Genomic DNA, 43,063 nt, shown 5'->3' on the forward strand with positions numbered 1-43,063 from the left:
AGACGCGCTCTGCTATGCCGCCTGACCCTCCTCAATGGCCAAAGTCGAGCTAAGGGGGGGCATTGCGCCCGCAACGGGGGGGCTTACACGCGGCTTTGCCCAATTCCCCCCAATTTTTACACCGCGTTCCAGAACTGAAGCGCGGTCAGTAAAACTATCTATGCTGAGTTCAAGATTCAACCCGGTGTAAATAAAACCGTTTGAATCGCCCCAGCGCCATTATTCAGCCGCGAAAGCCTGCCGCCACTGCTTTTCCCATTCAGGAGGTTTTGCCCATGACCCAGCCCAATCTGTACAGCACCCCTGACCTTCAGGGAGATTCGCCCGCATGGATGAGCTTTATTTGGATTGCGTTCGGCCTCAGCTTTTTCCTGATGATCGTGGGCGTGTATTACCTGCCTGTAGACTGGTGGATCAAGGGCTACTTGTACATGGGCACGATGTTTTTGACGGCCAGCACGCTGACACTGAGCAAAAGCCTGCGTGACCGCCACGAACACGAACGGCTGGTCAACCGGGTCAAGAGCGCCCGCACCGAACAAGTGCTGAGCAAATACGGGGAGTAAGGCCGCAGCAAAAAGCCGAGTGGGACAGGGCCGCAACGCCTCGTCCCACTCTCGCTGTCGAATCTTCAGCCGTTATTCTTCGCTGCTGTCGCGGTTCTCGCGGGTCGTGCCGTCGTTGGTGCTGTCGTGGTTGCCGTCCACATCGGTCAGCAAGTTGGTGTGCAACACCGCTGCAATGCCGCCCGCCGTGCCGCCGACGATGGCCGGAACTCCGGTGGCGTTGCCGTTGGCGATGGCCGGAACAAACGTTTCGTCGTTGTCGTGCCGCTGCTCGCCTTCTACAGACGAATTGACCACATTGCCTGCATCTTGCTCGACTTCTTCCACGCTTTTGCCGAGGGGTTCGTTGCCGTAGCGGTTAGAGTTGTCGGTCATGGATTCAGTGTGCGCGTAGAGGTTGCGGGGCAGCGTGAGTGCAGCTTACGGCCCCCTTCATGCGTGAAGACCTCATCAGGCTAGAGGGCGCGAAGTGTGAAGTAAGTCGGTATGCTGCGTAGCATAGTGAATGTTACTTTGCAGGCCACCCCCCACAGTTACACCAATGCCGCCAACACCAATGCCGCACTTGTTCCCACAGGAGCAGACGCATGACTGACCGCGCCCAATCGGCCCTGAAAGCCACCGGAATGGATGAGGCTTCCATTGCCTCACTGGAGAAAGAAGACGCTCTTTTTGCGCTGACCGCACAAACCCTGCTGTTTCAGGATGGTGGCGGCACCCGGCGCGTGACCCTGCGCGACCTGACCCGAATTCACAGCGATCAAGAAGGCACCTTGCGTGTAGAAACGCCTGCTGGGACGGCGCTCACCGCCAGCTTGTTGGGCTTCGACGCCGCCCGAGTTCAGGCCTTTTTTGCCCAAGTGCGCGACACTACCGCCCGTGCCAAGCAGCAAGCCGCCGCCCCCCTGTCTTCGGGAGAGGAAAAGCCTGTTGCCAGCGTTTCAGCGGCTCCAAGTGTGATAGCAGCCTCTACTCCCGCCCCTGTCAGCCCGCCGCCCGCGACGCCAGTGGCCCCCACAATTTCGGCCCCGGTTGCGCCAGAACCCCAAAAACCAGAGGTGCAGAAGCCAGAAGCCCGGAAAGCCCCGCCCACCATCGTCATTGGCGACCCTGATGATGGGGAAGAGGACGCTGAAGCCGTTGCCCCGGTGACGCGCACCGTCATCAGCCCTGCTCCCAGCACTCCTGCGCCGAGTCTGACCAAGCCTGCAGCGGCCCCTGCTCCGGCTCCGAGCACACCCCAACCGCCCACCCCTCAGCCTCCGAGCACACCCCAACCGCCCACCCCTCAGCCTGTCGTCATTTCTTCCAGCGGGTTTTCGCCGTCCAGTGCGCGTCCTACTGTGCCGTATGGTTCTGGAACCTCTAGCTCAGTTACTCCGGCTCCGGCAGCTCAGCCCGCGCCCACTCCTGCACCCAAAATGGCCGCGCCGTCTGCGTCTGTCGTGGCGGCTCCCACGCCCTCTGCGCCCACGCTTCAGCCCACCGCCATCAGAACCTTGCCCACCCGCAGCGCCTCCGTCAGTGGACTCTACGCTCAGGCCGACGCCGTAGAAGCGTTGGTCAGCCGCCTGCGGATTTTGGGCGTGGTGCTGGGTGTGTCGGCCATCGCGCTAGCGTTCTTCCTGTTCAGAGCTGATCAACAACTCAGTGGCATCTGGACACTCATCGCGGGCGGCGTGGGCGGCATTTCGCTCCTCACGTTGGCAGAGCTGGCCCGCCTGCTGGTGGGCATTGCGCGGGCGACGGGGAACGGGGGCAATTCAGCCGACGAGTGAGGTAATCTCACGCCGATGACCTCCGACGCCACCCCACCCAACTCAGTCCCGCCCAGTTCGGCCCTCACGCCCGCCCAGCAACAGGCCCAGCAAGACACCCGCACTCTGCTGATCGAAACCGTGCGGATTCCCTCGCTGTCGGGTGAAGAAGGCGCGGCGGCAAAGTTCGTGACCGATTGGATGACGGCGCACGGGTTCGCGGCACATATAGACGAGGCAGGCAACGCGGTAGGCGAGCGGGGCAGCGGGCCGTATATGGTGGCGTTGCTGGGCCACATCGACACCGTTCCGGGCAACATTCCGGTGCATGTAGACGAATCCGGCGTGCTGCACGGGCGCGGCAGCGTGGATGCCAAAGGCCCGTTCTGCACGTTCGTGGCCGCTGTGGCTGCCTTGCCCCCGGAAGCGTTGGCGCAGGCCCGGTTCGTGTGCATCGGAGCCACCGAGGAAGAAGCCCCCAGCAGCAAGGGCGCACGCCACGCCATGCATACCCTTTCGCCCGACGCCGTGCTGATCGGGGAACCCAGCGGTTGGGCGGGCCTGACGCTGGGGTATAAAGGCCGCCTCGTTGCCAAGCTGCGCGTGACCAAAGACAACTTTCATACCGCCGGGGAAGGCAGCAGCGCCGCCGATGACCTCACCGAAGCTTGGTTCAGAATCCGGGCTTGGGCAGCGAGTGTGGGCGCAGACAGCCCCGGCATTTTTGACCGGGTACAGGCCACCTTGCAGGACTTGGGCGCGTCGGGCGACGGGCTGACGCAAACCGCGTGGGCCAGCGTGGGCCTGCGCCTGCCGCTGGGTCTGGCCCCCTATGCCGCGCAGGAAACCGTATACGACGCCGCTTCCAGCCTGACCACCGATATTACGTTTACCGGACATGAAAGCGCCGTGCGCCACCCCAAAGACAACGCCCTCACCCGCGCTCTCCGCACCGCCATTCGCGCTCAGGGGGGTACGCCCACCTTCAAGGTAAAAACGGGAACCAGCGATATGAACGTGGTATCCGAACTCTGGCCTGTGCCTACGCTGGCCTATGGCCCCGGCGACAGCAGCCTTGACCATACCCCCGAAGAACGGCTGGACTTGGCCGAGTATGACCGCGCTGTGCTGATCCTGACCGACGCGCTGACCCGCTTGGCGCAAACGGCGGCGACGGCTTCAGCACCTTCTTAATGATGCCTGTGCGACTCGCTAACGATTGATGCTCGCTGAATGGGGCAAAAATTTAGAGTTGTCGAGTCTGGGTAAGTGTTCCGGTCTACTCTGCTTTCAAACCTTACTAACCTCGGGTGCTAGGGGGTAGGCAGTGGGACATACGAAAGCGGAAGCTCGGGTATGCCTACCAACGAACTTCCGCTGGCTCAGAATAGCGTCGAAGATCTATTCACACTCGTTTACGTGTACGTCGATGATTATGTGCAAGCCGCTGCGTGCAGCGGCTTGTTTGTTTTGCCACAGGAACCCAATCAGAAAGGCAGTTACAGCGAAGTCATGCCCATTGCGTTGGTCGGGGAACTACTCGGTGAAGTCTCCGCGCAGAAGGGGTTAGGGCAGGTACGTTCGACGTACCGGGCCTTGTTTCCCTGCTTGCCAGACCGCACCCGGTATCTTCGGATTCAGCTCAATCTCGAAACCATTTATGCCGACCTCGCCCTGAGATTGCCTCATTTTGACGACGAAACCGTGTATGTGATTGACAGCAAACCGCTGGTGTGCTGTAAGGGGACGCGCTATGCGCGCCCCCGAGCCATGACCGAGGCAGGGAGTGGACGAGGCGGACATGGTGGGTACAGCGTCAAAGGACGCTTTTACGGCTTCAAGCTGCACGCCGTGATTAACGATCATGGAATGATTGTCCGCTTTGCTCTGGCCGCTGGAAATGAAAGTGATTCACCTCTCGCGCGCACGTTATTGGCTGAGGGTGAGGGCGCATTGGTACTGGGTGATCGGGGGTACCAAGGCTGTGGGGTCTAGGCACAACCCAAGAGCAACATGAAACAACCGCGCCCCTGGTGGGGCGCGATGGGGTGGATCAGAAAGACGATAGAAACAGTCTTTTCTCGTTTATATCGATCTTTTCATTTAATGCTTCCACAGCTCAATTCCTTCCGATCTATTCGCGCCCATGTCTGCCGAAAAATTGCCGCTCACAATTTGGCCCTGTTCTTTGGCGGTCTCTGACCCCCTAGCACTCGAGGTTACTAATCCGCAGCCAGCCCGCTTAAGGGTCAAGAAGAATGTTGAGCCCCACCTTTGAGGGGCGGCGTTCGGTCAGCAATGCGCGGCTAATCTGCCGAGTGGCCGGAATGGGTTGCCTCCCGAGATGAGTCGCCCCGTCCTTAAACCTCTTCTATAGACTCTCCTCACCCAGCGTCCATGACGGCGGGTCAGTCTGCCTGCACGCATGGAACCCGTCACGCTCATCCTGATTCTGTTCGTGGCGGCGCTGGTGCTGTTTGCCACCGAATGGCTGCCCATCGACGTCACTGCCCTCTGTCTTCTCTCGGCCCTGTTGGTGCTGAATCTGATTTCTCCCAAAGTCGCCTTCGCCAGTTTCGGCAGTGATACCGTGCTGACCTTGGCTTCTCTGTTCGTGCTGACGCGGGTACTGCTGCGGGCGGGGGTCATCGAATGGATCGGTATGACGTTGGCGCGGCGGGCAGGCAATCCTACGGCGCTGCTGCGAGGGCTGTTGGGCACGGTGGCGGGCGTGAGTGCGTTTACCAGCAACACCGCCACCACCGCTGTATTTTTGCCTGTGGTGGCGGGCGCGTCCCGGCGGGCAGGCATTCCGGCCAGCCGTGCGCTGATGCCGCTGGCCTTTGCCAGCATTTTGGGCGGCACGATTACCGTCATCGGCACCAGTACGAATCTGGTGGTGTCGGGGGCGTTGCCCGCCAGCGGCCTGAAACCACTGGGCTTCTTCGAGCTGGCATGGGTGGGCGTCCCCTGCGCTGTCATCGGCCTCGCTTACCTGTTTTTCGTGGCCCCGCGCCTGCTGCCTGCCCGTGAAACCGAACTGGCCGAGGGCGTGCGGGCCTACCTTGCCGATCTGACGGTGGCTCCCGCCAGTCCCCTGATTGGCCTGACTCTGCGCGAAAGTGGTCTAGGACGCGATTACGGCCTGACCGTGGTGGCTGTGCGCCGCGCCGGAACCACGGACAGCAGCTATGGCCCCGGCCCGGATTTTGTTCTTCAGGAAGGAGACAGCCTGACGGTAGAAGGCCACACCGAACGCATCTTGGCGGGCAAGACGGCGCTGGGCGTGGTCAGCCGCAGTGAGCAGAAGTTGCTGGCCCCGTCTGCCGCAGAAGTGGGGGCGGCGGCCCGTCCGGGCGATGTACGGTTGGTAGAGGCGGTAGTCATGCCCGGTTCCAACCTGCTGGGGCGCACCCTGCGCGAAAGCCAGTTTCGGGAACGCTACGGGGCGTCGGTATTGGCGCTGCACCGCCGCTCGCGTACCCTAGATCGCCCCCGGATGGGCAGCAAACCCGCACCCAGCATGGTGGAACGTTTGGGCCGAACCCGTCTGCAAATCGGGGATGTGCTGCTCGTGCAGGGCAGCGCGGCCCGCATAGACGCGCTGGGCGAGCATCTGGTGGTACTGGGCGACCTGACCGAACAGGTGCGCGACTTGCGCCGTGCGCCGCTGGCCTTGCTGTTGTTCGTGGGCGCGGTACTGGCGGGCGGCCTCGGCTTGGTGCCGCTGGCGGTGGCCGCAGTGGTGGCGGTGGCTCTCAGCGTGGCCCTGCGCCTGATTACGCCGGAAGAGGCTTACCGCAGCATCGAATGGCCGATTTTGGTGCTGGTGGCCTGTATGTTGGCGTTCGGTACGGCCTTCGAGTCCAGTGGCGCGGCCAAAGTGCTGACCACAGCGCTATCGGGTGTGCTGGAACCGCTGGGGCCGTATGGCCTGCTGGCCGCCCTGTTTGCGGTCACGGTGGCCCTCACCCAACCCATGAGCAATCAGGCCGCTGCGTTGGTGATGCTGCCGCTTGCGATTGGCACGGCCAACGCGCTGGGCTACGATCCGCGTCCCTTTGCTATCGGGATTACGGTGGCGGCCAGCAACTCGTTCATTACGCCGCTGGAGCCGTCGTGCATGTTGGTGTACGGCCCCGGACGCTACACGTTTCTCGATTTCGTGCGGGTGGGTGCGGGCCTCACGGTGGTTACGTTCGTCGTCGCCATGCTCATCATTCCGAGGGTCTGGCCCTTCTGAAGCTGATTCAGAGTTGAGCTGAAGCAAGGCGGGCAGCCAGAACGTTCTGGTTTGCCCGCCTGCTTCTTCTGCCCAATGTTCTCTCAGATGAACCCCTCAGATGAACAAAGGTTCGTCCGGGTCATCGGGCAGGGGGCGGCCTTTGCGGGCCAACAGTGCCGCTGTAGTACCGATGCCGACAAGTGCGCCGACAGCCAGCACCACCAGCGTCCACGTCAAGACGAGATGTGAGCGATCCGGGGAGCGGTCTGAACCCATAACCGCAGCATAACAGCCCCCGCCCTGTGAAACCGCAATCCTGCAACTTTAAGCACTATTGAGGAAGCTTGGGGTGGGTGGGGGAGGTGGGGAATGGGGTGGGGGCGTGGCTGAACTGCCCCTCTGCTGCGCAGCTCTGCGAGCCACCCGGCTGCGATGCAGCGCCCCTCTCCCACAGGGGGCGAGGGCTAAAGGCAAGGGTCAGAAGCGTGGGCTTTAGCATCCTCCCTCTTTATGGGGGAGGGCTGGGGAGGGGGTAAATGAGCGCCAGCGATTGCCCTTCGCCCTTCCTTAGACCCTCAGACCCTCGACCCTTAGACCGCCCCACCCAAACCCTCAATCCGCACTCCCCAGCCCTACTGCCTCAGCCTGCGCCTTGGGCTTATCCAGCTTGCGCGGCAGCCTGCGCCACAGCGCCGCCACCGCCAAAGCTCCCAGCGCGGCCAGTGCAACCAAGCCCCAACGCGATCCAAGCAAACCATTTTTAGAAATCAGGCTGCTGGCGATCAAGGCTCCGGGCGGCCCCATGCCCACCAGCACGAAGGAATACAGGCTCATCACGCGGCCACGCAGATGATCGGGCAGGGTCAGTTGCACGGTAGAATTGGCGCTGACCAACAGGGTGAGCATCCCGAAGCCGCACACCGCCAAAATGGGCGTGGCGACAACCGGGCCGGGAGCAAAGGCCAAAGCCACCGTACTGATCAGCAAAATGACGCTGCCTACCCGTAGATTTGTCAGCGGATTAGGCTTGCTGGCCTGCCAGAGTGCGCCCGCCATCGCGCCCACACCAAACGCCGCGCTCAGCACACCGAAAGCGGCCTCCCGTGCATCGAAGACCACACGGGCGTAATAGGGAATGATCACGTTGAAATTGATGACGGTCAGGCTGAGTGCGCCCACCAGCAACATCACGTTCCGCACGGCGGGTGTGCCGCGCACGTAGCGCAGACCTTCGCGCACATCCTCGGACATACTGCCGTGCTGCCCACCGTCGCGGGCCGGAAACGGCAGCGTGGCAATGACGAACAGCACCACGAAAAACGACGCCACATTCAGGTAAAAGGGAAGGGCCAACCGAGAAAGATTGTCGGGATTGCCGCCCGCCAGCAGGGTCACGCCCAGCGCCGCCACCACGCCGAACAAGGCTTGCCCGATGGTGCGGCTCACGTTAAAAGACAGACTATTCAGCGCCACCGCGTTGGGCACGTCGCTTCTAGGCACAAAGTCCACCACCATGCTCTGGCGGGCGGGCATATCGAAGGCATTGGCCGTGCCGCTGATAAAGGCCAACAGCATGACGAGCGGTAGGGTCACGACGCCCAAATGAGTCGTGACCGCCAGCGCCGTTGCCGTGATTAATAGGGTGATTTGCGTGGCCAGCAGCACGCGGCGGCGCGGCACCCGGTCTATCACTGCGCCTGCAAACAGCGAGAGCAGCAGGCTGGGCATAAACTGCGCCACCGTCACCCACCCCAATGCCGCGCTGCTGCCGCCCGATAGCTCCAGTACCAAGTATTGCTGCGCGGTGGCCTGCATCCACGACCCCACCAGCGAGAGAAGTTGGGAAAACCAGTAACGGCGGTAATTGGGGTGACGCAGGGCGCTGAACGTTCGGCTGCGCCACGCGGTGGCACGCGCAAGCATTCCCGCAGGATAGGCCCGTCAGGCGGCGGTTGTGGCTAGAGCTGCGGCCTGAACTGTCCTTCAGTCAGTCATGCAGGACAGCGGCCAAGCGTCTTCATCGTTGGGATGGGGGGCTTGGCAGGCCAAAGGTGCGCGTGTTACGGTGCGTCTATTCCAATCCTGAGCGTCACCTGAAGAGAGCTTGATCTTCGGTGGCCCCCGTCTCAAACGCCTCCTGTGAGACCTGTCTAGTGCGCTACGTTCTCTCAATTCGCCGTTCTGTGTTGGCCCGTTTGGTCACGGTTGGCTTGCTGCTCGGTGCGGGCCTGTCTGGTGTGGCAAGCGCCACTGGCGGTTCGGTGGCTTCGCCGGATGTTGCCTCCTTTGTGGTCACGGTGCAGCCCGGCGACACGGCTTACGCTTTGGCACGGCGGGCAGGCATCAGCCTAGAAGCTCTGCTGGCCCTGAACAGCCTGACCCCCAACGCAGCGGGCGGCGTTGATTTGCGAGCGGGCCAGACGTTGAGGATTCGGGACTTGCCGCCCTATGTGGTGCAACCCGGCGACACGCTGTATGGGCTGGCCCGCCGTTACGGAATGACGGTAGACGCGCTTCTGGCGGTGAATAGTCTGCCTCCCACCACTGTGCTGAGCGTCGGCCAAAGCTTGCGCCTGTCTGGGCCTACAGTGGCTGTAGCGTCGGCTCCCGCTTCCTCGGCTCCGGTCATTCAGACTCCAGCAGTTCCGGCCCCGGCGGTACAAGTTCCAGTGGTTCAGACTCGGGTGGCTCCCATTCTGCCGCCCGTTCTGACCACACAAAGTCTGCCTGTCCCTAACCAAGCGTCAACCCCGAATGTAGCCCCACTCGCCCTTCCAGCTCCTCTTTCCAGTGCGCTGCCCAACGATTGGCGCGGCGCGGCGATGGCTTTACTGGGCACTCCTTACGTTTTTGGTGGAACCAGCAGGGTCGGAACCGATTGCAGCGGCTTCGTGCTTCAGGTGTTCGTGCCTTTGGGGGTGCAGTTGCCGCGCCGTAGCGCCGATCAGGCTCAAGCGGGGTTGCCCGTAGACGCCGCCGCTTTGCTCCCCGGCGATCTGGTGTTCTTCGACACGGAAGGGCGCGGCACGGTCACACACGTCGGTATCTATTTGGGCGAAGACACCTTTGTGAATGCCAACAGTTACCGGGGCCAAGTAGCGGTAGACAAACTGATGGCGGATCGCTACTGGTCTGCCCGTTACTTGGGTGCAAGGCGCGTGTTGCCGGAAACTCTGGCCTATAGCCACTAATAGATTTGATATGAGCTATAGAACATAAGCCACAGCATTCGGCTTTGTGAACGTTCTGAGGTTGTAAACCGCTGCTCGCTATATCCACCAAAAAGCCGCCCATATTCACAGGCGGCTTGGTGGATCAAATCTAAAACTCAGGAGTCGTCAGAGGGAGCGGTCTGATCCAAAATGGCGCGGTACTCTTCCATATTCTCGCCTTCACCGAGTTCTTTGGCGATTTTTTCTATGGCGAGGCGCACCACTTCGCTTTTGCTGATCAGCCGTTCGGGGCTGGACAGTTCATACGCCGTGCGCGTCAGCAGCGCGTCTTGCTCGTCGCTGATGACCACTTGCAGGCGTTTTCGGTCTTTCTTGGGCATGACGCTCCTGCTCGGCCCTCGCGCCCGGTTGGGAAAGCGTGGGGAGAAAATAAGAGGGGAAGGTGGGAAAGAATCCGGAAAACAACGGTGGAGCGCATGAAGCTTGGGCCTGTGGGCAGCGTAGCACGCATGAACAGTGACCTCAACATGAGGCTCACCCGGCTCACTCTGCGCCCCTGAGTAGCATAAGTGAGGTGAGTCTGACTGTACACCCAATAGGCGGCAGCCCCATGAGCTAGACGCGCAGTGAGTATCGTGTGTAAGATGCACCTGTTAAGAGGGAATTTGCCAGCGTTATTGGCTGTGTTGCTTCCACCTTGTTGCTTACACTCTGTTACTTACATTTTCTGCCACGCTGTACGGGCACACCAACTTCATCCCCCCGCGCCTCCGCGCTGTAAAAGGAACCCCATGCAACTGACCCCACTGCACATTCAGGGAGGCCGCGAACTTAGCGGCGAGATCGCCGTTCAGTCCAGCAAAAACGCGGCCTTGCCGATCATCGTCGCTAGCCTCCTCAGCAGTGAACGGGTGACTTTGCACGGTATTCCGCGCCTCAGCGACGTGGATACGATTCTGGATTTGGCCCACCACATCGGCACGCGCCACGCTTGGGTCGGCCCCAACAGCCTCAGCCTGTATACCCCCGAAATCCTGAACACGCACGCGCCCTACGCGCTGGTCAGCAAAATGCGGGCTAGTTTTATCATCATGGGTGCAATTCTGGCCCGTGTGGGCAAAGCCACCGTGAGCATGCCGGGCGGCTGTGCGTGGGGGCCGCGCCCCGTCGATCAGCATGTCAAGGCGTTCCGGGCACTGGGGGCGCACATCACCGAAGACGGCGGCGACTTTGCAGCCGAGCGCACGGGCAGCCTGAACGGCACGTTCGCCTTCGAGCTTCTGACGGTGGGCGGCACCCATAACGCGGTGCTGGCGGCTGCCCTCGGAGACGGTGTGGTGGTGCTGGAAAACGCCTCCATCGACACCGACGTGCTCGACATGATCGAGTTTCTGAACAGCCTCGGCGCACGCATTGAGGGCGCAGGAACCAACACACTCACTATTCACGGCGTGCCCGCCCTGCGCGGCGGCGAATACACCGTCATTCCTGACCGAATCGAAGCGGCCACCTTCATGATCGCCGCTGCCGCTACCCGCAGCCGCATTACCCTGACCAACGTGCGCCCCGATCACCTGCGGGCCGTGACTGCCAAGCTGACCGAAATGGGCGTCGACATCTCGGAATCGGGCAAAACCTTGGTGGTAGATGCCACCCACCGTGACCTGAAACCCGTGAACGTGACCACCCAGAGCTACCCCGGATTCCCCACCGATGTGCAGCCGCAGATGAGTACGCTGCTGGCGACCATTTCTGGCACGAGCGTGGTACAAGACCCGGTGTATCCGGATCGCCTGACACATGTGGCCGAACTGCACCGCATGGGCGCAGATATTACGGTCAGTGGCTATACGCAGGTCATTCAGGGAGCCAAGCTACACGCCGCACCCGTGAAGGCCGCCGACTTGCGGGCCGGTGCCGCTCTGTTTATTGCCGCCCTGACCTGTGAGGGCGAAACAATTATTGACGGCGTGCAGTATCTGAACCGGGGCTACGAACGCTTGGCCGAGCGTCTGCGTGGTCTGGGAGCCGACGCCCGCCAGCCGGAGCCAGCCTTAGCCAGCGCCATGGACTGAAGAAAGTAGACGAGATGCGCCTGCTCCAGATCATTGGAGCGGGCGCATTCTCTTCTTAAGCTGCACGCTAAGCCTATGAGCCATCCTGCCCCGGTCTTCTGGGAAATGACCGAAGAGGAGTACCTGCGAACAGAGCCGCTGAGTCCGTTCAAGCGGGAGTTCGTGGCGGGCTACGTGTATCCCCTGCACGGCGACGGGCTGTATGCACAGGCCGGAGCCAGTAGCGCACACGGCGAAATCGTTCTCAATATCGCGGCTACCCTGTTGGGCGCGGCCCGCCGTCAAGGGTGCCGAGTGTACGCCGCCGACATGCGGGTCGATACCTCTAGCCCCACCGGAAAACGGGTGTACTTTTTCCCTGATGTCGTCGTGACCTGCGAGCCGATGACCCCTGAAAGCGCCGTCAGTCAAGCGCATTGTCTGCTGATAGAAGTCCTTAGTGCGAGTAGAGGCCACACAGACCGCACCGACAAAGTGTGGGCCTACACCAGTTTGCCGAGCTTGCAGACCTACTTGATCGTCAGTCCTGTCACCCGCCACATTCGGGTGATTGAGCGCACTACTGAGGGTTGGCAGGAAACCGAGCGGCGCGGTCAAGAGGCCGTTGGTTTGCCCTGTTTGGGAATCACCCTGACGCTGGATGAAGTGTATGCGGGAGTGTTGGACTGATCGGCGGGCACTGATTGGCAGACCAAGCCGCATGGGATGGAAGCATGACAAAGCGCCTGCTCCGGTGATTTGGAGCGGGCGCTTTTGCTGTATTGAACGGAGTTTTTACCCTCTACACCAACTCGGCCCGCGCTTCCTGCTCCTTGCGGAATTGCAGTTCGTACAGGTCACGGTATACGCCGCCCGAGGCCATCAGCGCTTCGTGCGTGCCGTCCTGCACGATGGTGCCCGCGTCCAGCACCACGATCCGGTCTGCATTGCGAATGGTGCTGAGGCGGTGCGCGATCACGAAGGTCGTGCGGCCCACCATCAGCGTCTCTAGAGCCTGCTGCACCAACGACTCCGATTCGTTGTCCAGCGCACTGGTCGCCTCGTCCAAAATTAGGATGCGCGGGTCTTTGAGAATGGCGCGGGCAATCGCCACCCGCTGCCGCTGGCCGCCCGACAATTTGACGCCGCGCTCGCCTACAACGGTGTCGTAGCCCTTTTCGAAGGCGCTGATGAATTGGTGGGCATTGGCAGCGCGGGCGGCGGCCTCTATTTCCTGCGGGGTAGCGCCGGGGCGGCCATACAAGATGTTTTCGGACACGGTGCCGGAAAACAGCAGCGTCTCCTGCGGCACGAGGCCCACCTGCGCCCGCAAGTCTTCCAGCGTGTAGTCGCGCACGTCATGTCCGTCCACACTCAGGTTGCCTTCCGATACATCCCAGAAGCGGGGAATCAGGTTCACGAGGGTCGTTTTGCCTGCCCCGCTTGGCCCCACGAGCGCCACCACTTGTCCGGCGGGAACATCCAAGTTGATGCCCTTCAAAATCGGTGCGCCCTCGTACTTGAAGTTGACATTCTGGAACGCGACGCGGCCTTCTGCGCGGGCCAGCGGCAACGGTTTAGACGGCTGAGGCAAGTCACTCTTTTCGTCCATCAGTTCGAAGATTCGGCCCGACGCGCCCAACGCTTCTTGAAACTGGTTGAAAATCCCGGTCAGCGCCGCCACCGTGCCGCCCACTTGCAGCGCGTAAATCAGGAAGCTGACAAGTTTGCCGGGGGTCAGGTCGCCTGCCATGACTTGCCGCCCGCCGTACCACAGCACTACGGCCAGTGCCCCAAATGTCAAAAAGCTCATGACGCCTGCCATCAGGGCTTGCAATTGAGCACGCTTGAGGGCCGCCACGAAACTTGCCATCACACCGCGCCCATAGCGGTTGCGTTCCACGTTTTCGGCGGTAAAGCTCTGCACTACCCTGACGCCGCTGATGGCTTCTTCGGCGCTGGCGTTGGCATCGGCAATGGCGTCCTGCACAGTGCGGCTAATTTTGCGAATGCGCCGCCCGATGGTAATAGCGGTGCCGATCACGAGTGGAATGACCGCCAAGGTGAGGAGGCTCAGGCGCGGGCTGGTGGTAATCAGTAGGATCACGGCCCCGATCAGACTCACGCTTTGGGCGGCCAACTGCGCCAGTGCGGTGCTGGTCACTGTTTGCACCGTGCCCACGTCGGCAGTGAGGCGGCTGGTCAGGTCTCCGGTTTTATGGTCACCAAAAAAGCGCGGCGACAACGTAATCAAGTGCGAAAAGAGCGCCCGCCGTAAGTCGGCCACCACGCTGGCTCCCACCCGCGACAGCAGGTAAGACTGGGTGGCTCCAAACAGGGCCGACAGCGCGAAAATCCCCAAGAGGCTCAACACAGTACGGTCAAGCGGCCCGGTATCGGTACTGCCCACTTTCAGGAACGAGGCATCTATTAAACGTCCGAAGAGGCTGGGGAAGACCAAGTTCAGGCCGCTGGAAATGAGCGTCGCCACCACACCAAAAGCGAATAACTTCCAGTAGGGGCGGGCGTAGGCCAACAGGCGCAGGAGTTGTTTGGGATCGCGTTTGGGGCGCGGCGCGTTGGGGTCTGCATCGGCAGGCAACGTCATAGAACGGCTCGGACGGGACAACATAGGGCTTAGGGTACGCCTCTGAACGCCGGAAGATGGCCCGCCCGCCCTCAATCTGAGGAAGAAGCCGGGATTGTATCGGCTCTGGGCTGTGAGCACAACCCAAAGAAAGCGGCGGGGCCAGTGTTGCGCCCGCCGCCTAAATAGTTTGTGTCATACGGACTCCGCTTAATTCCGCCACAACCGGGACGGCACTGTTTGCAGCTCCATAATGCGTAGCCCGTAGTTTTTCCTACTCGCTCCGCTTGGATTGAATCCTGCTGTTTTCAGGATTCAATCGGAATCCGTATCAGATCAGTTGTCCTCGGTGACAGCGTTCAACAGATTTCATACGGGCTCCGAATAAAAAGCTTTAGAATGAGGGCATCAAACAGACACTCTTGACGGCCCCCCTGGCGCATGATGCCGAAGACTTCTGGCAGATCTACACCGCGAGTACCTGTGCCGTGGAACGGCGCAGGGCGCAATTCTTCGCGCTGCTCGCCGAAGGGCGGCGACCGAGCGAGGTCTTGCACGTGACCCGGTACAGTCAGTTCACCGCCTATGAACTCATGGCGCGGTATCGCGAGTTGGGTCTGGCGGGGCTGCGCGATGGGCGCCAGGGCAATCGGGGCGCACCACGCGTGTTGACCGCGGAGGAGCAACAAGCGCTGGCGACTCAATTGCAGGCGGATGTTGAACAGGGCATCGTGTGGTCGGGCAAAGACGTGCAGACGTGGGTGCACGAACAGTTTGGCAAGACGGTGTACTTGGGCCGCACTTATGAATTCATGCGGGCGGCGGGGTTCTCCCCGCAACAACCCCGACCCCGTCACGTGAAAGGCGATGAGGCGGCCAAGGCCGACTTCAACACAAAGGGCTAACGGAGACGCTCCGCACGGCGGAGCGTCTCCATGCTCGGGTGTCCCTCTGGTGTCTGGCCGAACACCGACTGGGGCTCAAACCGATTCGCCGACGGGTCTGGGCGCCCACAGGTCAACCGTTTACCTGTCCGGTCAAGCCTGCCTATGAATGGCTCTATTTGTACGCATTTGTCAATCCAGAAACCGGCGAGAGCCGGTTCTGGCTGGTGCCCGTCCTGAACAAACAGGCTTACAGCGCCGTCATGACGGCGTTTGCCCATAGTGTCGGCGCGGGCGCCGACCATCACGTGCTCGTGGTTCAGGACGGCGCCGGTTTCCATGTCCCTGCCGAGCAGGGACAGCCCCCAGGGATCCAGACCGTCACGCTGCCCCCCTACGCCCCAGAGTTGCAGCCCGCCGAACGGCTCTGGGCGCTCACCGACGCCACCGTGGCCAATCGAGCCTTCGACACGCTGGACGACTTCTCTGACGTGCTGGCCGAACGCTGCGCCTGGCTCGAAACACAGCCGGACCTCCTCACCCAGCACACCCTCTTCCACGGGTGGCCTCTATCAACCAACGAATCGGAGTCCGTATCAGTCGTCCCTCAAAGCGTGGATTTTAAGCCCACCACGCCTTACCCACTCGCTGTTGTTAAGCCAAGACCGCCTGAGTTTCTACATACTCCATACCCAGTGCGTCGGCCACACCCTGATAGGTGAGCTGGCCCGCGTGCGTGTTCAGGCCGAGGCTCAACGCCTTGTTGCGGCTCAGTGCGCCAATGCCGTGATCGGCCAGCAGCAGCGCGTAAGGCAACGTCTGGTTGGTCAGGGCGAAGGTGCTGGTGCGCGGCACGGCTCCGGGCATGTTGGCTACGCCGTAGTGAATCACGCCGTCTACGAGGTAGGTGGGGTCATCGTGCGTGGTGGCGTGAATGGTTTCCACGCAGCCGCCCTGATCTACAGCTACATCTACAATTACGCTGCCTTCCTGCATGAGGGGCAACATGTCGCGGGTCACGAGGTGGGGAGCTTTTGCGCCGGGAATCAGCACCGCGCCCACCAGCAGATCGGTTTCAGGCAGCAAGGCGCGGATATTGGCTTCGCTGCTCATCATGGTGGTCAGCTTGCCGAAAAACACGTCATCCAAATAGGTCAGGCGGCGGTGAGACACGTCCAGCACGGTCACTTTTGCGCCGAGACCCATCGCCATTTTTGCCGCATTGGTGCCGACTACGCCGCCGCCCACGATCACCACATGTCCGGCCTGCACTCCGGGTACGCCGCCCAGCAACACGCCGCGCCCGCCCACGGGTTTTTGCAAGTGGTACGCGCCCGCCTGCACGCTCAAGCGGCCCGCGACTTCGCTCATGGGCATCAGCAGGGGCAGGCTGCCGTCTTCGACTTGTACGGTTTCGTAGGCAATGGCGGTGGTTCCGGCCTTCAGCAACGCTTCGGTGAGGGCGCGGTCGGCGGCGAGGTGCAGGTAAGTAAACAGCAACAGATCGTCGCGCAAGTAGCCGTATTCGCGCACTATCGGCTCCTTCACCTTGACCACCATTTGGGCGGCCCACGCTTCGTCTGCCGTACCCATCACTGCGCCCGCCGCCACGTATTCGGCGTCGGCAATGCCGCTGCCCACGCCTGCGCCGTGTTCCACCGTTACGGTATGGCCGCGCCGCACCAGCGTTCCCACGCCTCCGGGGGTGAGGGCAACGCGGTTTTCTTTCACCTTGATTTCTTTGGGTAGTCCGATCTTCATGGCGGTTCTCCTTATGGGCCTGCTGACACTGAACCGCGATGACATTCACGCGGCGAAACTTCATTGAGATGGCGTAATGCTAGCAGGAAGGCCCGCCGCCGCGATTGCCCGCACACCCGCCAACAGGGGCATTGCCGCAATATCGTTGCGCGAAACTGCTAAACTTGGCCTCAAGATGTCACAATCCCAGCCTGCTTCCGCACGTTCCGGTGTCGTGGAACTCGACGCCATTGACCGGCATATCCTCGCCATCTTGCAGCGCGACGCCCGCATTCCCAATACCGAGCTGGCCGATGAAGTGGGCCTGACGCCCGCGCCTACCCTGCGCCGAGTGCGGCGACTGGAAGAAGAGGGCATCATTCACCGTTATGTGGCCCTGCTTGACCCCAAACAGGTGGGCCGAGACCTGATGGTGGTGGTGCGCGTGACGCTGGACAAACAGACCAAACAGGGCTTTGAAACCTTTGCCGAACATATGCGGAACCGCCCCGAAGTGTTGGAATGCTATCTGTGCTTGGGCGACACCGACTATCTGCTGAAGGTCTGTCTGCCCGATCTGGACGCCTATCAGAAGTTCTTGGTTGACGTGCTGGCCGCCATTCCCGGCGTCCGGAACACGGCCAGCACCATCGTGGTCAAGCAGGAGAAATACACAACGAGCCTGTCGTTAGAGTAGCTGTAAAAGCTTATGTCCTCCCCTTGAGGGGGGCGTTGCGTGAGCAACGGGGGGGTTGCATTCGGCGTCGGCGTGTAAACCCCCCCCCCAGTCTGCTTCGCAGCCAGCCCCCCTCAAGGGGAGCGTAAGAGCTGTCAAGTCCCCACCTCTAAGGGGGGCGTTGCGCCAGCAACGGGGGGGTCACCTTCCAACTCGGAATTTTGCCCCTCTCATCTTCCCCCTCTCTATACTCCAGCTATGCTTCTTCGTAAACGTTTCCTCGGCCTGTCTGCGCTCGGTTTGTTGCTGATGGCCTGTGCGCCCCAAGCCAGCAAGGTTCCCACCAAAGGCCCGGCTTCAGTGCCAGCAAAAGCGCCCGCTGCATCGGCTACTGCTGCCGCGCCAGTCGTGTATGCGCCGTTGCCTTACCTCAGCCCCACACCTGTTCGCACCTTTGAAAAAGCAACTCAAGTCATCGTACCCGGCAAGCAGTACCGCGCCGTCCTTAAGACCAGCAAAGGCGACATTACCATCGACCTGAATGCCGCAGGCAGCCCAGTGGCTGTCAACAACTTCGTGTTCTTGGCCCTAAACCGCTTTTATGATGGAACCCGCTTTCACCGCGTTATAGACGGCTTCATGGCGCAGGGCGGCGATCCTCTCAGCGCTGATCCGGCCAAAAAAGCGGCGTGGGGAACGGGCGGCCCCGGCTACGAATTTTCCTATGAAGTGAAGAACAAATTGCGCTTCAACTCGTCAGGCGTGTTGGGTATGGCCCGCTCCGCCAGCCCAGATTCGCAGGGCAGCCAGTTCTTCATCACCCTTACCGACGCCGACTTTCTGAGCGGCCAGTACACCGTCTTTGGCAAAGTCAGCGCCGGACAAGACGCCCTGAACAAGCTGACGCGTACGGCCAGCGGCAACGATGTCCCCTTGCCCGGAGTAGTGGCCGACACCCTCCAGAGCGTCACGATTCTCGCGTCCAAGTAAGCCAGTTCGGAACCAGAAAGGTAGTCCGAAATCACAGCGGCGTGAATTCCAGTTTGCGCCGTTTTTGTCGCCTCTCCAAAACCCAGTCCAGCTAAATGGTGTAACCGCTTTGCTTAGACCTTTCGACCCTAGACCCTTAGACATTTGGACATCGCAGAACGACAACGGCAAGCGAGCGATCCCGTCCCATCCTCCCGCCCACTTGCCGCTACACTCCCCCTATGACTTTGTTGCGCCGCCTTCTGCCCGTTGCCGCTGCTGGAGCCGCCCTGTACTACGTGCGTGGCGTGTACCGTTTCCGCGATCCGGTGCGCCTGCCGCCCGCCGATGCCGACACAGTTTTGGCCCCCGCCGACGGCGTGGTGTGCTTTGTCAAGCGCGTGACGGGCGGGCAAATTTACGCCGACTCCACCCCTCATCCCATTGCGGTCAGCGACTTGGCGGGCTTGCCGAACGCACCCCAAAGTGGCTGGCTGATGGGCCTGTACATGGGGCCGCTAGACGTGCATTTCACCTATCATCCGGTCAGCGGCCCGGTCACGCGCACGCACCACACGGCCAGCCGCCAAAATACGCCGTTGCTGTCGGCAGGCGCGGCGGTGGCCCTCTTGACCGGACGCTCCGCCGACTTGCTCGCCACACGCGGCACGCTGGAAAATGAGCGCCACGCCCTGACCACGCATACCATTCACGGCGAAGTCACGACAACTCTGGTGGCCCCCGGCAGCGGCCTGAGCGCCACCACCTACACCCACGAGGCCGACACGGTGCGGGCGGGCAACAAAAGCGCGTTTCTGGATGAAGGCGGTTTGGTGTTCCTGCTGATACCTGCCGCCTTTACCCCCCAAGTCAGCGTGGGCGAGCGCGTGCTGGGCGCAGAAACGGTGGTGGCGCGGGCCGAAGCATGATTGTTCCACTGGTGAATGCGGCCGAGTCAACACTGGCGCGGGCCTTCCTGTGGTTCCCTCCGCTACTGTTTGTAGTGCTGGCATTCGTGCCCGATCCACCCGACGCGCCTACCGCGCCACATTGGGAATTGCTGCTTTCGGCAGTGTTGTTTGCCGCCGTATTCCGGCTTGCGCCGCGCCGCCTCCGTTACCGCCTGACCCCAGATGGGCTGGAAATTAGGCGGCTGCTTGGAACAACACTGCTGCCTTACGTGGGAATGCAGGCCAAAACAACAGTGGGGCGCTTGGGGGTTCGCATGTTTGGAACGGGCCTGCCCGGATACCTGACGGGTGCATTTTCGTTTGGGTCAGAGAGCCTGCCTACGGTCACGGCGTTGGCGTCGGTGGGATCAGGGGGAATCCTGATTGGTGTCCCGGTGGAGAGGCAATCCGAAGGCCGTTCTCCTCTCGTGCTGCCGATCAATCCAGCCACTTCAGGCCAACCGTTGCGGTGGTATTTCCTGACTCCCGCCGATCCTCAACAGTTTCTGGGCGAACTGGCGCGGCGTGGTGCGGTGGTGGCCCCATGACCCTCACCTTGCTGCCCGATGTAGGCGACCTGCTGCGCCTCAGCCCCCAGTACAACGCGGGCACGGTGGTAGAACTCCTACGTTTCTTGGGCGCGTCCGAAGTCTGGTGGGCCACCGGCTTAGACCCCGATCACCCCCTGCGCGACGCTTTGCCCGCTGCCCGCATCGGCATTCGGGACGTATCTCCTGATTGGGCCTTTGCCGACGCCGAATACCATCAACTCACCAATTTCTTGAACCAATACCCGCAAGGCCGCGAACGATTGCGGGCGGCGGGGCAGGCCGAACGCGCCCTGAGTGCCGCTCTAGCCGAACCTCTTTCCGCGGTGCGGGTCACCAGCCCAGAGCTTTTGGACGCTGCCCGCGCCTACCATGCTGCCACCCGCACCGCGCTGGACGAAGGCCCCGGCACGCGCTGGCAAGAGCGGCGGCTGTCGGAGTTGGCGGCAGCGTTGCAAGGTCAATCGGGCGTCGTGCTGGTGGCGCTGGACGACTTACCGGGGCTGCAAACCTTGATACCCGAATCTATTTTGCCCGATCTGACCAATTTTGCCCCCGGCGAACTGAGCCGCGTGCGAGCGCTGGTAGACCGGGCGTGGCAACTGAACGAGGGTGACGATTTGGGGGCGCTGCTGGCTGCCCTAGACCGCGAATCCGGCGACTTGGTGACGCCGAAAGCCGAACTCGACGCCGCCGCCGCCAGCATTCACCTTGCGGTGGGCGACTTGGCGGCGGCCCGCGCCCTGCTGGAACGCGCCGCACACGGTCTGACTGACTTGCCCCGTAGCTTGCCCGGTCTGACGCTGGCCCGCTTGGGTCAAGTCCGCGACGCGCAGGGAGACCGTGATTTGGCTGTGCGAACCTACCGCGCTGTGTTGGCGCTGAATCACGCCCCCGCCATTGCCCGCGAAACGGCGGAAGCGGGCTTAAAAGTGCCGTTCAGTCTAGAGATTCCAGCCACAGATTGAGTACAGCGTTCTGTAAGTTCTTACCCCTCGCCCCTTGCGGGACTCGCAGAGCTACGCAGGAGAGAGGGCGTTGTAGAGCAACGGGAGAGGAGGCCACCGAGCCAACCTAAGCTTGAAAACTTACGAAAGGCTGTATTGAGACTCACCGTACCCGTTCCACCCACCACGCCCGCACATCCAGCCGTTCGGCGTGCAGCAGGTGGGGCTGGCCTTCCAGCTTCACATCCAAGCGGTCTGCCAATGTGTTCTCGGCAATCTCGGCCTCGGCGCGGCGTAGGGGCCAAGGCGTGTGGGCGATGTGGCCCCGGTAGACCCGGCCCGTTTTATCGGCGCTGTAGAGGGCGAGGCGGTTGGTCAGCCAGTCTTCCAGCGTACCGGGCGCGGCTTGAAACTCTGGCCCCAGCGGGCGGTAAGCAGCGGCAAAGCGTCCTGCGGGGGCGTCGGCCTGCGTGCGGGCGCTGGCGTAGCGCGTGACGCCGTCTTCACGGTGCATCCACATCTGAGCCAAGTTGTAGGGCAGATAAAAAAAGCTGCGGGCGAGTACCACTGGCAACGGTTCGGGAATATCCAGACTGTAAAACCACACGCCCGGTACGCCGTCTACCATCACATACGTCCTCAAATTCAGTTCCGGAAAGGCACTCAGGCGAGGCACATCGGGCGCGAGGCGGGGGGCGACGCCGCTCATGCGGAAGGGCACGACGCCTAAATACGCCTGCCCGCCGCGTGTGTCTACCTCTACGCCTGCCGGAAGGGTGCGGACGATGGCCCCGGCGTCTACGGGCCAGTGCATAAAACACAGGTCATGCCACTGCATCCGCAGTACCCAAGGGCCGCGTGTGGGGGGCAGGGGAGAAGGTGCGGGGGAAATCATACCCGCAGTCAAGCACAGGAGGGGCCGCAGAGAAAGTCTCAGGGGACGCCCAATGTTGCCTCAACACCTTCTTAATCCTGCCTGTGGGTTTTCGCGCCAATCCACGCTGGTCTGACGCTTACTCTCAGGCTATGGCCTGCGGGCCGGGCGCACCTCTGCGCCGCGTTCCCTGCATTCGCCCTCACTTTAGGAGGCACCACCATGACCATGAACAACGAAACCGTGCTGGACAAACTGCAATACCTGCTAGGCACCCTGCGCGACGGAGAAAAAGGCTTTGCCGACGCCGCCGAACACGCCACCGACGCCAGCCTGAAGACCCTGTTTTTGGAGCGCAGCACTCAACGCGCCCAACTCGCCAGCGAAGTGGAGGCCCACATTACGCGCCTCGGCGATAAGCCCCGCGAGGGCGGCAGCGTAGGGGCGGCCCTGCACCGCACTTGGCTGAACGTGCGCGACGCCGTGACCGGACGCGGTGACTACCAAGTGGTAGCCGAGTGCGAGCGCGGAGAAGACGTGGCCGTGGAAAACTATCAGGACGTGCTGAAAGAAGCCGACTTGCCCGCCGACATCCGTTCCTTCGTGGAAACGCAGTTTGCTCAGGTGAAAGCCAGCCATGACCAAATCCGCGACATGAAGCACAGCATGGACGCCAATAAGTAAAGTTCACATCAGTGTGTGGGGCAGGGAGCCAGTGACGGCCCTCTGCCCCTATTTTTTGATCTATACGTCAATTCTTGGTCGATGAACGACGGCGGGTAAACCCCCAGTCTGCTTTGCAGCCAGCCCCCCTCAGAGGGGAGCGCAATAGCAACAGCTCGTGTCCTCCCCTCTAAGGGGGGGCGTTGCGAAGCAACGGGGGGGTTCACCTTCCACACTCAGCAAGCTTCACCAGTCCTAGAAATCACCCAACGATTGCCCGTTCAGCGTCGATTTCCCGTCTTTGAATCGCAGATCGGCGGTCAGGGTATTGCCCCTGCGCGTCACCAGTCCGGCGTCTACGAGTTGCTGAATGGCCTGTGGGTCGCTGAAGGGACTGTCGGAGCCGAAGGTTTCCACCAAGCCTTTGAGGGCCGATGCACTGGCCTGCACTTTGGCCTGTGCGTCCACGCGGCTTAGGGCCAGCATCGGCATCTGCTCCAGCGCGGCCAATTCGTCGCTGCTCAGTTGCCCCAGTCCCATCAGGTTCACTTGTCCGGTCAGCACTACCGGGCCGCTGTCTGTGCCTACGCTCAGGCGGTCAATGACAAGGCGCGGGTCTTCTTTCATCAGCGCCAATAGGTCGGTTTGAATCTGCTTTTCCTGTGCGGCGGTCAGGTCGGGGGTGGGCGTAGTTTTGCCACTCTGCGCGGCTTGCAGGTCATTAAACAGCTTGCCGAGGCGTTGCAGCGGCGCAACCGCCAAGTGCCGCGCCGCCAGATGCATCTGCACGTCCTTAAAGGTCTGCCCCGCGCCCTCAATTTGCCCGATGTCGTAGGTCAGCGTGCCGTCGTAGTGCGCCGCGCCGTTCAGGCGACCTTCGCTGCCCAGCTTCATCTGACGCACCGTGACCGGGGCCGCGCCGCCCGAAATGGTCAGGCTGTCTACCACTGCACTGGTTTTGCCCACGCCCAACAGATCGTCTTTAGATCGGCGGGTGGTGTCGCTGGTCACGCTGACTTTGCCTACGGTGGCCGCCGTTTCGCCCGCAACCGTCAGTCCGGGCCAGTTCAGATTCACCCGCGAGGTCAGCCCGCTCACATTGGCCTGCGCCGTCAGCGGTTGCCAATTCACCGTGTCGCCCTCTTCGGTCAGGGTTCCGGCGGGAATAGCTATGTCAGTCGTAGAGGCTCCACCCAAGCCCACCACCGTCCGAATCGTGGGCTGTTTGCCGCCCAGCGCCTTGGTCATGCGGGCCTGTAGGGCGGCGTCTTCAAAGCGCACATCGGTATCGATCAGGGCTTGCCCCACCGACTTGAACCCCGGCAGTGGCCCATGCTGAATACGGTTGGTAACCAGCAGGCGCACGGGTTTCTCTCCGTCTTTGCCGTCGCCCAGCACCAGCGTCATGGTCTGGGTAGAGTTGGTAAAGCCCCGTTGATACTTCGAGTTTTCGACGTGGGCTACCTTGCTGGCGTCCAGCGCCGTGACCATCCCCTGAACCGCCTGCTCGGTGGTGTCTTGGGTGCGTGCGCCCGTGTAGGCGGTGGCTCCGGCCAGTGCGCCCAGCAGGGCTAGGCCCGCCACTGTCCAGCCCAGTGCCCGGTTGGGGCGGCGTTTAGGTCGGTTGGCGGGCGCAGCAGGTGGCGGAGTTTCAGAAGTCATAGCCCCTAAGGTAAGGGCTGTGTTGCTGGCTGGCGGTCAGAAGTCTGCGTTTCGTGACCTTTAGGGAGTGTTCATTTTTGGTTTAGGTTGGGGTAAGGGCAATGGGGACGGGCGTCCAAGGGGCGAGAGTCTAAGCAGGGGGAGCCATCCAGCAACCGAACTGACCTCACTAGCTCCCAAAAAAGCGGGCGGCCCAGAGACTTTCCACTGTTGCCGCCCACCGTTCTGAAGAGTTTGAAAAACTTACCCGCGTTTGCGGCGGCGCAGACGATCCATCGCCGCTTCTAGGCTCAGGCGCATGCGCTCCAGTGCCTGTGCCAAGTCACCGATTTCGTCGTTGCGGTCGGCTTGCACGGGGCGGGTCAAGTCGCCCATGCTGATGGCGTCGGCCACAGCGACGAGGCGCTCGATAGGCTGTACCACGCGGCGGGCGGCGCGGACGGCGAGGGCTGCGGCCAACGCCAACGCCAGCAGCGATACGCCCAGCACCAATAGCAGCGTGTTGCGGAGGTTGATGGCGGCCTGTGCGTTGGGCACCCCTACCGCGATTCGGTAGAGCAGGCTGTCGTTTTTCTCGGTGGCCGAGGTGGTGGTGCGCTGTCCGTTCTGGCCTTCGATCACTCCCAGACGGCTGACCACGTAAGGCGTGCGGTCACTGCGCTGGTTGGCGGGATCTTCGGCTTGGCGGCGGAGTTCCTGCGCCTGCGAGGAATCGCCCGCGCCCACGTCTTCGAGCTGCTGCAACTGGGTGCGGTAGCTGTCGGCGGCGCTGCCCGAAGTCTGGAACGTGCCCGTGATGGGGTTGTCTACCAACCACTTCGCTACGCTGCTTTGCAGGGTTCCGTCTAGGCGCGGGTCGCGGCCACGGAAGTAAGTGGTTCCGTCGGGCAACTCCACGCGCACGAATCCTACCGCCGAGCGTGCCAAGAGTGCGTCTAGCTGCGCGTTTACGGTTTCTTGGTCTCGGGTGTCGAGGCTGGTTCCCACGGCCACGGCCACGGCTTGTGCGTTCTGGGCCACCAGTTGGCGTTGCAGTCCGGGCAAGGTCAGGCTCAGCAGGGTCAGCGTAACTGCCGTAGACAGCGCCAACGGTGCCAGCGCCCCGAAGGTCAGTTGTTGGGCCAGACTGCGCCGCGCACCCAAGTTGCTGCGGCTTTCTTCGTTCACGGCGGTCAGGAACATGGCCGAAGGGGTTTCGGCAGCGGCAGCTTCTTCGCGGGGCTTGGCGTCGGTGATGGTCAGTGCGCCGGTAAAGTCAGACCACACGTCGGCAGAGGCATTGGCAGCGGCGGCATTGGCAGAGGCGTTGGCCTGCGCCGCAGGGTCGGGCAGTGTGGTGTCGGGCAGGCCGTCCAGCAAGGCCGTGACGGGAGCGCCGCTCGTTTGGGGTGCAAAAGGATCAGGAAAAACAGTGGTGTCGGGAAACGCCGCGCCAGCAGGAAACAGGCTGTCGAGGTCGCTGCTGTCACGTCCACCCAAGTTCGGGGCCAGAGGCTCGGGCGCAGCGAGGTCGGCCCAGTTGTCGTCTTCGGCCAATCCAGCACGGCCACCGGCGCTGGGCTGGCGGCCTCCATCGCTGCGGCCACTGCTGGCGATCAACTCGGCCAGCGTTTCGCCTTGGCGGCTAGAAGCCATCGGGGCGTCGTCGCTTTGGCCGTTGCCCCAGCCTGCCAGTGCGGGCGTCGGGGTGGGCACAGCCTGAAAGGGATCGCTGAACATGCCCGTCTCTTCGCGCACCTCTTCCATCGCTACCTGTGCACCCACGTCCTGAAATACCCGCATCAGCAGGTCGGCGCGGGCGCGTCCGGTGGGTTTCATCAGGCGGCCAGAGCGGCGAGCCGAGAGGCGCTGGGCCTGATCACCCGATAGGCCGAAGCGTTCCATGAGCTGTTTTTCCAGAGTGGGGCGAACCTCATCTGATACGGGCTGGCGAATGATGACGGTGTACTTCATGGGATGACCTTCCGGTGGGGGCTGCCCAAGCCTAAACCGCTGGACAGAAGAGGGGCGCGGCCAATTGAGGAATCAGGGAAACAGTGGTGCGACACGCGGTGTGATGGGGTTGCTGCAAGTCGTGGCCCGTCTCTGGAACGGCGCAAACGGGTCACGCGATGCCCCGCGCCCGCAGTTGCCGCACGAAGGCCTGCACGCGGCTTTCGCCCAATTGGGTCGCCAAGTGGCTCAGCAATTGGCTGAGCGACACGTCCTTTTCACCGAGGTCTTCAAAGGCGTCGTCCACCATAAATTCACCCATCGGGCCGACAACCACCATCAGGCATTGCTGAATTTCCTTGAGGGCCTGCTCGGTCACGGGCTGCTCGCGCTGTGCGGCGCGGCCAGACCAGCGCCCCGCCTGACTCACGGCGTCTACGACTTCGGGCAGGGTCACACGGGCCAAGCGCGCTACTTCCATCGCGTCGCGCTCGCCGTTCACCTGATGCATCACGCGCCACACGTTAAAAGGCAGCGGCGTGGAATCTTGCAGATCGCTGGGCCATCTCAGGGGGCCAGCGGGGTTGGATTGTCCAGTGGGGGCGGTCATGCGGTCACCTCTAGTCCAGCAGTGGCCCAAACGGGCTGTTCACGCAGAGAAGCGATGGGCAAATCGGCGAGGCGCACGCCCAGCCGGGCCAGTGTGGCGCGGTAGGCCGCCAACAGCGCGGGCCGCAGTTCGCTGACGCCCACTTCCTGATCGACTTGCAGCACCCCGCCCAACACGCGCACCTCCTGTGCGAACGGATCGAGGCAAGGGTGGTCGGCGGCCAGCCCGATGCTGACCTGCCGCCACGTTTCATCGAGCGGAAAGGCGCGGTGCGTCACGGCGATCAGTTCCATCCAGAAGGCCAGCAGTGTGGGGCGGTCATCGATCACTGGGGGCGAGAGCGTGACGCAGGCCGCGCCCGGTTTGGGAAAAGTGCCGCCCAGCATCCGGCCTGTTTCCCAGTAGCTACACGCTGTACCCGACACCAGAACTCCAAAAAACCGCTCGCGCTCCAGCGTCACTTGCACGTCGGGCCACGCGCCGCGCAGGGGAGCAGGCTTGGACTGACGGCAACTCCACACGATCTCGGCCACCACAGGCTCCTGCTCCTGCAAACTGATGATCGCCTGCGGCAGCCCGCGCATCATGGTGGCCCAACTGACCTCGCCGCCCGCCGTAAAGCCGCCGCGCATTTGGCCGCGTACCCAGACGAACCGCGCCCAACGCTGGCCCTGCATGGCGTCGAACACCCCAGTAAACCCCTGTCCCTGACGTGCGGCGAGGTCTACCGTCACTTCTGTCCAAGGATAGTGGTTGGTAGAGAGGTGAGAGTACACCGCAAGGTCTTGCGGCACGGAAAGCAGAGGCAAAGTGGTCAGCATGGGGTCATCAACATGGGTGTACCTACGGCGAGGGTGAGTGGACGGCTTAAGATTCGCGGTGTGCGCGGTGCGGTCATGGAGGAGGAATCGGGCTGGGGTTCGGAGCAACCCCTCTGAGCAGCGCCTCTGAGAAACCTAAGTGGGGCGTGTGCAGAAAATGAACGCCTCTATCTCACCGCGAAACCTCTTACGGCCCGCTTACACACGTCGAAAATCTCACGTCCAGCCCAGCGGATTCGGCTGGGTCGGACGTGAGATGAATGGAAAAATTAACTTTATGTAAGCAGATTGTTAGAAAGGCGAGTGGGAGGCGGGAGATGACTGCTGTTGTTGTGTGAAACGTGGAGGGGCTCGTGCTTGGGTATAACCTCAGGCGCAGGTATCAAAGCAAACCTTGCCTACAACCCACACCCTACTCCCGAACTCAACCCAGTTCGGTCAGCAACTCTTGCACGCGGGCTTTCAGGTCGCCGCGCTGCTGGGGCTGGCCCAACTGGTGCAGGCCGCCGTGATAAGCGTCGGGGTCGCCAAACAAGCGCGACAACAGGTCAAATTCGCGCTGGCTGCGAAGGCTGGCGTCGTCGCGGAACATGTTCACGTACTGATCCTGAAAAGCCCAGTCGCTCAGGCGGCCTTCCACGAAGTCGTTCATCAGGCGGCGGTAGGGTTCTACGTTATCGTCGGTAGACACTGCGCCTTCTCCGGCACGCACCGGCACCTGCGCCGTAAACACAGGCTCTAGGGCTTCGGGAGTGATGTCCCAGTTGTTCACTTCAAACTGCGGCTGGCCTTCGCGGAACAAAATGAGTTGCGGGCTGTGGTGCTGAATGCCCGTCAGGTCGGTGATGTGGTTGCTGGCCGGACGCCAATCGACGACCCGGATAAAGCCGACGGGCAACTCGTGGCGCTGCAAAAACTGCTCCAGCACGCCAAAGCCCTGCATGGTTTTGTGGCAAGTGCCCGCCTTGAACACGGCGGCGAGAGGATGCTCTTTCAAGAACTGATCTACGTCTTCGGGCGTGGTCAGCGGCACCAACACTTGCTGCTGAGGAGCCTGCGCGTCGGCCTGCTGAGGGTGTTGCTGATCGGGGGTGGTCATGCGGGTATCTTACCTCTGATGCTTTAGAAAATGAAGTGAGGCGGGACACAAGGGACTGTGAGTGGATTGTGGGAGATTCAAGAGATTAAAGTCAAAAGATTTGAGCTTGATCTTTTCTTTTTGCTGTTCCCATTCACCACTGACTACTCACCGTTTTTAGGTATCCAGCGCCGAAGCACCAGCGGTACGCCCTCCGCCGCCACCCACACCAGCAGCGCGTACCGCAGCGCCCGCACCAGCCCGATGTCTTTTACGCTTTGGGGCAAGGCTCCCAGCCCAAAAAACACTACAAACACCAAGACCAAACCCAGTACAGCCACGATCAGGCGGCCTGCCAGATCACGGGGCGGGGTGAAGGTGGGGCGGGCAAACCAGAATCCGGCCAAGAGGCCCAAAGCTGTGCCGTATTCGCGCGGCGTTCCGGCGGGCAGAAAAGCGGCTACCGCCAGCAGCAATGCGGGCACGCCCCAGCGCACCGCCCCATCGTCGGGCACATGGATTCGGGCGGCCATCAGTGCAAACAGGCCGCCCAAAATCAGGCCCGCCAGTACGTCGCTGGGGTAATGCACATTCAGGGCTAGGCGGGAATAGGCGATGAGGGCGATGAGCAGACCCGCCGCTGCCCACATACCGGGCCGCCGCACTTGTAGGGCAATGCCGCCCCAAAGTGTGGCCGCCATTTGGGTGTGGCCGCTAGGTAAACCGGGGCCGCCCGCTGTGGCTTTGGCCGCTGCACTGGCCGCCGCTGGATCATTGGTAAAGGGCCGGGGCAACTCGAAGCCGAACTTGAGGGCCGTATTGACCAAGTAACTGAGCGCAAAGGCCACGCCCAAATTGCGCCCACCGCGAGGGTTGACCAGCCACGTATACAGCGCCAACGCCACAATGAATACTTCATCCCGCCCCAGATTCGTGACAGCCAACCAGAATGCTTCCATGCCTGACATTCTGACCGATTGCGGTGATTGGCAAGAAGCATCTGAGCGAACTGGAACAGCTAGGGAGCACAGCCAATGGCGGCGTTCGCTGATTATTCAGTAGGTTTGCGATACGGTCAGACATCAGAGCAAGGCTGACGGACGGGCGCAAAAGCAGGCGTGAATTCCTTTGCGCGTGCATCAGCGTCAGCGCCTTCATCCTCGGCTCCGGCCCCGCTACACTGTACCCATGACCGCCCCCACTCCCGACGTGCTGCGCGAGGTGCAACACAACTCTGAAAATGCGCTGGAACTGCGGAACATCACCAAACGCTTTCCGCTGGTGCTTGCCAACGACAATATTTCTATGGCCGTGAAATGGGGCAGCGTTCACGCCCTGTGCGGCGAAAACGGCGCGGGCAAAAGCACACTGATGAAAATCGTGTACGGCGCTCAGCCGCCTACTAGCGGCGAAATTGTCGTAGACGGCCAAACGGTGAATCTGAACAGCCCCGCCGACGCGATTGCACGCGGGATCGGCATGGTGTTTCAGCACTTCATGTTGGTAGACACCCTGACCGTGACCGAAAACGTGATTCTGGGTGCAGAGCCGACGATTGGCGGGCGCATCGATATTGCGGGCGCACGGCGCAAAGTGGCCGATCTGGTCAAACAATTCAACTTTGACATAGACCCCGACGCTCTGATCGGCAACCTTCCGGTGGGCAAGCAGCAAAAAGTAGAAATTTTAAAGACGTTGTACCGGGGCGCACGCATCCTGATTTTGGACGAACCCACCGCCGTACTCACCCCCAGCGAAACCGACGAACTGTTCGACTTCCTGAAAAACCAGTATGCGGCCAGCGGCAACGCCGTGATCTTCATCAGCCACAAGCTGCATGAGGTGCTGCACATCTCCGACACCATCAGCGTCATCCGCGACGGCAAAATGATCGGCTCTATTCCCAGCGCCGGGGCTACCACCGAAACGCTGGCCCGCATGATGGTGGGCCGCGAAGTGAACTTGCGCGTAGACAAAACCGCTGCCCAGCCCAGAGAAGTCGCGCTGGACATCAAAAACGTGACCGTGAAGGGCGAGCACAAGAACGCCGTAGATAACGTGTCGTTTCAGGTGCGGGCGGGCGAAATCGTGGGAATCGCGGGCGTAGAAGGCAACGGCCAAAGCGAACTGGTGGAGGCCATTACGGGCCTGACGCCTACCCTCAGCGGCACGATTACCTATCTGGGCAAAACGGCGCGGGGCGTGCGCGAGGTGGAAGCGGCGGGCCTGTCGCATATTCCCGAAGACCGCAACGAGCGCGGGCTGGTGCTGGACATGACCACCGCCGAAAACTTTATTCTGGGCGAGCACGATCAGGCTCCTTTCGCGGGACGCTTCGGCTTCCTGAATCTGGACGTGATCGAGCAAAATGCCCGTGACCTGTCGGAGAAATACGACGTGCGCCCACGCAGTGCCAGCCTGCAAGCGGGGCGCTACAGCGGCGGCAACGCCCAGAAAATCATCGTGGCCCGCGAAATGAGGAAAGGCCCGAAAATCCTGATCGCCAGCCAGCCCACACGCGGCGTAGACATCGGCGCAATCGAATTTATTCACGCCCGAATCGTGGAAGCCCGCGATCAGGGCTTGGCCGTGCTGCTCATCAGCGCCGATTTGGGCGAAGTGATGAACCTTGCAGACCGGATTTTGGTGATGTACGAGGGTCAGATTGCCGGAGAAGTGAACGCCGCCGACGCCACCGAGACCCAATTGGGCCTGATGATGACAGGCAGCGGCGGGCAAACGGGGAGTGGTAGAAGCGGAGAAGTGAGTGTGGGGCAGAAGACTGGGGAGCGGTAAAGCAGCTAAGGAGAGGGAGTTAGCTCCGTCAGGGATGCAAACAGTTATGGCCCTTGACTACTCGGCTGGGTGCGTCAACTTCCGCGATGTAGGCGAATTCCTCCATCTGATTGCAGGAGAATCGATCTTGCCGCCCGGCAAACTGCTGAGGGGTGGCAAGATTGATTTCCTTGATTCGTTGGATGAAATAGGCTCGCCCAAAACCATCATCAATTTGAGGAACGGGCTAGACCAACACAGCTGGCCTGTGAAGACACTGCATTTCCCTACCTCGAATACTGTGGAGAAATACAATACTTCTGATGGGCAGGTGCGGCGTTGGCTGAACGCCATTGTCGCCAGTTTACAAGATGAGCAGCTAAGATACCCGGTTCTTGTTCACTGCACATCGGGCAAAGACAGGACGGGCATTGTTGTCGCGGCTCTGCTCAGCATTCTTGGCGTGTCAGAACAGGTTATTGTTACCGAATATCTCTTGAGTGACGGAGAAGTCAAAGAAGAATGGATGGTGGGGGCATTGCGGGGAATTGGAAAGCCTGAAGCCTATTTCAACCGGATTGATTTGAATAAGGTGAAGCGAAATCTTCTCCAAGCCACTCCGGCAGCACTGTAGAACTTGCGCACCATTTAAGAATTCGCTTCAAAAAGCGTCAAATCGAAACACAAAAAAAGGCCGCACGAAGCGGCCCCTTTTATTTTTATTGCGGATAGAGGGTTTAAGGAATAACGGTGGTGGACTCGGCCTTGAAGTTGGTCTGGGCCTGACCGCTGCTTTCGGCGGTGTTGTTCCAGCGCATGGTTTCAAAGTACTGGCGAGCAGGGGTTCCGGCGGGGGCCGTAACCTGCGTGCGGAGCCACAAGACGCCGCTGGGGGCGACGCGGAAAGCAGGGTTCAGCGTAACAGTCTGCTGGCCGAGGCCCGTTTCAGCGTTCACGGTGTACTGTCCTGCGCCTGCGCCAACCGTCAAGCGGGTACTAGAGGCATTGGTGTAGTCGCTGATAATGGCTCCCGTCTGAGGATCGCGGGTAGGGGTAGGATCGTAGTAGACCTGCGTGTTGCTGTAGTTAAACAGACCGGGGGTCTGCTGTACAGGGTCGGTAGCACCGAAGTTGTAGATCAACACGTTGTTGATTGCACCTTCGTTGGAAGCCACTTCGACGCTAGCAACGCTAGCCAAGATGGTACCGGTGACTTCTCCGCCGCGAATAGGATCAACCGTATCCGTGAGCTGAGTCTGCTCGGAGATGAAGGAGGTCACGGTGACGCAAGCCTGAGCCTGAGCCGTGCCCGCGTTGGTGCTGGTGTAGCTGCCGGTGTCGCAGTAGCTGCCGCGAGGCGTGCCTGCGGCGACGCTGCTGGTGAGGGTCAGGGTCAAGACCTGACCGGGGGCCAGATCCAAGGTGGCAGGCACAGTGCTGACGGTGCGCGTGGCGGCGTCAAAGGTCACGCTGCCGGGTTGCGCGGTGCCGGACACGGTGTAGCTGCCGCTGCCGTAGTTCATGAACACGTTGTTCAGGTTGCCCAACAGGTCTTTCACGGCAACGGCGGTGGCAGTGGCCGAGCCGGAGTTGGTGACCGTAATGACGCTCTGGTAGCTGCTGCCGGGTGTTAATTGGTTCAGGGGCGGCTGGCCTGCAACTTGGTTGTTGACCTTGGTGATGGCGAGGCGAGGCGAAGCAACCTTGAAGCAAGGAATGCCCGAAGCGCCCGTGACGGCTGCGCCGTTGTTGCTGGTGGCGGTGAAGGTGCCCTGGTCACAGTAGTCGCCGTCGATGGTGCCCGATGCGGCAAACGTGAACGACTGGGTGGCTCCGGGGGCCAAGTTGAACGCGCCGGTGGTAAAGCCGTCATCGCCGGTCTTGCTGGTGTTGACCGTTTGAGGCGCAGTGGTGATGTTGCCCTGAATGGCGTAGTTGGCCGCAACCGTAGCGTTGGCGATGTTGTCGGTAACGACGACGTTGGTTGCAGGTGCGGTGCCGTTGTTGCTGACCGTGATGCGGGCCACAACGGGCACGTTCGGGCCGACGACGACGCCGCTGGCGATAGGCGTAAAGGCTCCAGCGCTGTCCAAGGTGCCCAGCGTCTTGGTGATGCCGAGGCTAGGAGCCGTAACCGTAAGGCAGGCCTGATCGTTCAGGTTGCTGGGCGTGACTACGCCGAACGCGCCGTTGTTGTAGCTGACCACGCTGGCAACGTCACAGTAGACGCCGACGGCGCTGGCTTGGGCAGGCAACGTGAAGGTGCGGCTTGCTCCGGCGGCCAGATCGAAGGTGACATCGAAGCCGTCGGTGGCGTTGGCAGTGGTACCGGCGGGGGCCGTTGCGCTGTAGGCGGCGGCGTCACCAGACTTCAGCACGTCGTTCAGCTTGATGCCGGTTGCGGGGCCTGCGCCCGAGTTGGTCACGGTAATCGCAAAGTCGCGGGACTGGTTGATTCCGGCTTGGTTGTCTTTGGGCGTCTTGACGATGGTGAGGCGGGCGCTCGGTGCGAACGTCTTGTTCAAGAAGCGCTTGGTGACTTCGGTGCCGTTCACATAAGCGATGGCGCGAATGCGGGCGGTGGCCTGCGTGGTCACGGCGGGGTCATGGTTCAGGGCCGTCCAAGTGAAGCCGTTGGTGTCGGGCGTGTTGACGCCGGTCACGTTATACAACGGGTACTCGGTGCTGCTGGGAAAGCGCACGTTGCTGCCGGTGGCGCTGTTGGTGTAGGTATTGGCGCTCAGGGCGTTGTCGTTGATGTCCAGCCCGGTCACAGGAGAGCCGGATGCTTGCCCGCCATCGTCGGCGGCGGCAAAGCGGACGCTGCCCGTCTGATCCAGAATGTCCCAGCGGACGTTTGCGCCGACGATGGGGTAGACCTTACCGTCAGCGGCTTTGTAGCCGACGTATCCGCCGACCAAGTTCTGGGTCAGCAGCGGGGCCACTTCGTCCATTTCGCCTGCGGTGGGGGCTGCTGGATCGGCAGTGCCGCCCACTTTGGTCGGGTCGATGCCGCCCGTTTCATTTTCCATCCAAGAGTAGAACGCAAACTTGGTTCCAGCGTTGTTCAGGTCGTCTTTGGTAATGGCGACCATTTTGCCGTTGGCGTCCATGTAAAACGCGCCGCTAACAGTATTGGCGCGCAAGGTGGGGTAGACCAAGTTGGTCGTTTTGCCAGCTTCAGCCGTAAAGTTTTGGGTTTCGGAAGCGAAGCCGTCTTTGCTGTACGTAGCGGTGTAAGCACCGGGGGTCAGGCTGTTGTATTTGCTGGGATCAACCAGAACTCCGGCGCTGTCACGGATGGTCAGGGTGTATCCATTGGGGTTGGCGGGCAAAGCAATGGTTCCGACGGTCACTGCGGGAGGAGTGATGGTCTGGTCGCCGCCTCCGCAAGATGCGAGCAGTAACACACTGGTCAGAGCAACAATGCCTAATTTGACGTTCATATTCATATGAGCCTCCGGTGAAAATGGTCAACAAGAACCTCGAAGCACGCTGGTACTAAAACCAGACGGCGCTTCTAGCGGCTTGTGAATCTCTGTCGAGCTACTCTCATTTAGGCACATAAATCTCTTATAGGCAATCCACCAGAACATTAAAAATGCGTCATAAATTAGGAAGATCTTTAGTTCTGACTCCTGCCTGACAGCTAAGTTAATTATTCTACATTTTGTCTTAATTTATTAGGTTTATATAAATTAATTATTAAGCCCCAAGATTACCCAATTCTGACTGAATGGAGGCTCAGCCGGTAGATTTTGAGCTGTAGGCACCCCTGCTGGACGATTCTGGCGGAGAGTCTGAAGTTGATTTCACTGCTAAATTTTAAAGAAGTGTATCGCCTATGCAGCCGCGATGTAGTGGCTGAAACAAGCATCAGATGACTTCGCGGTAGGCCACGCTCTGGCTTCGGTTCTGCAACTCGCTCCGCAGGTACTGCAAACGCGGGTGCTCCAGCTTGGGGTCGTGGGCCAAGATGTGTTTGGCCAACTCGCGGGCCTGCTCGATAATCTCCAGATCGTTGGCGAGGTCGCCCAGTCGCAGGTCGGGTACGCCGCTTTGCCGGGTGCCGCGAATTTCGCCGGGGCCGCGCAGTTTCAGGTCGGCTTCGGCGATCACAAAGCCGTCGGTGCTGCCCTCGATGATGCCGAGGCGCTGGCGGGTTTTGCGGCTGTTTTCGCCGGAAATCAGCACGCAGTAACTTTGAGCGCTGCCCCGGCCCACGCGCCCGCGCAACTGGTGAAGCTGCGCCAGCCCAAAGCGTTCGGCGTTTTCAATAACCATCACGGTGGCGTTGGGCACGTCCACACCGACTTCGATCACGGTGGTCGAGACCAGAATGTCGAACTCGTGGGCGCGGAAGCGGGTCATCACCTGATCCTTCTCTACGGCGCTCATTTTGCCGTGCAGCAGGTCGATGCGGGCTTCGGGCAAAATCACCTTCAAGTCTTCCGAAAGCTGCGTGGCGGCCAACAGTTCCAACGTGTCGCTTTCCTCGATCAGCGCCGTGACCACAAACGCCTGACGCCCTTCCCGAATCTGGCGCATGGCGAACCCGTAGGCCTGTTGGCGGTGCGTGTCTTGCAGCAGTTTGGTTTCAATCGGCGTGCGTCCGGGCGGCAGTTCGTCGATGATGCTCAGTTCAAGGTCGCCGTATGCGGTCAGCGCGAGGCTGCGCGGAATGGGTGTGGCGCTCATCACGAGCACGTCGGGGCGGCCCGCCAGCAGTTTGCGCCGCTGCTGCACGCCAAAGCGGTGTTCTTCGTCCACCACCGCCAACCCCAAATTATCGAAGCGCACATTTTCCTGAATCAGCGCCTGCGTGCCCACCACCACGTCCACGTCACCCTCGGCAATGCGCGTTTGCATGTCCAGCTTTTGCTTGGCGGTCATGGCCCCGATGAGGAGGCCCACCCGCACATCAAGTTGCCCTAAATAGCCCGACAAATTGGCGTAATGCTGCCGCGCCAAGATTTCGGTGGGGGCCATCAGTGCGCCCTGATAGCCGTCGCGCACGGCCAAATACAGGGCGCAGGCGGCCACAGCCGTTTTGCCACTGCCCACGTCGCCCTGCACCAGCCTTGCCATTTGGCGTTCGCTGCGCATGTCGTCGGTAATTTCCAGCAGCACGCGGCGTTGGGCACCTGTAAACTGAAAGGGCAGTGCGCCTTCAAAGCGGTGGATGTCGTCGCCTGTGGCCTGAAACCGCTTGCCCAACAGCACGGCGTCGTCGCCTTGCAGCAGCACGCGCAATTCCAAAAACAGGTATTCATCGAAGCGCAGACGGTTCATGCCGCGTGCCAACTGCGCCTCGTCGTGTGGAAAATGCATGCCCCACAGCGCGTCGCTAAGATCGGTGAGGCCGTATTTTTGCCGCCAGTGCGCGGGCAAATAATCGTCCAGCGGCACGGCTTCCAGCGCCCGGTAAGCGGCGCGGCGCAAAAACTCCTGACTGATACCGTCCTTGGAGTCGTACACGCCCACGATTCGGCCCGTGCTGAGGCTCCCTTTGGCATCTTCCACCGTCTCCAGATGCTCTACGCCAATCTGCACGCTGCGGCCAAATTTCTTGACGCGGCCCGTGAGTACCAGCCTCGCCCCTACGCGCAGTTGGCGTTCCATCCACGGCTGATTGAACCAAGTGGCCTTCACGCGCCCGCCCGCCGGGGTTTCCAGCGTCACATCCAAAATCAGCATGCCGGGTTTGGGACTGCGGCGCGACTTCGCAACCACCGTGCCTTCCACCGTCACCTTCTGCCCTTCCTCTACTTCCGGGAGGTCAGGCAGGGCGCGGCGGTCTTCGTGGCGGTGAGGGTAAGCGTGCAGCACGTCGCGCAAGTTGAGCAGCCCCAAGGAATTCAGCTTGCGCGTGCCGCCGGGGCCGGTATCTAGGCGGGCAAGGTCGGCATCAGGTGGCAGGCGTTCGCCGGGGGCGGCGGTGGGCACGGCCACGCGGGCCGGGGCGCGTGGTGTTTTGGGCGCTTTGGCGGCAGCATCTTGGCCGTCCAGCACGCCTAACGCGGCGTTTAGGGCAGTGGTACGTCCAGCTTCGTCAAGTTCGCCGTATCCCTTCAGCGCCTCCCGCACACCGGGAAAAGGACTGCCCAGCGGCGACGCCAGCAGCTTTTCTACGCCGCCCGCCACAATTTTATTTTGGTGCCCACTGGCCCGCTCTGCCAGCAGTGGCCGCCTGAGTTTGTCGCGCAGTTCTGCCACCGTTGCCATACGGGGTGCAGGCTAGCAGGCGGCGGCAGTGGGCAGGGGGAGACGGGCGACAAAAGGGGAGAAGGTGGGCAGAAAACAGGGCAAAAGAAAGCCCCCAGCGGTGGGCCGGGGGATCAATCTTTGGTCCTCCCCTTGAGGGGGGCGCTGCGAGAGCAACGGGGGGGTTCACCTTCCAACTTCAATTTGAGCCGCGTGTAAACCCCCCAGTCTGCTGCGCAGCCAGCCCCCCTTAAGGGGAGCGCAACAGCTATTAGTCCTCCCCTCTAAGGGGGGGCGTTGCGCCAGCAACGGGGGGGTTTACACGCCAACGTCGAACAAACTCACTTCAGGCTGTACACCCGCACGCTGTCAAACCTGTTGGTAAAGCCCGCGCCGCCCATCGAAATCAGCCCGATTTTGGCTTGGCCCAACTTGTGCGTCCACGTGCCGCCCCGCGTCCAGTTCACTCCGTCGCGGCTGGAAGAGGCGGTGTAGATTTCGCCCGCTCCGGCGGTGGCACTGGCCCGACGCACGATTCTCAGCCACGTTTCGCGGCCCGGTGCGCTCAGAACGGTGTTGCCGTAGCGCGGGAATTTGTCGGCCACGGGACTTTGCTCTTTGGCAAACTCGATCTGGCGGGTATTCCAGATAGAGGTCACGCTCAGCTTGATGAAGTTGTCGTCGTCGCCGTAGATCACGAGGCCGCCCTGCGCGTAGTTGAAGCAGCAACCTTCATCGGGCAGGTCGCTTTGCAGCTTCACTTCTACGGCGTAGTCGCCAACGGGCGTGTTTTCGGTGAGCACCGAAGCGTTGTTGCTGTTCTCGAACAGGTCGGCGGGTTGCGTGGCAAAGCGCAGTGCGCCGTTTTCTAGGCCAGCTTCGGCAGCGGCGGGCGGACGAACCCAAGTCCAGCGCGGGTCGAGGGTTGGGCCACTGAAATCCTCGTTGAAGGCGGGGATGGTGTTGCCCAACACGTCGGGTTTGGGGGCGCTGGGTACGTAGGCGCTGAGTTGTCCGGCCTGTGCGGCGGGCGCGGGCATTACGCCGTCAGAGGCCCAGTTGCCTGCCCGCACGGTGGGCCAGCCGTCTACCCAGTCCAGCGGGTCAAGCAGCACCGGTCGCTTGCTGACGCCGCCGGGGGTAAAGAAAGGATCGTTGAGATCGAGGGCGTGGTACACCGTCCAGTCTTGGCCGCCTGCATCGGTAAACACGGCGTTGTGGCCGGGGCCGACCCAGCGGTTGCCGTTCATGCTGATGACGGGCGTGCCGCCTACGCGGGGGTCGAGCAGCGAGACACCTTCTTTGTCTACAAACGGCCCAGTCGGAGAGGCCGAGCGGCCCGCAAACAAGCTGTAGCCCGTTAGAGGGCCGTTGCAGCAGTTGGCCGCCGAAGCCATCAGGTAATAAAAGCCTTCGTGCCGCACGACCTGAGCGCCCTCGTAGCGGTTGTCCAGCGCCACTTCTTTCTGGGTGGCCGCGTCGGTTTTCAGGCCATCGGCGCTCAGTTTGCGAACCGAAATGCCGCCAAAGTAGCTGCCGTAGTACAGCCAGCTTTGGCCCGCGTCGTCCGTAATCACTTCGGAATCGAAGACCCAGCGGCGGTCGTCGGGGTTGCCTCCGGGGGGGCCTTGCGGTTCTACCACTGGGGTTCCGCTGTCTGTCCAAGGGCCAGCGGGCGAATCGCTGGTGGCGACGCCTATCGCGCTGCCCCGCGCTTTGGTGTCGCTGGCGGTGTAGTACATGTAATATTTGCCGTTCAGGTATTCGATGTCGGGTGCCCACAGGCCCGCGTCATCCTTGACCCAACTGGGCTTGGTGGCAAAGGCGTCCCCGATGTACGTCCACTTCACCAGATCGGCGGATTTGGCCATGCTGATCAGGTGAAAGTTGAGGTTGTTGTTGGTGTCTACATCCTTGATGTTGTGCGGATCGGTGGTGCAGTACAAATACCAATTGGTATCGCCCGGTGTGCGCGACTGAATGATGGACGGATCGGCGCAGGATTCCACTTTGCTGCCGTCGGCCTTGCTAATCGTCAGCGGGTTGCTGTAGGTCAGGTTCACGGTCTTGTCGGGCGGCTTGATGGTGTCGCAGGCCGACAAAAGGCCCACAAGCCCCAGCATGGGCCACGCGGCACGGGAACCGAGAGAACGAGCTGCTCTGGGCCGAACTTGCTTAGATTGATGCATCACTAAACCTCCTGAGAATGAGGGGAGAGGCCAGCGGAACCGGGGGAGGTTCCTTCCAACTTTTGGTACGTATAACTGAGGGGCCGACTGAACTGAAAACAAGGTGGCGTCTCTAATCCCCACTCCCGAAAGAGTCGGCTCGGCCCGCCTTGGCACGGTAAACGCACCTCACCGAATAACACATGGGCAAAGCTGACCGAACCGATTCGATGCGGCAAGAACGTAAGCTTAAAGACAAAGTAATCTTAACACGGAACTCGTGACATACCCAGTTTTGTTGCGGCTTTATGAATCCAGAGCTTGAACCTCGTGGGCAAACCTGCCAGGGCGCATATTGCTTGGCAGGGGCCGCAGCGCACCTCAAACGCGCTCTACCCCCGCCGCTTCCCCCCTAGCTTCCCCCAGCGTGTGAGGTTTCGCCTCGCCAAGTGGCTTTTGGGGCATATCATGACCCGCAGATGCTGAATCACCTCTCGCAACTTGTGGCTGACGTAGATGGCGCGTGGGCAGCGGCAATTGGCGGCCTTGACGGGCTGCTCGTGGAAGGCCATACCGCCACCACCGCCGACCTGAACCTGCTGGTAGCCGAACATGCAGGCCTGCTCCGCACCGCCAGCGCCGCCTACAGCCAAACCCTGAACGGGGGCCAAACCCGCGAACTGTACCTGCGCGGCGAACGCCTCAGCGTGTACCTGCACCCTATCAATGCCGATTTCTTTTTGCTGCTCGCACTTGATGGCCGCAGCAATTTGGGGCAGGCGCGGCTGTATGGCCGGGACACCGCCCGCAAACTGGAGACCCACCTGTGAAACTTGAACCCCTGCACGCCATTCCCGGCGTGGTTGCCAGCGCGTTGGTTGGGCCAGACGGCTTGCCGATAGAAATGTACGGTGAAGCAGGCGATGCCCTCGCCGCCGAACTCGCGTCTTTGCGGGCCAACTTAGACCGCATGGGCCGCCGCCTCGGAGCCGGGGAAGTCACCCGCCTCGCCTTTACCAGCGAGCGGGTAGAAGTGGTGGCTCTCTCCAGCGGAGAATTCGTGTTGGGTGCGGCCATGTTGCGCGGCACCGATACCCGCGCCGCTCAGCAAGCGTTGGCCCGCCTCGCCCTCGACCTCACTGACCTGCCCAAGGTGGACGACGCATGATCGAAGCCCTGATGGAAACTCGCGGTGTGCGGCACGCCCTCCTTGTAAATGCACAGGGTGAGGTAGTGACCGCCGCTGGCCTGCGTGGCCCTGCCGCCGACGCCGACCTGAATCTGGTGGCCGCAGGCCGCGCCGTGATTGCCAGTTTGCAAGCCACGCAGGGCAGCGGCGAATGGAACGACTTGCTGCTGGACGTAGACGGCGGCCCCGTGCTGCTGACCCCAGTAGGCGACCAGATTTTGCTGGCCGCCTTTGACGACGTAGCCAGCCTAGGCCGAATCCGCTTCGCCGTGCGCCGCTTGCTGGGGCAGATCTAGTCCGTCATCAAAAATTTAAGCTGTGGACTAGGGGCTTCACTACCCCTAGTCCACAGCTTATTTGGTAGTGATTTTATCCGATCGCTGGGCGCATCCCATCCGAAATCGAAAAGAGTCCTTGATCTGGGGCGACTTTGCCGCTGGTTGGCCCCCTCTGATGCTTAGCTCTACGAGTCCCGCAAGTGGAGAGGGCAACACCAACATATTTAGAACTCCCTTTAATCCAAGATTATTCCCCGTCTACCGCCTCAAATCCCGCCAGCCCGTCAAACAGCCCGCGCAATGGGAAGGAAGGCAGTCCGGTTCGCGTGCCGCCGATGCTGAAGTTTTCGCTGCCCAACATGCCCACTTCCATCGCTTGCCGTTCTTCGGGCGTCATGCGGCCCACCAGACTCTCTGCACCCATTTGCGTGCCGTGTGCGGCTAGGGCGGCTTTCTTGTTTTCGGCGTAAGGGGCGACGTTCATGGTCACGGCCACCGTGCCAGCATCTACGCCGTACACCAGCGGGTCTAGGTCTTGGCCCATGCGCGACAGCATTCCGGCGGCGGCAGTGGTCAGGGCCGTGAAGTACAGGCGCTGTGGCCCGCCGCCCGGCAGGTGTCCGGTGCTGAAAAAGGCCGCACTGGTGGCCCGGTGAATCTGCAGATGATCGACGTGGCCGTAGCCGCCGTGCGGATCGAAGGTCAAGATCACTTGGGGGCGAATATCGGCGATCAGTGCCCGCAGCTTGGTTTCCACATCCAGCGGATTCACGTTCAGCATGGCAACGGGGTCTTCGGTGCGCGTGCGCTCGTAGCGGCCCGAATCGTGGTAATCGAGAAACACAGGCGGCTCGATTTCTAGGGCTTCGCAGGCGCGGCGTAACTCCTGCTCGCGCTGCACGCCGAGGTCGTCTACCGTCATCCCCGGCACCGTGATTTTGCCTGCTTCGCCGCGTGTGGCACAGGCCAGCACCACGCGCACACCCTTCCTTGCATAGTGGGTCAGCGTGCCGCCTACGCTAAAGGCTTCGTCGTCGGGGTGGGCAAAGACGGCCAGAATAGTGGGCCGGGTATTGGGTTCTTGGGATTCGGCAGTCATGGGCGGCAGTCTAGCGGGCAAGACTGGCCTCCATCGTCAGCTAAGCTAAACGCATGAGGGCAGCCCTGCAAGCCATCTGGACGGTGCTGGAACAGATCGTGCTGGCGCTGATCGGTCAGCCTGTAGCGGGGAGAAGAGAACGGCCCAAGCGTGCGCCTGACTTCCGCCCTGCCTCGCCCCGCCGCGCTGTGTGGGAAGTGGCGCGGCAGGCGTGGCTAGCCCTGATCGGTCAGCCGGATTCTGTGCCTCATCCTAAAGATTCTGACTCTGCCGCTTCCAAGAGCAAACCGCGTTCATAAAAATCCCAAATCTCGTCGGGCCAAGTGATGTACAACAGGCGGCGATTGCGGAGGTCGGCGGCGTCGAGCGCCTGCCCCAGCGCGGCGTAAAAGCGGCTGCCCTGTTCCTGCATAGCCCGCGCCGTCCAGTACGGTTCGGCGGCCAGTAATTGGGCAAGTCGGTCTTCAGGCGTTGGGCGTGGATCGGACATTTGACCATTATCGGTTTCTGTAAGGCTGAGCAACGGCTGTCAAGTCCTCCCCTCTAAGGGGGGCGTTGCGTAAGCAGCGGGGGGGTTCACCTTCCAACTGAAATTTGAGCCGCGTGTAGACCCCCCAGTCTGCTTCGCAGCCAG

Annotated in this window: 39 protein-coding genes and 1 pseudogene; 22 read left to right on the forward strand and 18 right to left on the reverse strand. The window is 61.5% G+C overall.

Annotated elements, in window-relative coordinates; translation table 11 throughout:
• Positions 1-275 precede the first annotated feature (275 nt).
• Positions 276-566, forward strand: coding sequence for a YiaA/YiaB family inner membrane protein (locus E7T06_RS17410; protein WP_168733615.1), 291 nt, complete (start codon positions 276-278; stop codon positions 564-566).
• 72 nt (positions 567-638) lie between these two features.
• Here E7T06_RS17410 and E7T06_RS17415 read toward each other — a convergent pair whose 3' ends face one another.
• Positions 639-941 carry a hypothetical protein gene (locus E7T06_RS17415; RefSeq protein ID WP_136367035.1) on the reverse strand — a complete coding sequence of 101 codons (303 nt, stop codon included), beginning with the start codon at positions 939-941 and terminating at the stop codon, positions 639-641.
• A 212-nt stretch (positions 942-1,153) separates the two neighbouring features.
• Between E7T06_RS17415 and E7T06_RS17420 the strand changes: the two genes are divergently transcribed.
• The 4 genes from E7T06_RS17420 to E7T06_RS17435 all read left to right on the forward strand — a co-directional run bounded on the left by E7T06_RS17420 (position 1,154) and on the right by E7T06_RS17435 (position 6,566).
• Positions 1,154-2,344, forward strand: coding sequence for a hypothetical protein (locus E7T06_RS17420; protein WP_136367036.1), 1,191 nt, complete (start codon positions 1,154-1,156; stop codon positions 2,342-2,344).
• A gap of 15 nt (positions 2,345-2,359) precedes the next feature.
• The gene (locus tag E7T06_RS17425; RefSeq protein WP_136367037.1) at positions 2,360-3,517 is read left to right on the forward strand and encodes a [LysW]-lysine hydrolase; all 1,158 of its coding nucleotides are present in this window, start codon (positions 2,360-2,362) and stop codon (positions 3,515-3,517) included.
• Between the two features lie 225 nt (positions 3,518-3,742).
• Entirely contained in the window at positions 3,743-4,318 is a 576-nt protein-coding gene (locus tag E7T06_RS17430; protein WP_240741145.1) for a transposase, read from the forward strand.
• A gap of 430 nt (positions 4,319-4,748) precedes the next feature.
• On the forward strand, positions 4,749-6,566 hold the full coding sequence (locus E7T06_RS17435; protein ID WP_136367038.1) for an SLC13 family permease: 1,818 nt from the start codon (positions 4,749-4,751) through the stop codon (positions 6,564-6,566).
• A gap of 96 nt (positions 6,567-6,662) precedes the next feature.
• Here the strand turns inward: E7T06_RS17435 and E7T06_RS21340 are convergent, their stop codons facing one another.
• Together E7T06_RS21340 and E7T06_RS17440 are read right to left on the reverse strand one after the other, a co-directional pair.
• Positions 6,663-6,824: a hypothetical protein gene (locus E7T06_RS21340; RefSeq protein ID WP_168733616.1), complete on the reverse strand. Its 162-nt coding sequence runs from the start codon at positions 6,822-6,824 to the stop codon at positions 6,663-6,665.
• 336 nt (positions 6,825-7,160) lie between these two features.
• Positions 7,161-8,471: an MFS transporter gene (locus E7T06_RS17440; RefSeq protein WP_136367039.1), complete on the reverse strand. Its 1,311-nt coding sequence runs from the start codon at positions 8,469-8,471 to the stop codon at positions 7,161-7,163.
• A 260-nt stretch (positions 8,472-8,731) separates the two neighbouring features.
• Here E7T06_RS17440 and E7T06_RS17445 point away from each other — a divergent pair, with 260 nt between their 5' ends.
• Positions 8,732-9,739 (forward strand): C40 family peptidase, encoded by a 1,008-nt coding sequence (locus E7T06_RS17445; RefSeq protein WP_240741146.1) that lies wholly within the window; start codon positions 8,732-8,734, stop codon positions 9,737-9,739.
• A gap of 137 nt (positions 9,740-9,876) precedes the next feature.
• Here the strand turns inward: E7T06_RS17445 and E7T06_RS17450 are convergent, their stop codons facing one another.
• On the reverse strand, positions 9,877-10,101 hold the full coding sequence (locus tag E7T06_RS17450; RefSeq protein WP_136367040.1) for a transcriptional regulator: 225 nt from the start codon (positions 10,099-10,101) through the stop codon (positions 9,877-9,879).
• 411 nt (positions 10,102-10,512) lie between these two features.
• Between E7T06_RS17450 and murA the strand changes: the two genes are divergently transcribed.
• Entirely contained in the window at positions 10,513-11,796 is a 1,284-nt protein-coding gene (gene murA, locus E7T06_RS17455; RefSeq protein ID WP_136367041.1) for a UDP-N-acetylglucosamine 1-carboxyvinyltransferase, read from the forward strand.
• Between the two features lie 75 nt (positions 11,797-11,871).
• A complete protein-coding gene (locus E7T06_RS17460; RefSeq protein WP_240741147.1) occupies positions 11,872-12,465 on the forward strand; it encodes a Uma2 family endonuclease in 594 nt (197 codons plus the stop codon).
• 112 nt (positions 12,466-12,577) lie between these two features.
• Here the strand turns inward: E7T06_RS17460 and E7T06_RS17465 are convergent, their stop codons facing one another.
• Positions 12,578-14,407, reverse strand: a complete 1,830-nt coding sequence (locus tag E7T06_RS17465) for an ABC transporter transmembrane domain-containing protein (RefSeq protein WP_240741148.1) — start codon at positions 14,405-14,407, stop codon at positions 12,578-12,580.
• Positions 14,408-14,784: 377 nt separating this feature from the next.
• Between E7T06_RS17465 and E7T06_RS17470 the strand changes: the two genes are divergently transcribed.
• Both E7T06_RS17470 and E7T06_RS17475 read left to right on the forward strand, forming a co-directional pair.
• A complete protein-coding gene (locus tag E7T06_RS17470) occupies positions 14,785-15,267 on the forward strand; it encodes a winged helix-turn-helix domain-containing protein (RefSeq protein WP_136367042.1) in 483 nt (160 codons plus the stop codon).
• An 11-nt stretch (positions 15,268-15,278) separates the two neighbouring features.
• Positions 15,279-15,968: pseudogene (locus tag E7T06_RS17475) on the forward strand (IS630 family transposase); the annotation flags it as partial.
• Here the strand turns inward: E7T06_RS17475 and ald are convergent.
• A complete protein-coding gene (gene ald / locus E7T06_RS17480) occupies positions 15,901-17,007 on the reverse strand; it encodes an alanine dehydrogenase (RefSeq protein ID WP_136367044.1) in 1,107 nt (368 codons plus the stop codon). The pseudogene E7T06_RS17475 and the gene ald sit on opposite strands and share 68 nt — an antisense overlap.
• Before the next feature lie 175 nt (positions 17,008-17,182).
• Here ald and E7T06_RS17485 point away from each other — a divergent pair, with 175 nt between their 5' ends.
• The 5 genes from E7T06_RS17485 (at position 17,183) to E7T06_RS17505 (ending at position 21,097) form a co-directional block, all read left to right on the forward strand.
• Positions 17,183-17,683, forward strand: a complete 501-nt coding sequence (locus E7T06_RS17485; RefSeq protein ID WP_136367045.1) for an Lrp/AsnC family transcriptional regulator — start codon at positions 17,183-17,185, stop codon at positions 17,681-17,683.
• 237 nt (positions 17,684-17,920) lie between these two features.
• A complete protein-coding gene (locus E7T06_RS17490; RefSeq protein WP_136367046.1) occupies positions 17,921-18,652 on the forward strand; it encodes a peptidylprolyl isomerase in 732 nt (243 codons plus the stop codon).
• A 221-nt stretch (positions 18,653-18,873) separates the two neighbouring features.
• A complete protein-coding gene (locus tag E7T06_RS17495; protein ID WP_136367047.1) occupies positions 18,874-19,560 on the forward strand; it encodes a phosphatidylserine decarboxylase in 687 nt (228 codons plus the stop codon).
• Positions 19,557-20,129 (forward strand): hypothetical protein, encoded by a 573-nt coding sequence (locus E7T06_RS17500; RefSeq protein WP_136367048.1) that lies wholly within the window; start codon positions 19,557-19,559, stop codon positions 20,127-20,129. The genes E7T06_RS17495 and E7T06_RS17500 overlap by 4 nt, the downstream gene beginning before the upstream one ends.
• On the forward strand, positions 20,126-21,097 hold the full coding sequence (locus tag E7T06_RS17505; RefSeq protein WP_136367049.1) for a hypothetical protein: 972 nt from the start codon (positions 20,126-20,128) through the stop codon (positions 21,095-21,097). Before E7T06_RS17500 ends, E7T06_RS17505 begins: the two co-directional genes overlap by 4 nt.
• Positions 21,098-21,239: 142 nt before the next feature.
• Here the strand turns inward: E7T06_RS17505 and E7T06_RS17510 are convergent, their stop codons facing one another.
• Positions 21,240-21,971 (reverse strand): DUF2071 domain-containing protein, encoded by a 732-nt coding sequence (locus E7T06_RS17510; RefSeq protein ID WP_240741149.1) that lies wholly within the window; start codon positions 21,969-21,971, stop codon positions 21,240-21,242.
• Positions 21,972-22,172: 201 nt separating this feature from the next.
• On the opposite strand from E7T06_RS17510, the gene E7T06_RS17515 reads away from it, so the two are divergent.
• Positions 22,173-22,634 carry a PA2169 family four-helix-bundle protein gene (locus tag E7T06_RS17515; RefSeq protein WP_136367050.1) on the forward strand — a complete coding sequence of 154 codons (462 nt, stop codon included), beginning with the start codon at positions 22,173-22,175 and terminating at the stop codon, positions 22,632-22,634.
• Between the two features lie 234 nt (positions 22,635-22,868).
• On the opposite strand, the gene E7T06_RS17520 is transcribed toward E7T06_RS17515, so the two are convergent.
• The 6 genes from E7T06_RS17520 to E7T06_RS17545 form a co-directional block, all read right to left on the reverse strand.
• Positions 22,869-24,275, reverse strand: a complete 1,407-nt coding sequence (locus E7T06_RS17520) for a YdgA family protein (RefSeq protein ID WP_136367051.1) — start codon at positions 24,273-24,275, stop codon at positions 22,869-22,871.
• A gap of 243 nt (positions 24,276-24,518) precedes the next feature.
• Positions 24,519-26,228 carry a HAMP domain-containing protein gene (locus tag E7T06_RS17525; RefSeq protein WP_136367052.1) on the reverse strand — a complete coding sequence of 570 codons (1,710 nt, stop codon included), beginning with the start codon at positions 26,226-26,228 and terminating at the stop codon, positions 24,519-24,521.
• A gap of 151 nt (positions 26,229-26,379) precedes the next feature.
• A complete protein-coding gene (locus tag E7T06_RS17530; RefSeq protein ID WP_136367053.1) occupies positions 26,380-26,817 on the reverse strand; it encodes a hypothetical protein in 438 nt (145 codons plus the stop codon).
• On the reverse strand, positions 26,814-27,626 hold the full coding sequence (locus E7T06_RS17535) for a hypothetical protein (protein WP_240741150.1): 813 nt from the start codon (positions 27,624-27,626) through the stop codon (positions 26,814-26,816). Before E7T06_RS17535 ends, E7T06_RS17530 begins: the two co-directional genes overlap by 4 nt.
• A 436-nt stretch (positions 27,627-28,062) precedes the next feature.
• Entirely contained in the window at positions 28,063-28,737 is a 675-nt protein-coding gene (locus tag E7T06_RS17540; RefSeq protein ID WP_136367055.1) for a monothiol bacilliredoxin BrxC family protein, read from the reverse strand.
• A gap of 143 nt (positions 28,738-28,880) precedes the next feature.
• The gene (locus E7T06_RS17545; protein ID WP_136367056.1) at positions 28,881-29,675 is read right to left on the reverse strand and encodes a phosphatase PAP2 family protein; all 795 of its coding nucleotides are present in this window, start codon (positions 29,673-29,675) and stop codon (positions 28,881-28,883) included.
• Between the two features lie 229 nt (positions 29,676-29,904).
• On the opposite strand from E7T06_RS17545, the gene E7T06_RS17550 reads away from it, so the two are divergent.
• On the forward strand, positions 29,905-31,512 hold the full coding sequence (locus E7T06_RS17550) for an ABC transporter ATP-binding protein (RefSeq protein ID WP_136367057.1): 1,608 nt from the start codon (positions 29,905-29,907) through the stop codon (positions 31,510-31,512).
• Positions 31,513-31,558: 46 nt separating this feature from the next.
• The gene (locus E7T06_RS17555) at positions 31,559-32,125 is read left to right on the forward strand and encodes a tyrosine-protein phosphatase (protein WP_136367058.1); all 567 of its coding nucleotides are present in this window, start codon (positions 31,559-31,561) and stop codon (positions 32,123-32,125) included.
• Positions 32,126-32,228: 103 nt separating this feature from the next.
• Here the strand turns inward: E7T06_RS17555 and E7T06_RS17560 are convergent, their stop codons facing one another.
• The 3 genes from E7T06_RS17560 to E7T06_RS17570 all read right to left on the reverse strand — a co-directional run bounded on the left by E7T06_RS17560 (position 32,229) and on the right by E7T06_RS17570 (position 39,884).
• Positions 32,229-34,937: a DUF11 domain-containing protein gene (locus tag E7T06_RS17560; RefSeq protein ID WP_240741151.1), complete on the reverse strand. Its 2,709-nt coding sequence runs from the start codon at positions 34,935-34,937 to the stop codon at positions 32,229-32,231.
• Between the two features lie 430 nt (positions 34,938-35,367).
• Entirely contained in the window at positions 35,368-37,716 is a 2,349-nt protein-coding gene (gene recG, locus E7T06_RS17565) for an ATP-dependent DNA helicase RecG (RefSeq protein ID WP_136367060.1), read from the reverse strand.
• Between the two features lie 320 nt (positions 37,717-38,036).
• Entirely contained in the window at positions 38,037-39,884 is a 1,848-nt protein-coding gene (locus E7T06_RS17570; RefSeq protein WP_240741152.1) for a family 43 glycosylhydrolase, read from the reverse strand.
• A gap of 458 nt (positions 39,885-40,342) precedes the next feature.
• Here E7T06_RS17570 and E7T06_RS17575 point away from each other — a divergent pair, with 458 nt between their 5' ends.
• From E7T06_RS17575 to E7T06_RS17585, 3 genes are read left to right on the forward strand one after another with little or no spacing between them, the layout of a single operon-like run.
• Positions 40,343-40,693: a roadblock/LC7 domain-containing protein gene (locus tag E7T06_RS17575; RefSeq protein WP_136367061.1), complete on the forward strand. Its 351-nt coding sequence runs from the start codon at positions 40,343-40,345 to the stop codon at positions 40,691-40,693.
• Entirely contained in the window at positions 40,690-41,031 is a 342-nt protein-coding gene (locus E7T06_RS17580) for a roadblock/LC7 domain-containing protein (RefSeq protein WP_136367062.1), read from the forward strand. Before E7T06_RS17575 ends, E7T06_RS17580 begins: the two co-directional genes overlap by 4 nt.
• Positions 41,028-41,348 carry a roadblock/LC7 domain-containing protein gene (locus E7T06_RS17585; protein ID WP_136367063.1) on the forward strand — a complete coding sequence of 107 codons (321 nt, stop codon included), beginning with the start codon at positions 41,028-41,030 and terminating at the stop codon, positions 41,346-41,348. Before E7T06_RS17580 ends, E7T06_RS17585 begins: the two co-directional genes overlap by 4 nt.
• Before the next feature lie 229 nt (positions 41,349-41,577).
• Here E7T06_RS17585 and E7T06_RS17590 read toward each other — a convergent pair whose 3' ends face one another.
• Complete coding sequence (locus E7T06_RS17590) at positions 41,578-42,429, reverse strand: PIG-L deacetylase family protein (RefSeq protein ID WP_136367064.1); 852 nt, start codon at positions 42,427-42,429, stop codon at positions 41,578-41,580.
• Positions 42,430-42,482: 53 nt separating this feature from the next.
• Here E7T06_RS17590 and E7T06_RS17595 point away from each other — a divergent pair, with 53 nt between their 5' ends.
• Positions 42,483-42,728 (forward strand): hypothetical protein, encoded by a 246-nt coding sequence (locus E7T06_RS17595; RefSeq protein WP_136367065.1) that lies wholly within the window; start codon positions 42,483-42,485, stop codon positions 42,726-42,728.
• On the opposite strand, the gene E7T06_RS17600 is transcribed toward E7T06_RS17595, so the two are convergent.
• Positions 42,677-42,919, reverse strand: coding sequence for a hypothetical protein (locus tag E7T06_RS17600; RefSeq protein ID WP_136367066.1), 243 nt, complete (start codon positions 42,917-42,919; stop codon positions 42,677-42,679). The genes E7T06_RS17595 and E7T06_RS17600 overlap by 52 nt on opposite strands.
• Positions 42,920-43,063 lie beyond the last annotated feature (144 nt).

Source organism: Deinococcus sp. Arct2-2 (assembly GCF_004801315.1).
Lineage (GTDB): Bacteria > Deinococcota > Deinococci > Deinococcales > Deinococcaceae > Deinococcus.

What these genes read in the sequence shown, in the direction of transcription:
- E7T06_RS17410 (WP_168733615.1), top strand. Translation starts at nt 276, where the DNA reads ATGACCCAGCCCAATCTGTACAGCACCCCTGACCTTCAGGGAGATTCG.
- E7T06_RS17415 (WP_136367035.1), bottom strand. Translation starts at nt 941, where the DNA reads ATGACCGACAACTCTAACCGCTACGGCAACGAACCCCTCGGCAAAAGC.
- E7T06_RS17420 (WP_136367036.1), top strand. Translation starts at nt 1,154, where the DNA reads ATGACTGACCGCGCCCAATCGGCCCTGAAAGCCACCGGAATGGATGAG.
- E7T06_RS17425 (WP_136367037.1), top strand. Translation starts at nt 2,360, where the DNA reads ATGACCTCCGACGCCACCCCACCCAACTCAGTCCCGCCCAGTTCGGCC.
- E7T06_RS17435 (WP_136367038.1), top strand. Translation starts at nt 4,749, where the DNA reads ATGGAACCCGTCACGCTCATCCTGATTCTGTTCGTGGCGGCGCTGGTG.
- E7T06_RS21340 (WP_168733616.1), bottom strand. Translation starts at nt 6,824, where the DNA reads ATGGGTTCAGACCGCTCCCCGGATCGCTCACATCTCGTCTTGACGTGG.
- E7T06_RS17440 (WP_136367039.1), bottom strand. Translation starts at nt 8,471, where the DNA reads ATGCTTGCGCGTGCCACCGCGTGGCGCAGCCGAACGTTCAGCGCCCTG.
- E7T06_RS17450 (WP_136367040.1), bottom strand. Translation starts at nt 10,101, where the DNA reads ATGCCCAAGAAAGACCGAAAACGCCTGCAAGTGGTCATCAGCGACGAG.
- murA (WP_136367041.1), top strand. Translation starts at nt 10,513, where the DNA reads ATGCAACTGACCCCACTGCACATTCAGGGAGGCCGCGAACTTAGCGGC.
- E7T06_RS17460 (WP_240741147.1), top strand. Translation starts at nt 11,872, where the DNA reads ATGAGCCATCCTGCCCCGGTCTTCTGGGAAATGACCGAAGAGGAGTAC.
- E7T06_RS17465 (WP_240741148.1), bottom strand. Translation starts at nt 14,407, where the DNA reads ATGTTGTCCCGTCCGAGCCGTTCTATGACGTTGCCTGCCGATGCAGAC.
- ald (WP_136367044.1), bottom strand. Translation starts at nt 17,007, where the DNA reads ATGAAGATCGGACTACCCAAAGAAATCAAGGTGAAAGAAAACCGCGTT.
- E7T06_RS17485 (WP_136367045.1), top strand. Translation starts at nt 17,183, where the DNA reads ATGTCACAATCCCAGCCTGCTTCCGCACGTTCCGGTGTCGTGGAACTC.
- E7T06_RS17490 (WP_136367046.1), top strand. Translation starts at nt 17,921, where the DNA reads ATGCTTCTTCGTAAACGTTTCCTCGGCCTGTCTGCGCTCGGTTTGTTG.
- E7T06_RS17495 (WP_136367047.1), top strand. Translation starts at nt 18,874, where the DNA reads ATGACTTTGTTGCGCCGCCTTCTGCCCGTTGCCGCTGCTGGAGCCGCC.
- E7T06_RS17500 (WP_136367048.1), top strand. Translation starts at nt 19,557, where the DNA reads ATGATTGTTCCACTGGTGAATGCGGCCGAGTCAACACTGGCGCGGGCC.
- E7T06_RS17505 (WP_136367049.1), top strand. Translation starts at nt 20,126, where the DNA reads ATGACCCTCACCTTGCTGCCCGATGTAGGCGACCTGCTGCGCCTCAGC.
- E7T06_RS17510 (WP_240741149.1), bottom strand. Translation starts at nt 21,971, where the DNA reads ATGATTTCCCCCGCACCTTCTCCCCTGCCCCCCACACGCGGCCCTTGG.
- E7T06_RS17515 (WP_136367050.1), top strand. Translation starts at nt 22,173, where the DNA reads ATGACCATGAACAACGAAACCGTGCTGGACAAACTGCAATACCTGCTA.
- E7T06_RS17520 (WP_136367051.1), bottom strand. Translation starts at nt 24,275, where the DNA reads ATGACTTCTGAAACTCCGCCACCTGCTGCGCCCGCCAACCGACCTAAA.
- E7T06_RS17525 (WP_136367052.1), bottom strand. Translation starts at nt 26,228, where the DNA reads ATGAAGTACACCGTCATCATTCGCCAGCCCGTATCAGATGAGGTTCGC.
- E7T06_RS17530 (WP_136367053.1), bottom strand. Translation starts at nt 26,817, where the DNA reads ATGACCGCCCCCACTGGACAATCCAACCCCGCTGGCCCCCTGAGATGG.
- E7T06_RS17540 (WP_136367055.1), bottom strand. Translation starts at nt 28,737, where the DNA reads ATGACCACCCCCGATCAGCAACACCCTCAGCAGGCCGACGCGCAGGCT.
- E7T06_RS17545 (WP_136367056.1), bottom strand. Translation starts at nt 29,675, where the DNA reads ATGGAAGCATTCTGGTTGGCTGTCACGAATCTGGGGCGGGATGAAGTA.
- E7T06_RS17550 (WP_136367057.1), top strand. Translation starts at nt 29,905, where the DNA reads ATGACCGCCCCCACTCCCGACGTGCTGCGCGAGGTGCAACACAACTCT.
- E7T06_RS17555 (WP_136367058.1), top strand. Translation starts at nt 31,559, where the DNA reads ATGGCCCTTGACTACTCGGCTGGGTGCGTCAACTTCCGCGATGTAGGC.
- E7T06_RS17560 (WP_240741151.1), bottom strand. Translation starts at nt 34,937, where the DNA reads ATGAACGTCAAATTAGGCATTGTTGCTCTGACCAGTGTGTTACTGCTC.
- recG (WP_136367060.1), bottom strand. Translation starts at nt 37,716, where the DNA reads ATGGCAACGGTGGCAGAACTGCGCGACAAACTCAGGCGGCCACTGCTG.
- E7T06_RS17570 (WP_240741152.1), bottom strand. Translation starts at nt 39,884, where the DNA reads ATGCATCAATCTAAGCAAGTTCGGCCCAGAGCAGCTCGTTCTCTCGGT.
- E7T06_RS17575 (WP_136367061.1), top strand. Translation starts at nt 40,343, where the DNA reads ATGCTGAATCACCTCTCGCAACTTGTGGCTGACGTAGATGGCGCGTGG.
- E7T06_RS17585 (WP_136367063.1), top strand. Translation starts at nt 41,028, where the DNA reads ATGATCGAAGCCCTGATGGAAACTCGCGGTGTGCGGCACGCCCTCCTT.
- E7T06_RS17590 (WP_136367064.1), bottom strand. Translation starts at nt 42,429, where the DNA reads ATGACTGCCGAATCCCAAGAACCCAATACCCGGCCCACTATTCTGGCC.
- E7T06_RS17595 (WP_136367065.1), top strand. Translation starts at nt 42,483, where the DNA reads ATGAGGGCAGCCCTGCAAGCCATCTGGACGGTGCTGGAACAGATCGTG.
- E7T06_RS17600 (WP_136367066.1), bottom strand. Translation starts at nt 42,919, where the DNA reads ATGTCCGATCCACGCCCAACGCCTGAAGACCGACTTGCCCAATTACTG.